The 48,162-nt window shown below is 50.0% G+C and carries 42 protein-coding genes; 21 read left to right on the forward strand and 21 right to left on the reverse strand.

Annotated features, from left to right (window positions below; translation table 11 throughout):
• On the reverse strand, positions 1 to 285 hold a 285-nt coding region (locus P1P89_07740; protein MDF1591387.1), incomplete at its 3' end, for an NUDIX hydrolase.
• Positions 286 to 550: 265 nt separating this feature from the next.
• Between P1P89_07740 and P1P89_07745 the strand changes: the two genes are divergently transcribed.
• The 8 genes from P1P89_07745 to P1P89_07780 all read left to right on the forward strand — a co-directional run bounded on the left by P1P89_07745 (position 551) and on the right by P1P89_07780 (position 10,894).
• Positions 551 to 2,326, forward strand: coding sequence for an SLC13 family permease (locus P1P89_07745; protein ID MDF1591388.1), 1,776 nt, complete (start codon positions 551 to 553; stop codon positions 2,324 to 2,326).
• A gap of 119 nt (positions 2,327 to 2,445) precedes the next feature.
• Entirely contained in the window at positions 2,446 to 3,402 is a 957-nt protein-coding gene (locus P1P89_07750) for a GSCFA domain-containing protein (GenBank protein ID MDF1591389.1), read from the forward strand.
• A gap of 140 nt (positions 3,403 to 3,542) precedes the next feature.
• Positions 3,543 to 4,283 carry a hypothetical protein gene (locus P1P89_07755; protein MDF1591390.1) on the forward strand — a complete coding sequence of 247 codons (741 nt, stop codon included), beginning with the start codon at positions 3,543 to 3,545 and terminating at the stop codon, positions 4,281 to 4,283.
• Between the two features lie 18 nt (positions 4,284 to 4,301).
• Positions 4,302 to 6,437: an ABC transporter substrate-binding protein gene (locus P1P89_07760; protein ID MDF1591391.1), complete on the forward strand. Its 2,136-nt coding sequence runs from the start codon at positions 4,302 to 4,304 to the stop codon at positions 6,435 to 6,437.
• Positions 6,438 to 6,694: 257 nt separating this feature from the next.
• On the forward strand, positions 6,695 to 7,654 hold the full coding sequence (locus P1P89_07765) for an ABC transporter permease (protein ID MDF1591392.1): 960 nt from the start codon (positions 6,695 to 6,697) through the stop codon (positions 7,652 to 7,654).
• Positions 7,651 to 8,826: an ABC transporter permease gene (locus P1P89_07770; GenBank protein MDF1591393.1), complete on the forward strand. Its 1,176-nt coding sequence runs from the start codon at positions 7,651 to 7,653 to the stop codon at positions 8,824 to 8,826. Before P1P89_07765 ends, P1P89_07770 begins: the two co-directional genes overlap by 4 nt.
• Position 8,827: 1 nt before the next feature.
• The gene (locus P1P89_07775; protein MDF1591394.1) at positions 8,828 to 9,826 is read left to right on the forward strand and encodes an ABC transporter ATP-binding protein; all 999 of its coding nucleotides are present in this window, start codon (positions 8,828 to 8,830) and stop codon (positions 9,824 to 9,826) included.
• An 84-nt stretch (positions 9,827 to 9,910) separates the two neighbouring features.
• On the forward strand, positions 9,911 to 10,894 hold the full coding sequence (locus P1P89_07780; GenBank protein MDF1591395.1) for an ATP-binding cassette domain-containing protein: 984 nt from the start codon (positions 9,911 to 9,913) through the stop codon (positions 10,892 to 10,894).
• 181 nt (positions 10,895 to 11,075) lie between these two features.
• Here P1P89_07780 and P1P89_07785 read toward each other — a convergent pair whose 3' ends face one another.
• Complete coding sequence (locus P1P89_07785) at positions 11,076 to 12,560, reverse strand: hypothetical protein (protein MDF1591396.1); 1,485 nt, start codon at positions 12,558 to 12,560, stop codon at positions 11,076 to 11,078.
• Positions 12,561 to 12,685: 125 nt separating this feature from the next.
• Between P1P89_07785 and P1P89_07790 the strand changes: the two genes are divergently transcribed.
• A complete protein-coding gene (locus tag P1P89_07790) occupies positions 12,686 to 13,885 on the forward strand; it encodes a Xaa-Pro peptidase family protein (GenBank protein MDF1591397.1) in 1,200 nt (399 codons plus the stop codon).
• Positions 13,886 to 13,972: 87 nt separating this feature from the next.
• On the opposite strand, the gene rpsI is transcribed toward P1P89_07790, so the two are convergent.
• The 18 genes from rpsI to tolQ form a co-directional block, all read right to left on the reverse strand.
• The gene (gene rpsI, locus P1P89_07795) at positions 13,973 to 14,368 is read right to left on the reverse strand and encodes a 30S ribosomal protein S9 (GenBank protein MDF1591398.1); all 396 of its coding nucleotides are present in this window, start codon (positions 14,366 to 14,368) and stop codon (positions 13,973 to 13,975) included.
• A 44-nt stretch (positions 14,369 to 14,412) separates the two neighbouring features.
• On the reverse strand, positions 14,413 to 14,850 hold the full coding sequence (gene rplM / locus P1P89_07800) for a 50S ribosomal protein L13 (protein MDF1591399.1): 438 nt from the start codon (positions 14,848 to 14,850) through the stop codon (positions 14,413 to 14,415).
• A 169-nt stretch (positions 14,851 to 15,019) separates the two neighbouring features.
• Complete coding sequence (gene selD, locus P1P89_07805) at positions 15,020 to 16,009, reverse strand: selenide, water dikinase SelD (GenBank protein MDF1591400.1); 990 nt, start codon at positions 16,007 to 16,009, stop codon at positions 15,020 to 15,022.
• Positions 16,010 to 16,110: 101 nt separating this feature from the next.
• Positions 16,111 to 16,779 carry a cyclic nucleotide-binding domain-containing protein gene (locus tag P1P89_07810; protein MDF1591401.1) on the reverse strand — a complete coding sequence of 223 codons (669 nt, stop codon included), beginning with the start codon at positions 16,777 to 16,779 and terminating at the stop codon, positions 16,111 to 16,113.
• A 102-nt stretch (positions 16,780 to 16,881) separates the two neighbouring features.
• On the reverse strand, positions 16,882 to 17,253 hold the full coding sequence (locus P1P89_07815; GenBank protein ID MDF1591402.1) for a polymer-forming cytoskeletal protein: 372 nt from the start codon (positions 17,251 to 17,253) through the stop codon (positions 16,882 to 16,884).
• A gap of 43 nt (positions 17,254 to 17,296) precedes the next feature.
• A complete protein-coding gene (locus P1P89_07820) occupies positions 17,297 to 18,778 on the reverse strand; it encodes a M14/M99 family metallopeptidase (GenBank protein MDF1591403.1) in 1,482 nt (493 codons plus the stop codon).
• A 66-nt stretch (positions 18,779 to 18,844) separates the two neighbouring features.
• Positions 18,845 to 19,759: a hypothetical protein gene (locus tag P1P89_07825; GenBank protein MDF1591404.1), complete on the reverse strand. Its 915-nt coding sequence runs from the start codon at positions 19,757 to 19,759 to the stop codon at positions 18,845 to 18,847.
• Positions 19,723 to 21,156, reverse strand: coding sequence for a L,D-transpeptidase family protein (locus tag P1P89_07830; GenBank protein ID MDF1591405.1), 1,434 nt, complete (start codon positions 21,154 to 21,156; stop codon positions 19,723 to 19,725). Before P1P89_07830 ends, P1P89_07825 begins: the two co-directional genes overlap by 37 nt.
• A gap of 12 nt (positions 21,157 to 21,168) precedes the next feature.
• The gene (locus tag P1P89_07835; protein MDF1591406.1) at positions 21,169 to 21,969 is read right to left on the reverse strand and encodes an SAM-dependent chlorinase/fluorinase; all 801 of its coding nucleotides are present in this window, start codon (positions 21,967 to 21,969) and stop codon (positions 21,169 to 21,171) included.
• 36 nt (positions 21,970 to 22,005) lie between these two features.
• Positions 22,006 to 23,049: a Holliday junction branch migration DNA helicase RuvB gene (ruvB, locus tag P1P89_07840; GenBank protein ID MDF1591407.1), complete on the reverse strand. Its 1,044-nt coding sequence runs from the start codon at positions 23,047 to 23,049 to the stop codon at positions 22,006 to 22,008.
• Positions 23,046 to 23,663, reverse strand: coding sequence for an OB-fold domain-containing protein (locus tag P1P89_07845; GenBank protein MDF1591408.1), 618 nt, complete (start codon positions 23,661 to 23,663; stop codon positions 23,046 to 23,048). The genes ruvB and P1P89_07845 overlap by 4 nt, the downstream gene beginning before the upstream one ends.
• Before the next feature lie 172 nt (positions 23,664 to 23,835).
• Positions 23,836 to 24,372: a crossover junction endodeoxyribonuclease RuvC gene (locus P1P89_07850; protein MDF1591409.1), complete on the reverse strand. Its 537-nt coding sequence runs from the start codon at positions 24,370 to 24,372 to the stop codon at positions 23,836 to 23,838.
• Entirely contained in the window at positions 24,359 to 25,312 is a 954-nt protein-coding gene (gene ybgF / locus P1P89_07855; protein MDF1591410.1) for a tol-pal system protein YbgF, read from the reverse strand. The genes P1P89_07850 and ybgF overlap by 14 nt, the downstream gene beginning before the upstream one ends.
• A gap of 284 nt (positions 25,313 to 25,596) precedes the next feature.
• Entirely contained in the window at positions 25,597 to 26,277 is a 681-nt protein-coding gene (gene pal / locus P1P89_07860; GenBank protein MDF1591411.1) for a peptidoglycan-associated lipoprotein Pal, read from the reverse strand.
• A 31-nt stretch (positions 26,278 to 26,308) separates the two neighbouring features.
• A complete protein-coding gene (tolB, locus tag P1P89_07865; protein ID MDF1591412.1) occupies positions 26,309 to 27,634 on the reverse strand; it encodes a Tol-Pal system beta propeller repeat protein TolB in 1,326 nt (441 codons plus the stop codon).
• 103 nt (positions 27,635 to 27,737) lie between these two features.
• Positions 27,738 to 28,481, reverse strand: a complete 744-nt coding sequence (locus P1P89_07870) for a cell envelope integrity protein TolA (protein MDF1591413.1) — start codon at positions 28,479 to 28,481, stop codon at positions 27,738 to 27,740.
• A 150-nt stretch (positions 28,482 to 28,631) separates the two neighbouring features.
• Entirely contained in the window at positions 28,632 to 29,072 is a 441-nt protein-coding gene (gene tolR, locus P1P89_07875) for a protein TolR (protein MDF1591414.1), read from the reverse strand.
• On the reverse strand, positions 29,069 to 29,785 hold the full coding sequence (gene tolQ / locus P1P89_07880) for a protein TolQ (protein MDF1591415.1): 717 nt from the start codon (positions 29,783 to 29,785) through the stop codon (positions 29,069 to 29,071). The genes tolR and tolQ overlap by 4 nt, the downstream gene beginning before the upstream one ends.
• Before the next feature lie 475 nt (positions 29,786 to 30,260).
• Here tolQ and P1P89_07885 point away from each other — a divergent pair, with 475 nt between their 5' ends.
• From P1P89_07885 to P1P89_07940, 12 genes are all read left to right on the forward strand, one after another.
• Positions 30,261 to 30,902, forward strand: coding sequence for a succinate dehydrogenase cytochrome b subunit (locus P1P89_07885; GenBank protein MDF1591416.1), 642 nt, complete (start codon positions 30,261 to 30,263; stop codon positions 30,900 to 30,902).
• 10 nt (positions 30,903 to 30,912) lie between these two features.
• Positions 30,913 to 32,826 carry a fumarate reductase/succinate dehydrogenase flavoprotein subunit gene (locus tag P1P89_07890; GenBank protein MDF1591417.1) on the forward strand — a complete coding sequence of 638 codons (1,914 nt, stop codon included), beginning with the start codon at positions 30,913 to 30,915 and terminating at the stop codon, positions 32,824 to 32,826.
• The gene (locus tag P1P89_07895) at positions 32,823 to 33,587 is read left to right on the forward strand and encodes a succinate dehydrogenase/fumarate reductase iron-sulfur subunit (protein ID MDF1591418.1); all 765 of its coding nucleotides are present in this window, start codon (positions 32,823 to 32,825) and stop codon (positions 33,585 to 33,587) included. The genes P1P89_07890 and P1P89_07895 overlap by 4 nt, the downstream gene beginning before the upstream one ends.
• Positions 33,588 to 33,836: 249 nt before the next feature.
• A complete protein-coding gene (locus P1P89_07900; protein MDF1591419.1) occupies positions 33,837 to 34,862 on the forward strand; it encodes an ABC transporter substrate-binding protein in 1,026 nt (341 codons plus the stop codon).
• A 368-nt stretch (positions 34,863 to 35,230) separates the two neighbouring features.
• The gene (locus tag P1P89_07905) at positions 35,231 to 36,319 is read left to right on the forward strand and encodes an ATP-binding cassette domain-containing protein (GenBank protein ID MDF1591420.1); all 1,089 of its coding nucleotides are present in this window, start codon (positions 35,231 to 35,233) and stop codon (positions 36,317 to 36,319) included.
• A gap of 92 nt (positions 36,320 to 36,411) precedes the next feature.
• Positions 36,412 to 38,064, forward strand: coding sequence for an ABC transporter permease subunit (locus P1P89_07910; GenBank protein ID MDF1591421.1), 1,653 nt, complete (start codon positions 36,412 to 36,414; stop codon positions 38,062 to 38,064).
• A 16-nt stretch (positions 38,065 to 38,080) separates the two neighbouring features.
• Complete coding sequence (locus tag P1P89_07915; protein ID MDF1591422.1) at positions 38,081 to 38,860, forward strand: GntR family transcriptional regulator; 780 nt, start codon at positions 38,081 to 38,083, stop codon at positions 38,858 to 38,860.
• A gap of 67 nt (positions 38,861 to 38,927) precedes the next feature.
• Positions 38,928 to 40,127 (forward strand): transaldolase family protein, encoded by a 1,200-nt coding sequence (locus P1P89_07920; protein ID MDF1591423.1) that lies wholly within the window; start codon positions 38,928 to 38,930, stop codon positions 40,125 to 40,127.
• Positions 40,128 to 40,154: 27 nt separating this feature from the next.
• Complete coding sequence (gene ald, locus P1P89_07925) at positions 40,155 to 41,270, forward strand: alanine dehydrogenase (GenBank protein ID MDF1591424.1); 1,116 nt, start codon at positions 40,155 to 40,157, stop codon at positions 41,268 to 41,270.
• 58 nt (positions 41,271 to 41,328) lie between these two features.
• Positions 41,329 to 42,423: an aminotransferase class I/II-fold pyridoxal phosphate-dependent enzyme gene (locus tag P1P89_07930; protein MDF1591425.1), complete on the forward strand. Its 1,095-nt coding sequence runs from the start codon at positions 41,329 to 41,331 to the stop codon at positions 42,421 to 42,423.
• A 64-nt stretch (positions 42,424 to 42,487) separates the two neighbouring features.
• Positions 42,488 to 44,908 (forward strand): FAD-dependent oxidoreductase, encoded by a 2,421-nt coding sequence (locus tag P1P89_07935; protein ID MDF1591426.1) that lies wholly within the window; start codon positions 42,488 to 42,490, stop codon positions 44,906 to 44,908.
• A 28-nt stretch (positions 44,909 to 44,936) separates the two neighbouring features.
• On the forward strand, positions 44,937 to 46,823 hold the full coding sequence (locus P1P89_07940; protein ID MDF1591427.1) for a transketolase C-terminal domain-containing protein: 1,887 nt from the start codon (positions 44,937 to 44,939) through the stop codon (positions 46,821 to 46,823).
• A 186-nt stretch (positions 46,824 to 47,009) separates the two neighbouring features.
• On the opposite strand, the gene P1P89_07945 is transcribed toward P1P89_07940, so the two are convergent.
• Entirely contained in the window at positions 47,010 to 48,017 is a 1,008-nt protein-coding gene (locus tag P1P89_07945) for an HAD hydrolase-like protein (GenBank protein MDF1591428.1), read from the reverse strand.
• Positions 48,018 to 48,162 lie beyond the last annotated feature (145 nt).

Below are 48,162 nucleotides of genomic sequence, written 5' to 3' on the forward strand. Positions count from 1 at the left end.
TTCTTCCCATGTTTCCCGCACAGCCGCAACCGGTACAGGCTCTCCCAGGTCGACAAAGCCCCCCGGAATCACCCATTTTCCGAATTCAGGTGGAATCCCCCTCTGGAGCAACACGATTTGCGCTTCAATTTCCACAATGGCGCAGGCGGCAATCTTCGGATCCAAATAAAAAATAAATTCACAGGAAGCACATACCAGGCGCTTGGGCTCTCCCGGCTTAACCCGCTTTAAGAGGAATTGCCCGCCGCAGCGCGGGCAAAACCGATAACCGTTATAAATATCCATAAGTCATATACCTGAATCCCAGGCAATCTTCCGGCAATTTTGTGCGCTTTCTATCTTAACCTTTTGCACTGTAAACAGATTATAATAGGCACAGCTTTAACGCTATTTCAATTCTTTACCCTCCTGGGGCTAAAAAAACATGACAGGTTGAACTTTTTTATTTTACCATGGATCATCCGTTGTGCTATAAACCATGCAAGTAAAATACAATAGGGCAAACGACCCTCGATCCTTTCATCCAATGCTGATTTTCCAGGGTACACTTATGTCAATCTGGTTGGTTTCTATCATATTGGTCATTGTTATTTATCTGCTGATCACGGAAAAACTGCCTGTTGACGTCACCTCAATCGGCATTATCGTCGTTTTGATGGTTACGCGGCTGCTGCCGCCCCTCCAGGCCGTTCTCGGTTTTGCCAATCCGGCCGTCATAACAGTGGGGGCCATGTTTCTGATCAGCCGGGGGATGATCCGCACCGGCGCCGTCGGCTTTATCGGCCAGCATTTTATCGCGTTTTCCAAGGGGAAACCGAGGCTTGCCATGATCATAACCCTTCTGATTGTTGCGCTGGCGTCTGCTTTTATCAACAACACGCCCGTCGTGGTACTTTTCATCCCTATCATTTTAAGCCTCAGCTGCGAATACAATCTCAGCCCCTCAAAGTTTTTAATACCGATTTCCTATGCATCGATCCTTGCCGGGACCTGTACGCTCATCGGCACCTCCACCAATATCATTGTCAGCGACCTGAGCGCCATGTACGGCTATGGTAAAATTGAGATGTTTGAACTGTCTTCCATCGGCATCCCCATAGCAATCATCGGCCTGATCATTATTTATTTCGGCGCCCCCCTGCTGATGCCGGGCCATACCGCCCCGACCTGCGAGCTTGAAGACCGCAAAGACAGGCGCTACCTTGCGGAACTGGAGGTGCCGGCTGACAGCCGGTTGATCGGCCGAGACCCGAAAGCCTTTTTTGCCGAAAATTATCCCTCTCTCGAACCTTTTGAAACAATACGGGGACCGCATATTTTCCTGCCGGACCGTGATAGCCCCAGCATTGCCGCTGGTGATCTTCTGCTGGTGAAGGGCTCGGCAACCGACCTGGTAGCCATTCTGAATGACCGGGTGGCTGAACTGCCGCACACGGACGAGGGACTTAACTTCAGCGTCAACGAGGAGGACGCGCTCATCGTCGAACTCATCATTCCGCCTCAATCCTCGTTGCTGGGCGAACGGCTGCTGGATACCCACCTCCGGGGCGACCCCAATACCCATATCATCGCCATCAAAAGACGGCGGGTTCATTACAGCGCCCAGAAGGTCGGGGCGGTCAACTTAAGAATCGGTGATATTATTCTGGCGCGATGTTCCAAGGACAAACTGGACCAGCTCCGCACGGGAACGGATTTTATTATTATTGAAGATGTTCATCACGAGATTGTTCATAAAAAGAAAGCCCGCTGGGCTGCCGCTATCTTCGCCGCACTGGTGGTTGCCGCAACCACCGGGCTGGCCGATATCATGGTCTGCGCCCTGACCGGTGTTTTCCTGATGGTTTTAACCGGTTGCCTGCAGCTGCGGGACTCCTACCGGGCCCTCCAAGGGGATGTATTGCTTCTGATTGTGGGAACGATCGCCCTGGGGGCCGCCATGGAAAAAACGGGCGCCTCCCAATTTTATGCTCAGGGCTTTTTAAGCCTTTTCAAGGGATCCAGCCCCGCTGTAGTCTTGGGGGGCATCATTCTGCTCACCAGCATCGGCACGCAAATCCTTAGCAATAACGCCACGGCCGTACTGCTGCTGCCCGTTGCCGTCTCCACCGCCCTGTCTCTGGGCGTAAACCCAAAACCGTTCATCATTGCCGTATGTTTCGGGGCCAGCGCCTGTTTTGCATCCCCCATCGGTTACCAGACCAATTTACTGGTATACGGCCCGGGGAATTATCGCTTCAGCGACTACTTGAAGCTCGGTATCCCATTGAACCTGCTGGTTATCGTCATGGGGACCCTGCTGATCCCTGTTTTCTGGCCTTTTTAAATCTCGGCGATCTTCAGTTAACCTTGAGATTCGGCTGAAGGTGTATTATTTTTGGACCATCTCCAAATGGTTTGATGATCTATAAACAAAAACAAAATGTTAAAATGGCGAGGAATCCAATGGCGCGTTCAAAGGTTCACCCGATTCACAAATTTGAGTCATGGCAGGTATGGCCGGGCTCATACCACAATCCGCCTGCCGATGGCCGCTACCCCACCCCCGGCAACGCTGGCCTTAAGATATCCCCCACGACGCCGATTGCTTCCATGGGTTCCTGTTTTGCCAGGGAAATCCGCAAAGTGCTCATCAGCAAAGGATACAACTATATCACCGAAGAAACCCATCATCCCGCTGCTGTTCATGCCAGCGCCGCATGGGAAAGGATTTACAACTCCTTTTCGATCCGGCAGATATTCGAATACACCTTTGAAGAGTGGCAGCCCGATCTTCGTTGGTGGCGTTCGCCGGAAACAAACCAGATCCAGGACCCTTTTCGCAGGATCATCCTGTATGACACCCTTGAAAAGGCCGAAGCCGACTTTGCGCAGCATCGCATTCATTCCCGGCGAGCACTCCAGAAGGCGGAATTATTGATTTTAACGCTGGGTCTGACTGAAGTCTGGCAAGATAAGGCCGATGGTTCGGTCATTTGCCTCCCCTCCGGACCTTATGTGAATGAAGGCGGCGACATGAGCCGGTACCGTTTCAAGGTGAGCCGGTACCAGGAGAATCTCGAAAACCTGGAACGCATCCATAAAATCATGGCCGAACACAACCCCGACTGCCAGATACTGGTAACGGTTTCGCCGGTTCACCTTTGGGCTACTTTTCGTAATGATCTGGATGTTATCAGCGCCAGCTGCAATTCGAAATCGACTCTGCGGGCGGCTGCTGATGAATTTGCGGCGCGCCACGAAAATGTATTCTACTTCCCTGCATTTGAGATGGCGGCCATTTATCGACCCATGACCGGCCAGACATTGTTTGCAACCGGAAAAGAAAATTTTCATGTAAACGCTGAAACCGTCAGCTTTATCATGGAGCAATTTTTCAACTTCTTTGCGGACAAGGACTGATTTAGAGCCCGGAAAAAAGGTATTTACAAGCAGGGCTTGATTTTATATCATCGAATAAGGAACAAAACAGATTGCCGAAATCCACTTCAAATAAAAATCATGAAACAACAGACACTTGCGGGCAAGAATCCCGGCTTCCGATGCCCACAACCGGGGGCTCTGAAAAAAAAACCCTTCCATTGATGAAGACTCCTGAAACCGGTGCCTGTACCGATCGGCTGAATCCCTTGGGCAGGATGGTGCCGGTTCTTATCGTCGGGGTTATCATTCTGATGGCGGTTGTGATTGCCGCCAGCGCTTCAAACCGCGCCAATTATTATCTCAAGGCTGCAAACGGCGCGGTTGAAGTCTGGCAAGGCCGGTTCGCCCCCATGGGCATGGAGAGACTCCTGATCCTGCCGGGGGCCCAGCCCCCACCGGCAGTCAAAGACGTTTACAGTGAAAACGACATTAACGTCATTGCATTCAACTATTATATCGACAGGGCGGATATGCTTTTGGAAGCCCCCGGTATGCCCGACATCAGCGGTATTAAGCTCTACCTGAAAATGGCGCTGCCCTATGGCATTTCGGATGAAATGCGCAAGGCCGCATTCAATCGGTTGAACACCATCGATATGATAATTTATCTCTATAAAGCGGACGTGGCAGCCAGCAAAGGGACCCTTGGGGACTTCAAAAAGGCTTTGGAATATATGGAAAAAGCCGGAGCTCTGAAGTTAAATGAGGCCCAAACCGATCTGGTCAACATGAAAACCCAATCCATTAAAGAATTAATGGCAGCCCTCCAGGAAAAAAATTTAGAGCAGCCCGACAGGCCGGTTCATGTGCCGGCCGAACCGCACCCCCCTCAGCCAGACGGTGAATCGCCGGCAAAGTAACGGGGATGGACTTAGACCATGCGCATCAAAAAAATCCTCATCCTGGCGCCGGTAGTGCTCATAATCGTCCTGCTGCAGTCCTACTTCTGGGTGCCCACCTATGACCAGCAAACCAGGGGAAATCCCGACCGCCTCAATATCTACATAACGGCCTCTATTGGTGATGCCAGCCTGCTGAATCCGATTCTCTCTTCAGACACGGCCAGCAGCACCATCGAAAGCATGGTGTTTGAAGGTCTGATTGACCGCGATGAGGAGCTGCGCTTCAGGGGCCGTCTGGCTCACAGCTGGGAAATTTATCAGACCGCTTTCTTTTACGTAAATGAATTCGCCGACATCCCCGGGTTCGGGAAAGCAGGTCCTGAAGCGGTTGCAAGTCTAATTAAAGCCGCCCGGAAAGATAAAAGCAGGCTGCAAACCGAACTGGCAGAGTCTTTGGGCTATATTACCGACATCCGTGTATTGCCGCCGACTCAGTTCAGTGTCACCAAAACCGAAAAAAGCGCGGACCCAAATGCCCCTGCGGCCGTTTTTTCAATCGGGGTAAATGCCCCTGCCCGGATAGAACTCACACTCAACCGGGTAGATCAGCATCTTTTTCAAAATCTACGCCACCTTCTCGGCCAAAACTATTTCGATTCTTTTCCCGCTGAGAGATTTGTAGAACCAAGCCCTCGCGTCCCTCCGGAAAAACGCTCCCTATACGCCAGAGAAATTTTACCCGCCACCGAACATAACCCGATTCTGGTTTTTCACCTGAGACCGGGGGTAAAATTTCAGGACGGTCATACCCTGGATGCCCATGACGTCAAGTTCACTTATGAGGCGATCATGGATGCAAAGAATCTTTCACCGCGAATTTCCGACTATGAACCGATCAAAGCGGTTGAGGTCATCGACCCATTGTCAATAAAAATCGTATACAAGCGCCTGTATTCACCGGCGATCGGCACCTGGGCCATGGGAATCCTGCCGGAACATTTGCTGAACCCCGAAGCTCTGCGCCGGGAAGCCGTCCGGCTCGGCAAGGACCCGAACGCCTTTTCTTTGCGGCAGAGCAATTTTAACCGCCGCCCCATCGGCAGCGGCCCTTTCAGGTTTCGAGAGTGGAAGTCGGACCAATATATCGCCCTGGACCGATTTGAAGGATACTGGGAAGGATCGCCCCACTATAAGGAATACATCTACCGGGTAATCCCCGACCTGCTGACCCAGGAGATGGAATTTTACGCCGGAACGGTGGACAGTTATGCGGTGGAACCCCACCAGGTCAACCGCCTGAAAGCGGATCCGCGTTTTCAAAGCTTTTCCGGCACTTCCTTCGGCTACTCATATATCGGATATAACCTGCGGCGCGAACCCTTTAACGATATCAGGGTTCGGCGAGCCTTAGGCATGGCCATCGATACCGAAAAAATCATTCGGTTTGTGCTGTACGATCAAGGGGAACGCATTACCGGTCCATTTGTCAAACAGACTGAATACTACGACCAGAGAATCGCTCCGGTTCCTTATGATCCGGAAGGCGCCCTGGCCCTTCTGAAGGCCGCCGGCTGGAATAAAAACAGCGAAGGCTGGCTGGAAAAGGACGGCAAAAGGTTCCAGTTTACCCTTATCACCAACAGCGGTAACGAGTTGCGCAAAGCCGTACTGGCCGTCGCGCAGGATAGCTGGAAAAAAATCGGCATCGATGTCCGCACGGATCTGCTGGAGTGGTCGGTATTTATCCAGGAGCGGGTTCACAAACTGGATTTTGACGCCATTATCTTAGGCTGGCGGATGGGTATCGATCCGGACCTTTATCAGATCTGGCATTCCAGCCAGACCGGCCCATATCAGCTTAATTTTGTGGGATTTAACAATCCGGAGGCCGATGATCTCATTATCAAGATCCGACAGGAATATAATTTTCAAAAGCAGGTGGAATATACCCACCGCCTGCATCAAATTATTGCCGATCAACAGCCATACACGTTCCTCTATGTAAACAAATGGTCTGCGGTCCTGGACCGGCGAATCGTCATCAAAGAAACGAATGCCGACAGCAGTGCCGCATACAGAAAAATACGACCGACCAAGACCGGCGACTATACCTTTTATTTCAACAAATGGATCAAGCTGCCGGAGGCGCCCCGATTCGCCGTCGACGGATAAAGGGAAATGAGGGAACAGGGGTCAGGGATCAGAAAGAAAGACCGAAGGCAGACAGGCCGGAGGCTGAAGGAACAACGATGGGGATCGGGAATCAGGAATCAGTTGTCGGGGATAGGATTTTGGGACCCGTAACCGGGAAGAATTTAAAAGATAGTTTTTAAACCGTGAACCGTGAACCCTGAACCCTGAACCGTGAACCTTTCCCCGAATATTCGGGCGAAGAAAAATTCTTATCAAATTTAGTTCGGAACATCATTATGATTTCATTTATCGGTAGAAGTTTTATACAGAAAATAATAACGTTGTTTTTTGTCTCCATCGTTTCATTTTTGATTATTCATCTGGCGCCCGGCAAGCCCAGCCAGGTAGACCCTTTAAATCCGAAGTTTACACCGGAAATGGTGGAACGGTTTCGCCAGGCGTTCCATCTGGACAAGCCCCTCTATGTCCAATATGTCTATTTTTACCGGGATCTTTTGACCGGCCGGACCGTATCGTGGAAGGACAACCAATCGGTCCTCGCTAAAATCTGGGAACGCTTTCTGAACAGTTTGCCCCTGTTTATCGTGGGGACAATCTTGACATGGACCCTTTCTTTTCCAGCCGGCATTCGATCGGCCATCTATAGAGGCCGTCTGTACGACCGCACGACGACCTTTCTTTCCTATCTGCTGATTTCGATTCCCGGTTTTTTCTTCGCCTATATCCTGATCATCCTTGTGGTCACCCGATTCCAGGTTCCCGTTATCGGCATGGAAACATTCGGCGTCGCCAATGCTGCCTGGCCCAATGTGATCATGGACAGAATCTGGCACCTGCTGCTCCCTTCCGTACTGGGCGCTACCGGCGGCATCGCGGTGCTTTCAAGGTACGTCCGCAGTCAGATGCTTGAAGTCGAAGGACAGGATTATGTGCGCACCGCCAGGGCCAAAGGGCTGCCGCCGGATCAGGTCCATTATAAGCACGCCCTGCGAAACGCCCTGCTCCCTTTTGTAACCATGTTCGGCCTGATCCTGCCGGGCCTGATCGGCGGTTCGGTTATCATTGAATCTATTTTCTCCTGGCCCGGGATGGGTCGGATGGCCTATGAAGCCATCCTTGCCAGGGATTATCCGGTGATTTTGACGGTCAACTTTGTTTCAGCCGTTCTCGTGCTTTTGGGAACTTTTATTTCAGACCTGATGTACATGCTGGTTGATCCGAGGATTCGGTTATGAAAAACACTGAACAAAACAAACCGGCCCGGGAAACCCGCCTGGAAAAAGCGCTGACACCGAAACGAAGCCGGTTGGAAGAATTCTGGGTGCTTTTTAAAAAGAACAGGCTTGCCATCGCCGGCCTGATTATTTTCATTCTCTTCTTTGCCGCCGCCCTGGCCGGACTATTCCTTACGTCCGGCCAGAATCCGGTTTTCGACCCCGCCCAGATTCGGCTTCAGGAAAAATTGCGACCGCCCATGGCCAAAGCCAATTTAGATTCTCTGCTGCCGGCCGAAGTACCGCGCCTGGGCATCTATTTTTTCGGCACCGATGATCTGGGCCGTGATGTTTTTGCCCGTATGCTTCAAGGTTCCTGGGTTTCCCTGACCGTCGGGTTTGTGGCTGTCGGCATATCGGTTTTCATCGGCATCTTCATGGGGGGAATTGCGGGGTATTTTGGACAGATTCTGCTGAAAATGGACCACATCCTGATAAGTGGCCTCATGGTTGCGGGAATCGCCTTCATGACTTCGGGTTGGGCCCTGACGGGTTTCCTTTTCTTTATTCTGACGGCGGTTTTCCTCCTGTATACCGTTCGGATAAAAAAAATCGCAAAGAACCGCGCCAGACGCGCCGGAACCGGTTTTTTTGAGATCAACGCCTTCAGTGTCGACACGCTGATCATGCGCATTGTCGACATCATGATCTGTTTTCCCAGTTTTTTCCTGATACTCACGGTGGTAGCGCTTCTCCCCGCCAGTATCTACAATATCATGATTGTCATCGGGCTGACCAGCTGGATGGGCGCAACCCGCTTTGTCCGGGCGGAGTTTCTTTCTTTGCGGGAGCAGGATTTTGTGGCGGCCGCAAGGGCGCTGGGGGTCGGCAACCTCCGTATCATCTTCCGGCACATGATGCCCAATGCGATTGCACCGGTCCTGGTCTCGGCCACCATTGGCATTGCCTCCGCAATTTTAACGGAAGCCGGATTGAGCTTTCTGGGCTTCGGCGTGCCCCCGCCCCATGCCACCTGGGGAAACATCATTTCGGACGGCAAGCGGTTTATCTTTGATGCCCCCTGGCTGACCTTCATTCCGGGAATTTCCATTTTGGTTGTGGTGCTTTCTTTTAACCTTTTCGGCGAGGGGTTAAGGGATGCGCTGAACCCGAAACTGAGGGAGCGCCACTGAAATGGAACACAACGATCACCCTTTAATTTCCGTCCAGGATTTAAAAGTCTACTTTCAGGGAGACTTTGAGACTGCCCGTGCCGTCGACGGTGTCAGTTTTGAGGTCCGTCCGAAAGAGATGGTCTGCCTGGTGGGCGAGTCCGGCTGCGGCAAAACGGTTACCGCCCTCAGCATCCTCGGCCTTATTTCAATTCCACCCGGTCGGATTGCCGGCGGGAAAATCCTTTTCAAAGATAACAATCTCCTCGACCTAAGCGAAAGCGATTTTCAAAAAATTCGCGGCAATCATATCGCCATGGTGTTCCAGGAACCGTTGACCTCGCTAAACCCTGTTTTCACCATTGAAGATCAAATCGGTGAGGCCATTCAGATCCATAAACATATCGAAGGCGAACCGCTGCAGGAGCGCTGCATTCAGCTGCTTAAGGATGTCGGCATCTCTTCGGCCGCAGAACGTCTCAATGACTATCCCCACCAGCTCAGCGGCGGGCAGCGCCAGCGGGTGATGATTGCCATGGCCCTGGCCTGCGATCCGGACCTGATCATCGCCGATGAGCCCACAACGGCCCTGGATGTGACGGTACAGTCCCAGATTCTGCAGTTGTTTAAGTCGCTCCAAAAAAAACGCGCCCTGTCGGTTCTCTACATCACCCATGACCTCGGCGTTGTGGCAAACATCGCCCACCGCGTTTATGTCATGTATGCGGGCATCATCGTGGAGCAGGGAAAAGCCGTCCATATTTTCAGCGGGGCACAACACCCCTATACCCGGGGACTGCTGGCGTCGCTGCCCACCCGCGCAAAACGGGGCAAAAGGCTATACAGTATTCCGGGCGCCGTACCCGATCCGGCCCACAAACCCCTCGGCTGCCCATTCCATCCCCGGTGTCCCGACGCCATCGAGAGTTGCCGGACGCAATTTCCGGAGTTGTGCAATTACGGCCATGGGCATCTGGCACGCTGCCCGGTTTTATTTGGACGCAAACATGAAACAGGATAAATCCCGAACCCTCCGTGAAAATTTATGAGAACTTTTTTTCAGGGTAAAATATTAAACAATTCTAAAATGAATTCAGATTCGACAATGAACACAAACCATCATCCCCTCTTGCAGGTAAAAGGACTTAAAAAATATTTTCCCGTCCGCAGGGGCTTTTTGCAGCGCACCAGCGGCTGGGTCAAGGCGGTGGACGGCGTCGACCTTGAGATCGAAAAGGGCCAAACCCTTGGACTTGTGGGTGAAAGCGGCTGCGGAAAGTCCACCATCGCCCGACTGATCCTCAAACTGCTCCAGCCTGACAGCGGGAATATTCTGTTCCGGGATCAGGATATCACCGGGTTGTCTGAGAAAGAAATGAAGCCGGTGCGAAAAGAAATGCAGATTGTTTTTCAGGACCCCTACGGTTCGCTCAATCCCCGTATGGCCATCGGCGCCTCCATTGAAGAAGGGCTTCGCATCGCCGGCATACCGAACGGCCGGGCGCGCAAGGACCGTCTGGCATCTTTGCTTGAAATGGTGGGACTTTCTCCGGATAGCGCCGACCGTTATCCCCACGAATTCAGCGGGGGACAGCGCCAGCGCATCGGCATCGCCCGTGCGCTGAGCGTCGAACCGTCTTTGATTCTCTGTGATGAACCGATCTCAGCCCTGGACGTTTCCATCCAGGCCCAGATTATCAACCTGCTGAAAGATTTACAGGAAAAGCTGGGGCTGAGCTATCTTTTTATTTCACACGACCTGAATGTCGTCGGTTATCTGTGCAATACGGTCTCCGTCATGTACAAGGGTCACATTATGGAACACGCCCCGGCTGAAAGGCTCTTTGCAAACCCCCGCCACCCCTATACCCTGTCATTGCTGTCGGCAATTCCCGATGTGGAGCCCGTTGAAAAAAAACAGCCCCAATCCTTCCTGAGGGAAAACCAAACTACGGCGGAACCAACCGCCGGCTGCAAATTTCAGGAACATTGCGCCTGGGTAGATGCACCTTGCAAGGACGGATTGATTCATTTACAGGAGATTGAAAAGGGACATCTGGTCCGATGCTGGAAGGAGGCGCAAGGATGAAGCTCCCCGCAGCCCCGATAAACCGGGATCTTCGACAAGCTGCGGGGTATCAAAGCGGAATTGCGCTGTAGCTTTAACCCGTCTACGCTCAGTTAAGCTTCGGCGCGGTTCACCTCGCCTTTCATCCCTGCTGCAAGCAGCAGGGTATTCAGGCGAAGGCGAATAAGCGGCTCACCTGTATTTAGAAAAAAATATTTAACAGCGGTGATTGATAATCTATAAATGTAGCATAGAACGTTATGGCATTCATGGGTAGGGCAAAGCTTAAAACCAGCGAGATCCCCCCTAAGAAAGCGATCATGCCGTTTGATATTTTGTTTTTTGATCTCAGTTGGACAGTCGCCATAAACGCCAGCAGCAGCAGCAACGCTATAAAATCATAGTAGTATCTTGCGATTGAAGCTACAGTGAACGCTACCGAAAATATTTGGACTGCAACAAGACTGAACAGGACTACGAACTTTGTTAATCCGTCATCCCAATATGACTTTAGAGAGAAGCAAGGAACGGATGCAAGCAATAAAATCGGCATCAGGTAAAAAACGGATACTGTCAGTTCATTTGTGTTAATCAAGAAATAGGGGTTTAATCCGATCGATCGAACCTGTAGAATATATGCGGGTAATTGTATATATGGAAACTCCGCAACTATCTGCGGAACCCGAAAAAAAAGAGACCACATGTTATAGGGAAAATGATCATAACGGAAATAGCTGCCATTAAGAAAATAATTTTGATACAGCGATTCCAGATAGGCCATGCCAAAATCTAAAATGTTACCGAACCTCACAAAATTATACATCAACAATAGACAGAGTGATGCCAGCCCGATCGATCCGATTATCATTAAAGAACGCAAGACTTCCCATTTCACCGACGGATAGGAACCTTTCCACACCCCGAAAATAAGCACAACAAATATAAGGGTAACCGCATATACATAAGAAAAACGGCACCCGACGCTTAATGAAAGTGACAGTCCGATCATAATGGACGTACCCACATTTTGGCGGTACCCGTGATTATGTATTTTCATTAAAAAAAGAAGGGCCAGCATTAAAAAAAACATGGCAGCGCAGATAGATTCATTATAAATAGAAGGAATTGTAACCATATACAAACTGATTCCATTAAAGATATAAATCAAAATAAACATTTTTTTAAGCAAGGACGAGCGGTGGGTTGAATCTGCCGGAACCAGTTCATCCAGAATCAAAGCGAACAATGTACCAACACCCGCACAAAACAGTACAATCATCAAGCCTGTTGGAATTGCCGTACCGAAAAGAAGCCTGACCGGCAAACGAACCAGTGCCGGCACCGGGCCAGGAAAGATATAGCGATTGCCATCTTTTAGCATCGTATCAACCGTTGGAGCCGCTTGAATAAAAAGATGGCCGTTGGCAAATCCATCCGCCAGCATCGCGTAATTGGGATATATCTCACATTCTGAAAAATTAAAAGTTAAACCGGTCATCCACGCTGTATAAAGCACACATATAGAAAAGAAAAGCCAAACCGCTTTCAGCCGGTCGAACCTCATTCTCACCTCCTTGATTTTATCAAACGGCATCCATTCCTGTAACACAACCATAAAATAACGATGAGAATGAACGAAAGCCATCAAGCTGTCAAGCAAAAGCAGACGCAGCAATAACTGCTTCATTGACGCAACGATCAAATAAATTTTGCATCACTACGACAATATAGATGCTTTAATTAAAGCATTTGGACCGGAAACGCTGAAAGTTTACTTGACAAAAATTTTAAAAACCGATTGGTTACGGCAGCATGAATCATTCAGCCAACCATACCCCCGAAAGTGAGATTAAAGGCAGGTTAAAAGAACTGCAGCGCTGTTTAATGCAACATAACCTGGATGGCGCTTTAATTATTCAAAACACGGACCTGTTTTATTTCAGCGGCACCATTCAACAGGCCCACCTCTTTGTACCGGCATCCGGCGACCCGATCCTGATGGTCCGAAAAAGCCTTGAGCGCGCCCTGGAAGAATCCGCTGTCAGCACCATCGTACCCATTGCAAGCGCCAGGCAGATCCCGGACGTACTGCATCAAAAAGGGTACTCTCTTCCGGATCGCCTCGGTTTGGAGCTTGATGTATTGCCGGCCAATTTATTTTTTTACTACCAGGAGCTGTTTCATAAAACCAAGCTGATCGATTTTTCCCATAACCTCCGCATGATCCGTTCCGTAAAATCTCCATATGAGATAGGGTTGATCCGTGAAGCCGCCCACCTATCCGATCAGGTTGCCGGACATGTCAGGGAAGTGCTTTGCGAAGGGATTCCGGAGATTGAACTGGCCGGGAAAGTCGAAGCGTATGCGCGCAAACTGGGCCACCAGGGGGTTATCCGTATGCGGATGTGGGGCAATGAAATGTTTTACGGACATTTGATGTCAGGCCCTTCCGCTGCCGTTCCCAGCTATATGGCCTCCCCCACAGGCGGAGCCGGTACGAGCCCGGCTGTTGCGCAGGGATCCGGCAGCAGGCGTATCAAACCCTATGAACCGGTATTGATCGACTATGTCTTTGCCTACCGGGGCTACCTGTCGGATCACACCCGCATTTTTGCGCTGAAAGGACTCCCGGACGAACTGATGACCGCCCATGCCGCCATGCTGGATCTCCAGGCCATGTTAAAAAAAATGGCAAAGCCCAATGTTGCGGCTGGAGACATCTATACGGCGGCAGTCGATTGGGCCGGGCAACTTGGCTATGCCGACCATTTCATGGGAAGCGGCCATCAGCGGATCCGTTTTGTGGGACACGGCATCGGGCTGGAACTGGATGAATATCCGTTTTTAGCTGAAGGGCGGCAATTCAGATTGCAGGCGGGAATGACAGTCGCCCTTGAACCCAAACTGGTTTTTCCCGGCAAAGGGGTGGTGGGAATTGAAAACACCCATGTGGTGACGGAAAAGGGGCTTGAACAGCTGACCCGGTTTAGAGAGGGCGTTATCGTGGTTTAATTTGACCCAATGCGCCTAAAAAAAGAAGGGAATGGGTCAAGCCATTCCCTTCGGTCTGATAACAAGGGTGTGTTGTGTGCAGAAAGTTTATCGTTTTGAGAACTGGAATCGGGCGCGGGCGCCGCGTTGGCCGTATTTTTTCCGTTCTTTGGCCCGGGGGTCGCGTTTGACAAAACCGGCCCTTTTCAAGGATTGTCTGAAATCCGGATTGACCGCCACCAATGCCCGGGTAATGCCATGTCGGATCGCACCGGCCTGGCCGCTGATTCCGCCCCCGTATACAGTGACTTTTATATCATAGGAATCCCGTGTGTTTGTCAGAACAAGTGGTTGCATAATAGCCGCCATAGCGGTCTCCAGCTTAAAGTATTCATCGGCAGCCCGGTTATTGATAATAATTTCACCTTTGCCCGGTTTTAGCCATGTTCTGGCAATTGACGTTTTTCGTCTCCCTGTTGCGTAATAGATGTTCTCTTTATCCATGAAATACCCCGATTGTTAACTTTAGAATAAAAATATATGAATGACTATTTCAGATTCCATGTTTCAGGTTGCTGGGCATCGTGCGGATGCTCATTGCCTTTATATACTTTCAGTTTTTTAAAAAGCTGGCGCCCCAGTTTATTTCTGGGCAGCATCCCTTTAACCGCATGGCGGAGAAGGTCTTCCGGCTTTGTCTCCAATAGTTTTCTGGCGGTAATTTCCTTCAGGCCGCCGGTGTAGCCGCTGTGCCGATAATACATTTTCAGGTCAAGTTTTCGGCCGGTCAGCGTAACCTTATCGGCATTGATAACGATAACGCTGTCACCGGTATCGGCATGGGGGGTGAATAAGGGGTTGTCTTTGCCCCTCAGTCGGGCGGCAATTTGACTGGCGAGTCTGCCAAGCACTGCATTCTCGGCATCCACAATCCACCACTTGTCTTTGTTGTCGGTCTCATTTGCAAAATATGTATATTTTTTCACTTTTTTGCTCCTATCAGATTAGAATCTGGGATATTTAAATAAAATCTGAGTGTGTGTCAAGCAATTTTTCAAATAAACGATTTTTAATTAAAATGCCGATCACCTGAACACACCGTATCGCCGAAAGCCATCTCCTTTTTAGCATTTCCAATCGTGCCGACCGACCCGTTTATAGAAAAGAGAGAAAAATTGAATCGTTAGACGGCCTGACCTTTCCAATGATAGCGGCGTGGGAAACGCCCGCTCTCCGGAGCGCAGTGATCACTTGGTTTCCGATGCTTTCGGGCACGGCCAACAACAATCCGCCGCTGGTCTGGGGATCAAACACAATTTCCTCATGCCAGGCCGGCAGTTTCCGACTAAAATGCAAATGGTTCTCAACCAGTTCCCGGTTAGACCGGTTTACCCCGGTGGTCATCCCCTTTTCGTACATTGCAAGGGCATCGGTCATGATGGGTATTTTTTCGATTTCAATCTCAAATCTCGTCTTTGAACCCCTGGCCATTTCAAAGCTATGCCCGGCCAGACCGAATCCGGTGACATCGGTAGCGGCATGGACGCTATAATCCGTCATGACTTCCGCCGCCCTTTTATTCAGGGTCGTAATGACGGTGATACATTCCGCCATGGCCCGGGCTGAAACCCATTTTTTCAGGTTCGCATTAAAAAGAACACCGCTGCCGACAGGTTTGGTTAAAATAAGCACATCCCCCGGCCGGGATGTACTATTCGACCAGTATTTCTGGGGATGAACAATCCCGGTCACCGCCAGACCGAACTTGGGCTCATCATCTTCGATACTGTGGCCGCCGGCAAGTACAGCCCCGGCCTCCGTTATTTTGCTAAGGGCTCCGGCAACAATCCGCTGCAAAACATCCGGCCGGAGCTTTTTGGCCGGAAATGCAACCAGATTCAGGCAGGCAATCGGTTTAGCTCCCATGGCATAAACATCCCCGAGGGCATTTGCGGCTGCGATCTGTCCAAACAGGTAGGGATCGTCTACCGGCGGTGTAATAAAATCAGCCGTCAAGACCAGGGCGGTTTCATTATCCAGACGATAAATCCCGGCATCATCGCTGCCGGCATAACCCACCAGCAGATTGGGATTATTAACCTGGGGCAGAGAAGCCAAAAGTTTATCGAGCCCGACCGGGTCGATTTTGGCTGCTCACCCACAGGTCTTGGACAGGCTAAGCAAAGTCGGTTTCCGGAACATTTTCCACAATGCCATTTCCTAACTCCTGTTCGGCCGGGCCTTATCTATTTTGTCAGAGAAATTAGAGCGGCGGCATGATAGGGTATCAGGTTCAGTTTGTTGTCACGGTCTAAAAGAATGATTTCATGGCCGGCTTCACTTTTTTCCAACTGAATGACTTTTCCTTCCAAAACCCGGCCGGAATTCAATTCAATGCTGATATCGACATCCTCATTTATCAGATATTGAAAATTCAGCTTCAGTGAGCCGGTCAGTTCCAGATTCCACCGGACCGCATCCCGGTAGGCATCATTTGTGCGTCGGAGCCTTTCGACCAGAATGAACATCAAATTATTGTACAGTTTCGTGCCGATAATCGGATATTTATTTGCAAACTTATCAAAATCCGAGCGCTTCAGAGATAGAAGTTCGGCATCCTGTTCCACCAGGGCGGAAGCAGATCTTTCGCCGGCATCCATGAAACTGAATTCACCGAACACCGTACCTTCATTGGCAACAAAAATATTCTTTTCAACATCCACCATAATGCGCCGGGTAATCAAAACAACACCCTTTGCAACAATATAGAGGGTATCCCCCATATCGTTCTCTTTAAAAATGTATGCCCCTGCTTTAAAGAGAACTTTTTTGAACTGCCTGCGAAAGAGCTTTAATTCTTCATCGGTCAACTGGTGGAAGAGATTACCGGTCCCGATGTGTTCGATGACTTTCATCTTTTATCTCCTTTGAAAAGAGAGCAGATATGGCATTAAAATCACCGGAAGTTGCTTTTTTGTAAACTATAAAAAAATTATGTTATCCTGTCAAACGCGCTTCTATTTCAATGCGCTCACGGTTGCTTTTGAAGCGTCGGCTTTCTGAAACTGTTTACAGCTGACCTCGGCGTTTAAAATCCCGCCGGCCTCCACCACAAGATTCTTACATATGACGGTGCCGGAACATTTCCCGGTGGAAAGTATGATCAGTTCTTCAGATGCGGCAACTTTACCTTCAAACTTACCGCCGATCGTCATGCTGGCGACTTTTGTATCGGTATAAGCAGCCCCGTCCTCGGCAATCACAACGATCTCGCCGTCAAGAGTCCCTTTTACGGTACCCTTGATTACCAGCTGGCCTTTGCATGAAACCGTCCCCTCAACCGTCAATCCTTTGTCGATGATTGAAAAATTTTTGGATTTGTCACCCACAATAATTTCTCCTGTAAATAATATCACTCCCGAATTAATTTCTCTACTTGGACGCAGTGTCTTTTAAGTCCACAAATAATTTCCCGATCGGTTCCCCATCATATTTAACGATAACCTGATAAGTTCTTCCTTTTTTTCCCAGGGAATACCGCTGCCACAGATCCTTTCCCGTATCAATGACATACCCCCTGTCTTCGCCGGTGTTTTTCTGGGAATTTCCCACATATCCCTTAAAGTTGACCTGCAACCGAGACGCATCACCGGATTCTACAGTGACGTCCACAATTTCGAAGGTATCCCCCTTGACAACTTCAACATGTTCATCGTTTTGGAAAGTTCGTTCCTTTCCGTTAATCCGAACTTGATATTGCGAAATGGCGGGCGCCGTCGGCCGGGGGCGTGAAATCGCGATCCCTTTTGCCTTTGTGACAACTTCACGGCTATTGCCGACCGCGACCTGTATATTGCCGCAGGAGAGATAATCCCTTCGAATGACAATTTCAGTCGGTCCCTTGATGACGACTTTTTTTCGCAAATCGCTGATGGAGCCGTAATCGATAATATCGACCGTCAGGCCGCGTTCGTAATTGGCTTCAATATGAGATATCATAATCGTATCGCCGGCATTGACGTACAGGGTCTGCCCGTCCTTGACCACCACCGGCAGCGTGTCATTAATTGATATTACCAGATAGCGCAGCTCAGGCGGTTCCAGCTTGATTCCCGGTGTTTCCGGAATAATCTCAAAATATTCCATAAAGGCATTGATGGCAAGATTGTGATAGCGCACCTCCAACTCGAGCGGAAGGGATTTGCTGGTTTCAATTCCATAGGCAGGAATCCCGCCGGTGTATAACGCATAATATGTGGCCGATTTGCGCTGTTCCCGGTGGAGGCTGCTGACTTCGGATGTTCGGTGATTGTTGAAACGAAAATGGTGCTGAGAGGGTTCGATCTGCTTGTTTATCTGTTCTATAACGGACCTTGCCATATGACCGAGCTGAACCGTTTCACCGGTTTCAGCGTTGACATAGGTTTCACTGTCCGCAATGATCGACTGCCCGTAACGCAGCGGGTTTCTTTCAGGGCTTTCCCAAACCTCTGAAAAAAAACCGCTGCCGTCATGAAGATTCAGCAGGCAATCGCTTTCCATAATCAATTGTTTTAAAATCGCCACGATTTTGGCTTCATAGTTTCTTTTTCTATCATCGGCGAACTTGCGATTCATATCTTCATTTATTATCCGCCGATTTAACACGATCGACTGAAAGTTGGCCCGCGGCACAACGATCAAATTGCCTTTGGCAAGACTGATGTCGGCGTAATGATCAGCAGAAAGAAACCCGCCGGGTTCATCTCCCTGAATCCCGCCAATGAGCAGGAGCGTTTTGCCGGGATGCTTTCCGTATATTCGATAGACATGCAGTTCATAATCGGAACCTTCAAAAAATACGGAATGACTCCGTTTTTGTGCCCCAACACCCGCTGGCAGAAAACATAAAAGCAATGCTATTATCGCAGCCAAAATGAATCTGCTGTTATATGTACGATCTTTTTTCATCATAATTTTAACCAACCAGCCCTTTCAATATCACTGGTTTGGCGTAAAGACGGTCTCTTGGATATTGATTGAAAAATTCTTTTCAAGCAATAAATCCTTATTTTCGTCAAACACATACACCGTAGCCGTATTAAATTGTCGGGGGTCCATTTTACTTTTAACCATAAATCTGACGGTTTTGAACCTGGCAATCGAAAAGTACTGGCCCTTCTTATCTCCCGCCGGTACACCTGCATCCAGTTTCAGCGTTGGCAGGGTTAACCAGTTATCCGGTTGCGTGTCCGGTTTTTTTAAAATGACGGCGGTATAGCCGGAAACCATGTTTGAATCCTGACCGGCATTTCTTAAAATAAATTGAGCCCTGAAAGTGCTGCTGGCCTCATCATGGAACACATTGAATTCTTCAACCGATACCTTCAGCTCTTTTTTCTGCGCAACAGCGTCGGCCGGAGGGGTACCCGCCAGCAATTTCCCTTCCTGCCCTAAACCAGCAGCTTCTCTTTTCTGGGCGCCTTGGATATTTGACCGGGGCTCTTTTTTAGCGCGATCTTCCGGCCGATCGCCCGGCGCTTTCTCAACCTGCTTCGGACCCTGCCGCGCCAGAAGCCTTTCCATATCCGTTTCGGCCACCACAAGCCGGGCCATGAGAACCTCTTTATCGCTGCGCAATCCGACAATCTGCTGTTGAATGGTATCTAAAGATCGCTCTAAATTCACATTTTCATTGCGGGTCTGACGATACAGATAATAGAGGATACCGCTGATGATAGCCGCCAACACCAGAAAAAAAACCCATACCATTACAATCCATCTGAACCATCTGATGGTAACGACCTCGCCATGATCCCCCACAAATAGGAGGGTCCAGCGTTTATTTTTGCGGGCCGGTTTTGGTGATTGCAGCGCGGCTATTTCTTTTGCCAGATCTCTCTGAATATTCTCCATTGACCATTTTCCCGAATCAAAATAAGTTGTTTGGTACCCACTGTTTTCAGACCGCTTGACTCATAATTCTGGATAAACGTTGCAATACTTTTATTCTTCTGATTTCTGACAACCAGATTATGATGACTGACTTTGATATAATCATATCTCTGATTGATCCCCTGTTTGTAATCCAGCCAGGACTGAAGGCCGGCGCCTCCCTGGGATTTGAAATCTTTGGCATAGTAGGCGCCATATCTTTTGATATCCTTTGACGACCAGGCGCTTAACCAGTCTGCAACCATGTCTTTAATTTCAAGATCATCTTTAGTTGCTTTTTCAACTTTGGGGATTGCCGCAACTTTAACCTTTTCTTTTTCCACCTTGGGGATTGCCGCAACTTTAACCTTTGCGGTTTTGCCGAGTGCAAACCCCGCCGCAACCAGTGGACTGGACGATCCGGATTCCTTTGAGGATTCGTCTGAAACAACCTGATAAACGTCGCCGACAATTTTAAGTCGATTGTCCCTGGCCGACAGAAAAAGTTTGCGGGTGCCGGCAAACAATTCTTCGTCGGTTGTTTTTACAACCTGATCAAACAAAGCGACATAAACCGTATTATGTTTGAGAATCATGATGTTTTTGGAGTCAACGCTAAGGGGTAGCGCGGTCGATTCCTGTGTTTTTTTGATTTTCAACCAGGCAGGCCACCAGGAAATGTCCGGCAGGTACGCTTCATCATAAAACATCAGGTAATCGTGGTAGGTTCCCTTTTCAAGCGCCGCTTCCCATTGCGACAGCAACTCGTGAACCGTTTTTTTAAGCTCATTAGATGTTTGCAAGGGAACATACGTCAGCTTGTCCACAACAATAATCGGGGTTCGGTTTAAGGTGATATATTTCGCCAGTTTGTCAATATCTCGATTTTCCAGAGCAACACAGCCGTTTGAATCTCTTGGTTTCAAAGGCTTATTGGTTCCATGCATCCAGATGGAATTCCCGTCGCGCTCAAAAATTTGATCCATCAGGTTGGGATAATCCATCGGGAATGCCCGGCTGCCGTAAATCGGTGCAAGATCCCGCTTCTGGTGCTCCTTGGTAAAAAAATAGACCCCTTCCGGTGTTTTTTTATCCCCGGCGCGGGATTTGGCCCCGCGGACTTCGCCGGTGGAGCAAGGCATGCGAAAAATTACCCGGTTTGTTTCGCCAAAAGCATATAGGTATAGATTCTGTGTGCTTGTCTCCACTATAATCGCATATTCATGTGGTTTTTCGGAGCTGGCGGAAATCAGCACATCCGGTAGGTTTTCAAGCCTGGTCTCTTTAACCGGGGCTGCCGATACCACCGCAACCACCATCAGCACCAGAATTACCCAACACCCGCTTGCCAAGGTTTTGATTCGCAACTTCAGTCCCAAAATACAACCTCCTCAATCATCTAATCCGATCCGGACGGTATCTCCTATGGCCACATTGAACTTAGCCCGGGCGCTGCCCTTGTTAACGGCAATCTCCAGATAACCGCGACTTCCTGTAATAACAAGGGGATGGCCGATTTTCGCACTGACATAATTAGGCATGACTCCCTTCAGAGTCACATCCCCGAGGACAATCACCGCTTTTTTCTCGGAGATACCATACTGTGTCAGCATATTTAAATCAATATTTGTAATTAAATTCCCGAAATGATCGATTGAAATGACGCTCCCGACAATGGTACCGGCTTCGGTGATGCATGCTTTTGGGATAGGCAGCCGTATAATCTCGTTTAGATCCAGCTCCGGACCGAATTCCGCTATGGCCGTTCCCCTGGACAAATAGGCGGCAACCGGAGCGACAATATCACGACCGTGGAAGGTCTGACTAACGGGTTTTAAAAAATAATCTGAATTTTCAATACGGATGACTTTGTCGTCGCCCGTCTCATCCAGCAACAGCGACAGGACACCATTGTCGGGTGCAATAAAAATGTGCTTATCTTTTTCATAGGCCAGAATCGCCCGGTCGCTGCCGACTCCCGGGTCAACGACAATAACATGAATCGTATTATCTGGAAAAAATCGATAGGCGGATTTGACGAGGAAGGCCGCCTGAAGGATGCCTTGCGGTTCAACCCGGTGCGAAATATCAACAATGACGGCTGCCGGATTGATGGACAATATGACCCCTTTCATCACCCCGACATATTCATCAGCAAAACCAAAATCCGTTAAGAGCGAAATAATAGACATAGGGAAAACGGGCGAATAAATAATCTCTAAAAAGAACTAAAATAACCTTTTCTGCAACCGAAAACCGAGATGTTTGTATGCCGCTTCCGATGCCTTGCGGCCTGAAGACGTTCTGATCACCAGACCGGTCTTTAGCAGAAAGGGTTCCACAACATCCACCAGCGTATCCGTTTCTTCCTGAAGCGTTGCCGCAATCGCTTCTATACCGACCGGGCCGCCATTATAAAACTCAATGATTGTTTTTAAATAGCGATGATCCAGGACTGTCAGTCCCCGTTCGTCGATCCCTTCCAGGGCGAGCGCGGCGATAACGGTTTTTCGTGAAATTATGCCATCGGCCCGGACCTGGGCATAATCCCTAACGCGCTTCAGCAGCCGGTTGGCAACCCGTGGGGTTCCCCGGGATCGCTTGGACAGTTCAATCGCCGCCTCGTCATCAATCTCCACTTGCAGCAGGCCGGCTGATCGTTTTGTAATGGTTACCAAATCCGTGTCGGTATAGAAATCAAGACTTCTGAAAATGCCGAACCGATCCCGCAGCGGCGCCGATAAGAGCCCTACCCGTGTCGTTGCACCCACCAGCACAAAACGATTGAGCCGGTAGCGGTGACTGCGGGCATGAACGCCTTTGTCAAACACAAAGTCCACGGCAAAATCCTCCATGGCCGGGTAAAGAAATTCTTCAACCGGTTTGGGAATGCGGTGGATTTCATCAATGAACAGGACTTGACCGTCTTCAAGGTTCGTTAGAATGCCAATTAAGTCTCCGCCCTTATCAAGCGCCGGACCTGAGGTCACCGTGAGATGTTTTCCCATTTCATTGGCAATAATATGCGCCAGGGTTGTCTTGCCTAAACCGGGAGGACCGTGAAAAATGACATGATCAGGCGGTTCGCCGCGTTTATTGGCTGCTTCAATGGCAATTTTAAGCGTTTCAACCACCTCGGGCTGACCGATATATTCCGACAGGCGGGTAGGACGCAGGGACAGGATTTCCGGCTCCTGATCCATCGGCAAACACGCTCCGGAAAGCAACCCCAGGTCTTCACCAGAATATGTCTCGCTGCTGCCCTTTGTCATGATGCAATTTCACCGCGATAGACTTCTTCAAAGAGTTCTTCAGGGGTCGCGATGGCACTGTTGCGCTTCAGCGCCATTGCCACCATATTTTTGGCATCTGCACTTTTATGACCCAGTTGACGAACCAGCACGTCCATTACCTGCTGTTGGATATCCCCGGCAACAGGCGCCTCGGGCTGCTCGGTTTTTCGAATCAAGGCGAATTTGTCCATCTTCCCGGCAAGGGTGGCGATAATTTTCTGGGCGGTTCTTTTGCCGACCCCTTTGAGCCCGTTTAATTTCTGGACATCCTTTGCCTCAATCGCCCGGGCGATGTCACGAATGGGGATATTCAGCGCCTTGACGGCCTTCTGGGGACCGATGTCTTCTACAGAGATAAAAAGCTGAAAGAATTCCTTCTCGGCCTCAAGATTAAAACCGATCAGGACCGGTTTGGGTTGGCGCTCCGTTTGCTGAAAATAGATATATAACGAAACATCATCACCCGTCTTTTTTGTAATGAAGGTATCCATCACGACTGCGGGGAGCAACACTTCATACCCGACTTGATTGGCCAGCAGCAGTATCCGGTCAATATCTTTTTTTAGCAGTTTGCCTTCCAAATAACCGATCATCTGAGTTCACCATCGCTGCTGCCGAATAGTATTAAACGAGGCCTTTGAAAAATGCGCAATTTTTTCTAAGTTCAAGAAAGGTGACCCCGCCCCGGCGGGATTGAGCCTGTTGACAAATCCCGTTCAACGGGGACGCCAAAATCGGGCAATAGGGGGTGTTTTGTGAAGGCCTCTAAGCATTGCCCGCCAACCCCTTATGGCTGCGAAAAAGTCCGATAAGCGCCAAAGCGATTGCATCGGACGCATGATCCGGCTTAATCGGATTTGTTGTTTTTAAAAGATGGCGGACCGCCTTTTCCAGCTGCGCCTTATTGGCATTTCCGTTTCCGGTTAAAATCTGCTTGACCTCACGGACTGAGATTTCAACTACCGGCACACCCGCCCGGCACCCCGCCAGAAGAATTACGCCGGTAACTTTTCCCAAATTGATCCCGGACTTCGGAAATTTCAGAAGGGAAAAGACATCCTCAACCACCATGAAGTCCGGCTTTTCCTCCTCCAGAACAAGAACAAGCTTTGAAAAAATTTGATCGAGACGGTGAGCCATTGAAATGTTTTTGGGAGTATGGATACTGCCGAATGAATACCCTGAGATCTTGAGCCCTTTTCCTTTGACAATGCCGATACCGGTAGCCGCAACACCTGGATCGATCCCGATAATCTTTGTCGTCCCGGGTTCTTTTAAAATAGAATGCCTATTTAAGCTCATTGAGTTTCTTGCCGGCAACCTTGGCTTCATTGGATTCCGGATACTTATTCAATAATTCCCTTAAAATTAGGCGGGCATTGGTTTCATCGCCGATGTTCAGAAATGCAAAACCCTGTTTCAGTAATGCAGCGGAAATTTTATTCCCTTGGGGATAATTTTCTATCACCTTTTGATATTCTAAAATCGCTTTTTCATACCATTTTTCGCGATAGTAAATTTCACCGATCCAAAACTGCGCGTTGTCTGCGTTATTGGATTTCGGATACTTTTCAATCAATTCCTGAAACCCCTTCCGGGCGGTTTCATATACACCATTATCAAACGACTGCTTTGCCCGGGCATATAACTCATTATCGGAAAGTTCTTTCGTGACCTGACTCTCAACACCCTCTTTCAGAGATTTCTTCTGGGAGCCCTCAAGATTGAGGTATTGTTCCAGCCTGCTGATACGCTCCGGATAGCGGGCCGATTGCTCTTCCAAAAAAGACAGTCGGCTTTCAAGCTTCTTTTCCAAATCTTCAGCCGCTTTTGTTTTCTGTTTCAACAAATGATCGGAGACTTCCGATTTACCGCTCAAAGCCTGCATTTCCTGACGAATATCCGTCAGCATCACCCGCAAACCGGCAAGCTGCTCCCGCAGTTGCTGGTCGGTTTCCGCCTGCGTTTTTTGAACATTTTCAATCCGGGACGCCACCTGGGCGCTGTTCTGTTGCAGCCCACTGCTGCGCTGTTCCAGTTCCAAATCGCGCTGTTTTAAAGCGCTGAGTTGCCGGTCCAGCTCTGCGATGCCCTGCTCAAGCCTGGCGGTGCGCTGCTCAAGCCTGTCATTTCGCTGTGAAAGTGCCATCAAGTGATTGTTTAACGAATTGACATCCTGCTGCAGGGCGCAACCCGACAACAGAAAACCCCCTAACAAAATCAGAAATACCGATTTTTTCATGGCAGCCGTCTTCCGTCTTTATTATTTTTTTAGAGTATCTGAGTTTTTCAAGGCTAAAAGCCTTTTATCCGCCGCCGGAGCTTTAATTCAGCCCTGGACGTATGTATAGAGATCGCCTCAAAACAGTCTCTTAGAAATGACTCACCTGTTTCGTACCTAAAAAATTGCCCGCCGGAGTAGGCGGGCAATTTAAAACCGGAGCGGCAAGCGGCAGCATCCTGCCGCTTGCCGGCCTCCCTAAAGAAACCATAACGTCGTCGCGCTCGGCGTATATCGGATAGATCTTACTCAAGCACGAAATGAGCCCGCCGGTTTTGTGACCAGGCGCTTTCATCTTTCCCTTTTTCAAACGGGCGTTCTTCGCCATAACTGATGGTCGACATCCGTGTGGCCGAAATGCCCAGATCAACCAGAAATGCCTTGGCGGCTTCCGCGCGTCTCCATCCCAGCGCAAGGTTATATTCATTGGATCCGCGTTCATCGCAATGCCCCTCGATGATAACCGAAGCTTTCTCGTGTTCCTTCAGCCATCCCGCCTTTCGTTTCAGCCGGTCCTGGGCCATCGCCGTCAAGACAGAGCTGTCAAAATCAAACTGAACCAGTTCGGTCAGGAATACATTCTTTTTGGCTTCTTCAAGGTATTTTGCGATTTCTGCCTCTCGGCGTTCTTGCTCAAGTTGCGCTTCTCGCAGCTGCTGGGCTTTAAGGCGTTCTTCCTCCAGCTTCCGTAGCCTTTCAGCTTCCATTCGCTGTTTTTCAAGTGCTTCTGCTTCCGCGCGGGCCTTGTCGGCCGCCGAGGTATCCTCTTTGACCGCGGCCGCGGCCGTCTCTTTGGCCATCTCGCTCTTGGGCATCTCGCTCACGGACGCTTCGGACTTTACGGTTTTTTTTGCACATGAGGCTGTAAACAGCAGCCCGGGAATCACTAATAACAGTGCCAAACTTATCCAAAATTTTTTTTGCATTTTTTTCCTCCTTTTAAATATCCACGTAAACTTAATCATTCATAATCCGCAATGACCAATTGGGCGCTGTCTGCTCACCCGGCAGGGTCAGCAGGCGACGCTGGTCTGTTCCATAAGCAGTCATTACATAGATTCTTGAAGCCCCTTCCCGCGTCGAACTAAAGGCAATCAAATTCCCGTCCGGTGACCACGACGGCGCTTCATTGTCGCCTGCGTCCTGGGTCAGTTTGACCAGACTCTGACCGTCGGCCGTAATAACATAAATATCAAATTGTCCTTTTTGCATACCGGCATAAGCGATCCGATCCCCTTTGGCTGACCAGCTAGGAGATGTATTATAACCGCCTTCAAATGTCAACCGCTCGGTCCGGCCGGTATATAAATCCATGATATAAATCTGGGGAGTTCCCGACCGGTTCGACACAAAGGCCATTTTCTTGCCGTCCGGCGACCAGGAAGGAGACACATCAATCCCCCAGCTTTTTGTTAACCTTTTAATAATTTTTCCGCTTCCGGTCAACATATATATTTCCGGATCACCCTCAAACGAAAGGGTTGCCGCGAGTGAAAATTGGTTCGGCATCCAGGCCGGCGACATGTTCAGCCCTTTTTCAGAAACGATCGCCCCCCTTTTTTCCTCCAGATACATGATATAAAGATCGGGATTTCCCTTGGTATAGGCGGTATACGCAATCCATTTTCCGTCCGAAGACCAGGCCGGCGAAAGGGTGATATTATTTGTGTGCGTCACCTGACGGGAGTTGTAGCCGTCAAAATCACAAATGTATACTTCCTTATTTCCGGTGCCATTTGAAATAAATGCGATTTTGCTGCTGAAAACACCCTGCTCGCCTGTCAGAGAAAAAATTACATCGCTGGCAAACCGCTGGATCATTCTGCGTTGGTCTTTGACCCAGCCTTTGTATCTTTTGCCGACAATTAATTTGGCCTTGATGGTATCAAACAGACGCAGTTCCATTTCAGCCATATCGTTATTGATCAGGATGCCGCCGGTGATCAATAGTTCTGCGCCGATCCCCGTCCAGTTCCTGAAAACGATATCAGGGATGTCGATATGGGGCTGCTGGGGGTCGGACAGAAAAGCGGCACGGTCGATTATTTTAAAATATCCCGTGTATTCAAGTGTTTGAGACAAAAGGTCCGCCGCCGGTTTCGCTGCGTTATTTTCGGCCGAACTCTTGCTGAAAGCTTTGAATACGGGAACGGCAATCGGTATTTTTTTTAAAAAAGGATTGCTGATATTAATGTAATCATATGCCGCTCTGCCCGGCGCCGGCCATGCCAAAAGAAGTAGGGCGCACATGATGCCTGATATGATGTGTTGAATTCTGCTCATTTCACCATTATATATACCGGTTTTAGGGTTAACGCAACTGACACCCCTATTTTAGCCTTTTCCTGCCCCAAACGGCCGGGATTGGACGATCCGGAAATTGTTTTCATTGCAAACCCGCCGGCGTAAACCCCAGCATAACGTTATAAAACTGATACCCTTTGGGCAGCGCCGGAAGTGGATTCGATTTTAAGACAGCCTTATAGGCCGAATCATCCAGGTAGCTGTCGCCGGACCTTTTTTCAAATCGGACATCCTTGATTTCGCCGCTGGCCATAATGCTGATCACCAGCCTGGCCTCCAGGTCTTTGCGCTGCCCTGCCAATTGTTCCGGATAGACCCAGTTATTGCGAATATGGTATGCGATATCCTGCTGGTAAACCAGTATTTCCGGAGCAGGTTTTCCATCCCCTCCTCCCGGACCCGCCACGCCCACGCCTGCCTCGGCTGTACCGGCCATTGTCCTGTTGTCAGGCAGGCGGTTGTCCGTTTCTTTTTCACCAATTTTCCCCCGGATGCGATCGATGGCCGCCTCAACCGTGCTGGGACGTGACGCTTCGGCCTGTTCCTCAATCTGCTTAATCGCCCGCTTAACGACCCGGGCGGGCTTGAATGTTTCTTTTTTCAGCGATGTCTTTTCGCTCCACTTTTTAGGGGATAATGAAACCGTCTCTGCCGGTTTGGGTTTGGGGGCGGCCGGTTTTTCGAGTGGTGCTGCTTTAGGAGGCGGCGGCGCCTTTTCAGCCAATGGTTTCGCAGCGACTTTGCCTGAAGCAGGCCCTGTTGCATCCGGAGCCGCCTGAATTTGTGACAATGCAACCAGGCTGACGTTCACAATTGTCTGTGACATTTTTCGGCTAAACAGGTGGCTGGGAGAATAAATGACCAAGGCAAAAAAAATCAGATGGCATATCAGGGAAATGACAACCGGATACAATAGTGGGCGCAGTTCGCCCTCTGCCCCGAGAAGTAAATAAACACGCCCTTGCATACCGTCTCTTTATTTCCTTTTGCCGGATTTCCGGTCTATGCCGCTTGCAGGTATCGGCTCCGTAACCATGCCCAGCTTTTCAACCCCGGCTTCTTTAATCTCAGACATAACCCGGACCACCATGCCATAAGAGATGTTTTTGTCGGCCCGCAAATACACATCCTGATTTTGGCGGCTTTCAATGATTTTCGATAGTTTTTCCTGCAAAAAATCAAGGGATACCTGATAATCGTTTATAAATACCTGATTGTCTTTGTTGATCGTAATGATGAGGTGATCGGTTTCCGACGGAAGCGGCTGGGAGGTGGCTTCCGGCAGGGAGACACTGACGCCCTGAGACATCATGGGGGCCGTAACCATGAATATTATCAACAACACGAGCATCACGTCTACAAAGGGGGTTACATTGATGTCGGACATCAACCCGTTCTTATCGCCGCCTGTCATCATTCATTTCTCTCCTCGACCCGGATTAAGTCCCCCTCGATAATGTTCAAAAAATCAGATGAAAAACTTTGCAGCTCAGATTCTATGATTCTTATTTTTTGCATGAAGTAATTAAAAGCGATAACCGCCGGAATTGCCACCGCAAGGCCCGCTGCCGTTGCAACGAGTGCTTCGGAAATACCCGGCGCCACAACGGCCAGGCTGGCCGACCCCCTTAATCCGATCCCGTGAAATGAATTCATGATACCCCAAACCGTACCAAACAGCCCGATAAAGGGGGTGGTATTGCCGGTTGTGGCCAGAAACGGGACCAACTGCATCATTCGAGTTGTTTCCTCATTAATGGAGCGCCGCAAAGCCCGTTTGACATTATCCATCCCTTTGAAACCATTAATTAGGGTCGCGGAATCTCTGCCTGTTGATGTGCCGGATTGCCGCAGATGCCTCAATTCCACATACCCGATCTGGAACACATTGGCAATGGGGCTTCCCGGCAGCTGCTTCGCCTTTGCAAACGCAGCCGATAGGTCACGGCTTTGCCAGAAAAATTCAGTAAAATGGGCCGATTCTTTAATAGCCCTTCGGATATAACGATATTTGATCAAAATGATGGACCACGATGTAATCGAAAAAAACAGCAGCAGCAGCAAAACAAACTGAACCATCAGACCCGCCTTGAACATCATCTCCAGGATATTTATCTCATGGGGAACCATTCAGAACTCCAGAATTGTTGTTTATAAAGGTTAAATAAAATGAGGCCTGTCCGAAACGCTTGTCAAAACTCCGATCAAAGTAGCCTTTAAATTTAGTAAGTTATCTGAATTCAGCTCCACTGTCAAGTTATTTGCTTTTCAGTGTTGGAGGTGTTCCACGGGGTGGATTTATTGCCAGATTCAATACTACGCAACCTGCCCCCTGAAGCCTGCAAGAAAATAGATGAGAAGCTGTTTTGTCGCTGCATGCCGAGATAACATAAAACCATTTGAATTTATTCGTTTAGAATGTTTATTATTTCGAATTATATTGACAGAACAAATCATTTTATGTTTAGACAATTCAAAAATCAAAACGATATGATCACCATCAGGCAAACATGACGGTTTCAACTCGCCGGAAGCAGGCTGCAGCATGATGCCTGCTGGTGACAACTATTTAATTTTTTATTAAAAAATCCATAGATTGGTAAAAATGAGCTGTTTTTTTAGTTATATCCGGACGTCAATCGGCAAAAAACTGATGATGGCCCTTACCGGAATAAGCTTTTGCGGGTTTTTATTGATGCATTTAGCCGGCAACTTCACCGTTTTCAGCGGCAAAGAAGCACTTGTGGCTTATTCTGAAAAACTGCATACCCTCGGGCCGATCTTAACCTTGGCTGAATACGGCTTGCTGTTTCTGGGTCTTGTGCATGTACTCACCGGAGTGGTGCTTTTTTACGAAAACCTGACCGCAAGGCCCCAAAAATACGCCGTCAAAAAGAGCGCCGGCGGCCGCACCATCGGTTCCGCCACCATGCCCTATACCGGCGTTCTCATCCTGATTTTTGTCATCATCCACCTTCTCAATTTCCATTTTGTAGATAGAGCCGATCGAACCATTTTTCAGATCGTGGCCGCCACATTTTCAAATCCCGGTTATGTGGTCGGGTATGTCGCTGCAATTATAGTGGCGGCTGTCCACGTCAGCCACGGGTTCTGGAGCGCTTTCCAGACCATCGGCGCCAGCCATCCCAAATACTCCCCTCTGATCAAAGGACTGGGTATTTTATTCAGCTTGCTGGTTGCCATTGGATTCGGCGCTCTTCCGATTTTTATCGCCATGATATCCTGATAGGTACCCCATGAAACTTGATGCAAAAATACCGGCCGGACCCCTTGAAAAAAAATGGGACAAACACCGCTTTGAATTAAAGCTTGAAAATCCGAGCAACCGCAGAAAATTCAACATCATTGTGGTGGGCACCGGTCTGGCCGGCAGTTCGGCATCCGCCACCCTGGCAGAACTCGGCTATAACGTCAAAACCTTCTGCCTTCAGGACAGTCCGCGCCGGGCACACAGCATTGCGGCCCAGGGGGGAATCAATGCCGCCAAAAATTATCAAAATGACGGCGATAGCATCTGGCGCCTTTTCTACGACACAATAAAAGGCGGTGATTTTCGCTCGCGCGAGGCCAATGTCTACCGCCTGGCCCAGGTCAGCAACCATATCATCGACCAGTGTGTAGCCCAGGGGGTCCCCTTTGCCAGAGATTATGGCGGGCTGTTGACCAACCGATCGTTTGGCGGCGCCCAGGTATCACGCACCTTTTATTCCCGCGGCCAAACCGGTCAGCAGCTGCTTTTAGGAGCCTACCGGGCGCTGTCCCGGCAAGTCGCTTCAGAGCAGGTAACCCTGTATCCCCGCCGGGACATCTTGGAGCTGGTGGTGATAGACGGAAGGGCCCGGGGGGTTGTCGCCCGCAACCTGATTACCGGTGAAATTGAATCCCACAGCGCCCATGCGGTCGTCCTTGCCACCGGCGGTTACGGCAATGTTTATTTTCTCTCCACCAATGCCATGGCATCCAATGTGAGCACCATCTTTCGCGCCTTTCGCAAAGGCGCCTATTTCGCCAACCCTTGTTTTACACAGATTCATCCCACCTGCATACCCGTTCATGGCAAGTACCAGTCCAAACTGACCCTGATGAGCGAAAGCCTCCGGAACGACGGCCGGGTATGGGTGCCGAAACATCCGGGCGATAAACGGGCGCCCCATCAGATACCCGAGTCTGAAAGGGATTATTTTTTGGAAAGGAAATACCCCAGCTTCGGCAATCTGGTCCCCAGGGATGTCGCCTCCCGCAATGTCAAGGAACAATGCGACCAGGGCAAAGGGGTGGGGGAAACCGGACTGGCTGTTTATCTCGACTTTGCCGACAGCATCAAAAGGGAAGGCAAAGACAGCATCGCCCAGAAATACGACAATCTTTTTCAGATGTATGAAAAAATTACAGCCCAGAATCCCTACGAAACCCCCATGATGATATATCCCGCGGTCCATTACACCATGGGCGGACTGTGGGTGGACTACAACCTCATGACTACGGTTCCGGGCCTTTTTGCCATCGGCGAGGCCAACTTTTCAGACCATGGGGCCAACCGTCTGGGCGCCAGCGCACTGATGCAGGGACTGGCCGACGGCTACTTCATCATACCCAACACCCTCGGAGGATATCTGGCCGGCGCTCATCTGAATGATGTTACGGTCGATCATCCCGCTTTCCGCTCAGCCGCTCAGGCATCTTTAGACCGGATACAGCGGCTCCTTTCCATCAAGGGGAAACGCACGGTCGATGATTTTCACAAGGAACTGGGACTGATCATGTGGGAATACTGCGGCATGTCCAGAAATAACGCCGGCCTTGCCGAAGCCAAACAGCTGGTTCATTCCTTAAAGAAAGAATTTTGGGACAATGCCATCGTGCCCGGGATCAATGAAGAATTTAACCAAAGCCTTGAAAAGGCCGGACGGGTTGCCGACTTTTTTGAATTTTCGGAATTGATGTTAAGCGATGCCTTGGCACGAAAGGAATCCTGCGGCTGTCATTTCAACGAAAATTATCAAACCGAAGACAACGAAGCCCTCAGGGATGATGAAAATCTCTGTCATGTAGCAGCCTGGGAGTTTGGCGGTGAGGACAAAGAGCCGATTTTTCATAAGGAACCGCTATCATTTGAAAATGTGGAATTAACCCAAAGGAGTTATAAGTGACACAGACCATCGGCCTGACGCTGAAAATATGGCGGCAGAAGCTGCCGGATGCTAAAGGGAGTTTCGAAACATACGATGCCGCAGATATTTCTGTGGACATGTCCTTTCTTGAAATGCTGGATGTCGTCAACGAACGATTGACCCTTGACGGCAGGGACCCCATTGCGTTCGACCACGACTGCCGCGAAGGAATCTGCGGCGCCTGCGGCAGCGTCGTCAATGGCAGGCCCCACGGCCACGTAGCGGCCACCACCCTTTGCCAATTGCACATGCGTCATTTTAAGGACGGCCAGACCATTGTAATTGAACCTTGGCGTTCTAAAGCATTTCCGGTCATAAAAGATCTGGTGGTGGATCGCAGTCCATTGGACAAAATTATCCAGGCCGGCGGTTATATTTCGGTGACCACCGGCGGCGCCCAGGAGGCCAACACCATCCCGGTTCCCATTGAGCAAAATAAAAAGGCGATGGATGCCGCCACCTGTATCGGCTGCGGCGCCTGTGTGGCCGCATGCCCCAATTCATCGGCCATGCTGTTCATCGGCGCCAGCGTTTCCCATCTGGCCCTGCTGCCCCAGGGAAAACCCGAGGCAGCCAGACGCGTCTTGTCCATGGTTCGACAAATGGATGAACTCGGATTCGGCAATTGCTCCAATGAAACCGAATGCCAGGCAGAATGCCCCAAGGAAATCTCAATTACCAACATCGCCTGCTTAAACCGCGAATTTATCAGGGCCGGTCTCTTCTCAACCGAAGAGTAATCCATTTTGAGTCCTAGCAACCACCTGAAATATCGCACTTGACAAATAGCTTATACCGTGTGAAATTACCACTAAATGCTGCCGGCTTTTACTCGCTATTGGAAATTAATAACTCCAAGACCACAGCGGGCTTAAATCAACATCCTTCTTGGATTGACCATGCTGAAAATAGTTACCTTCTAAATAGTTTCAAAAAAGTATATGGCAAAGAAGACCTATCCATTAACTTATTCACAAGGAGGAGGTGTTATGAAAAAGACAGGATTGATGCTCGTATGTACTTTCATAGTTTGCTTTGTCTTAGCGGGGACGGCATCGGCAAAGTCCTCGGTTGTTATCTACACTTCGCTCGAAAATGAAGAAGTTGTCGAGTATATCGAACTCGCCAAAAAAGATCTCCCGGGTTTGGAAATCAACGCGATTCGCCTCTCCACCGGTGAACTCGGCGCCAGGATGCTGGCGGAAAAAGACAACCCCCAGGCGGACTGCATCTGGGGATGGGCTGTAACCAATATGGAAGAGTTTGTATCCAAGGGAATGATCAAGGTATACAAACCCAAAGGCTGGGATAAGATTCCGGCAAACTTCAAAGATCCCAACGGTCACTGGACTGCCATTGACCTGTATGCTGCGGCATTTGTCATCAACACCAAAGTGATGGAAGCCGACAAGCTCCCCATGCCCAAAGGCTGGAAAGACCTTCTGAACCCGGCATACAAGGGAAAGCTGATTATGCCCAACCCCGCCAGCTCCGGAACGGGATTTCTACAGATCGCCAGCCTCCTAGAGATGATGGATACTGATTATAAAAACAAACCGGTTGCTGAAAACAAAGCCTGGGATTTTATGAAAGAATTGGATAAAAACATGGGACAGTATATCAAAAGCGGTTCCAAACCAGCTAAATTAACGGCTGCCGGCGAATATGCCATCGGCTTATCTTTTGCCTTTGTCTACTCATCCTTAAAAAAGCAGGGATTTCCGGTTGCGATGGTCCTGCCGGAAGAAGGCGCGGGATTCGAACTTGAAGCCAATGCCCTCTTAAAGGGCGCGAAAAACGAAGCGTCCGCCAAGCAATTTTTGGACTGGGCCATCAGTAAAAAAGCCATGCAGGGGTATGCCAAGTTCAAACTGGGCGTGGCCTATCCGGGCATTCCGGGACCTGAGGGGTTGCCGGCCTTATCAACCATCAAGCTAGCGCCGATGGATTTCCCCTGGCAGTCCAAAAACCGCACGGAAATTCTTGAAGTCTGGCAAAAACATTTTATTAAATAATTGTAACGATACCCTGTTCCGACATAAAAACGCCACGGACGCCTTTATGGGTCTGTGGAGTTTTTTCAACTATAATCAAAATAATGTTCCGTTTCATTGCCGGATCATTCCGTTTCAATCGAAAAATGGAATATGTTGATGAAACCATTATAGCTTTTTTTATTGACAAATACTGAGATTTTATCCATTTATCCTGTATATACATCTACACTAGAAAATCGATTGGCACCATTACACTAAACACATCGGTTCTTTCCAGTCTGTCCGGACGACTGCTTGAAAGATCAAGGCGTTCCCGAGAGTACTCGGTCAGCCGGATAATATGCTCTCATTGCTGCCAGGGTCTGAAAGGAGTATAACCCCACGCGATGTCTAAAAAGCTGATATTAGAAAATTTATCTAAAAAATTTGGTTCACTGGTTGCTTTGAACAATGTCAGCCTCACAATTGAACCGGGAGAATTTGTCTGCTTTCTGGGCCCCAGCGGGTGCGGCAAAACCACATTGCTGAGGATCATTACCGGTTTTGAGCAGGCGACATCCGGCAATATCATTTTTGATGGTAAAATAATCAACCACATCATCCCGCAAAAACGTGAATTTGGCATCGTCTTTCAATCATACGCGTTGTTCCCCAATATGACCGTCAACCAGAATATCGCCTTCGGTTTGAAAATGCGGAAAATGCCGCCAAAACTGATTGACGAACGGATCTCTGAAATGCTGCAGCTTTTGGGGCTCACCGGCTGGGAAAACCATTATCCTTCGCAGCTGAGCGGCGGCCAGCAACAACGCGTCGCCCTGGGCCGAGCGTTGGCGATTAAACCGGGCGTCCTGCTCCTGGATGAGCCTTTAAGCGCCTTGGATGCCAAAATTCGCGTCCGCTTGCGGACCGTTATTAAAAGACTCCAACAGGAGCTGGGTATTACGATGATTTACGTAACCCACGACCAGGAAGAGGCCCTGGCGCTGGCAGACCGGGTCATCATTATGCGGGATGGTGAGTTTCGACAAATCGGTTCCCCCTGGCAGATTTACAAGGAACCCCGGACGAGCTTTGTGGCTGATTTTGTCGGCACTTCCAACTTCATTACCGCTACCCGCAAAAACGATAAATTAAAGTTCGGGCAGCTGGTGCTGACGGTGGCAGGCCTTGACAAAGTTGCCGGAGATACCCTTTACCTTGCCATCCGGCCGGAGAACATTGAAATTGTCGGCGCAACGATACCCCTTGAAAAATGCATCCCGTCAAATTGCGTAGCGGTTACGGCTGAAGTTATCAACTTTTTAGGTGCGGTCGTAAGAATTTCATTTCTGCTGGAAGGCGACGAAATGCTGGTGGATTTACCTGAAAAGGAGTTTGAAAAAACCGGTTTGAAACGGGGTGAAAAATTTACGCTCTATTTTCCGCCGGATGCATTTTATGTTTACAATGAACTTTTTAGAAAATTAAACTAACCTTTTTTACACATAAGATTAAGTGTAATTTCATGACACCATCTACGATAGAGACGGTTAGCCCAAGGACATATGAGCTATCTGCCCGGCGTATGGAATTTGACAGGTTTATTGTCCCTGCCGTGACGATTTTTATTGCCGCCCTGCTTTTCTTTTTCATGCTCTTTCCGCTGGGGGCGATCTTAAAGTTAAGTTTTTTTAAAGGCGGTGAATTTGCCCTGGCAAATTTTACACTTCAAAATTTTCATAAATACTTTACCACCGGTTATACGTTAAACGCCCTCTGGCACAGTCTGTATGTGTCCTTTGCCACCACCGGCATTGTAACCGTTATTATCTTTTTTTTCGCATACGCTTTAACCCGCACCACTATTTCCGGCAAAACGTTTTTTAGAAATATCATCATGCTGCCCCTGGTGGCGCCCTCGATTGTTCAGGCCCTGGCGCTGATTTACCTTTTTGGCCGCAACGGGCTGGTTACGGCGCACCTCCTGCAAACGAAATGGAATATATACGGCGCCACCGGCATCATTGTCTCAGAGGTACTGTATTGCCTGCCCCACGCGTTCGTGATTTTATATACCACACTTGCGGCCGTCGATATCCGGCTGGATGAAGCGGCCGAAAGCCTGGGGGCTTCGCCTTTTAAAGTGTTTACCCGCATAACGCTCCCTTCAGCCAAATACGGCATCTTCAGCGCAGCCGCATTGACCTTTAATTTAACCATTACGGATTTCGGAAATCCGGTGGTCATCGGCGGTAACTATAATGTCCTGGCGACCGAAATCTATGCCCAGGTCACCAGCCTTTATCGCTTTGACCTGGGCGCCACCATCAGCATTATCCTGTTGGTACCTTCGATGATGGCGTTTTTGTTCAACTATTATATTTCCCGCAAAACATTTTCAATGATCAGCGGGGCCGCCAAACCGGTCATTCCCCCTTCCCGGCCATTTAAAAAGATAATATTTACAAGTTACTGCAGCCTGGTTTCATTTTCCATCATCGTCATTTTCGTTACCGTCGTTCTGGGCTCTTTTGTGAACATCTGGCCTTATGACTGGACCCTGACGCTTCGACATTACAGCTTTCCGTCCATTGCCGGATATTCCGCCATCTGGACCAGCGTGTGGGTGTCCCTCATCGTGGGAGTGGTGGGCGCCTTCATAACCCTGGTAGCCGGCTATGTAATGGAAACGCGCAAATCGTTTTTCAAACAAACCATCTACCTTTTGTCCGTCATGCCGGCGGCCATCCCCGGGCTGGTGATGGGCCTGGGGTATATCCTGGCCTTTAATAAACCCTATTATTTCTTTTATGGCACCCCCTGGATTATCGTCATTAACATCATTATCTGTAATTTTACGCTGGGGATTTTATCGAGCATTTCGAATTTGAGAAATATCGACCCGTCCATCGAAGAGGCGTCCATCAGTCTGGGGGGGGACACCCTCCGGACATTTTTTCAAATTATCTTCCCCCTTTCGCGGGTGGCTTTTTTTCAGAACTTTGTTTACTTTTTCATGCGCTCCATGACCACGATCAGTGCCGTCATCTTTCTGGTGTCGGCCACCGTGCACCTGGCCGCCATTGAAATCATCATGCTCGACAATGACGGCTGGACGGCCAGTGCCAATGCCATGTGCACCTGTATCATCGTCATCGTCATGGTCATGCTGGGCATCCTGCATCTGGTGGCTAAAAAAACCGGCCGGCGGCCCGCCGGCCTTGCGGCCGAGGTTTAAAAAAGGAACCCATCTGGTGAAAATCGTCGATCCCGCCAATCCGATACCCAAATACCTCCAGATCAGCGCCTGGCTGAAAGAGCTGATTTTGACCGGCAGGTACCAGAAGGGTGAAAAACTCCCCTCGGAAATCAGACTGGCTGAAATGTGCGCGGTAAACCGAAATACCCTCCGGCAGGCGTTGTCGCAACTCACGGCCGAGGGTTTATTAACTAAAGAAAAGGGCCGGGGAACGTTTTTATCTTCATCACCACCGCCCCATCTGAAGCATAAACTCAAACAGATCTCCAGTTTCAGAGACGACCTGGCCAATATCGGCATCAGGGAAAAGACGCTCCTGCTAAAAAAGAGCATTACCCCAGCCAGCCACCATGTGGCCGACGCCCTGGTCCTGGGAGCCGACAGCAACGTCATTGCCATACACCGCCTGAGAACCGGCGACGGTGTCCCGTTTATTTACGAAGAAAGCTATCTTCCTTTCCGCATGTTCAAGGATATCTTGGAAATGGACCTGACCGGTTCCATGTACAGGCTGATTACCGAACACTTCAATGTTGTACTGGCGCGCTGTGAACAAACCATCCAGGCCGTTAACTTAAGTGGGAAAACAGCAAAATATCTTCATCTTCCGGAAAATTCAGCCGGAATTTTTATGGAAAGCGTCACATTCGACGCCAATAACGTCCCCGTTGAAGTTCTGTGTTCCTACTACCGGGGAGACAAATATATATTCGAGGTTGAGCTGGGCCGGTATCATATCAGGGAAAACCCTATAAACCATTTTTCAAACGATTAATTTTTCGGCTTTGTTGTCTATACATCTATAAACATGAACAGATTACCGCACATTACAGGAGGATAAAATGGAAGAAAAAAATTTATTTGAGAAACTGGTCGCATTAAGCCCGGGCATGGAAATCTGGTGGGATTCGTCGCCGGTTATTTTCAATAACTGGTGTAAAAAATTGCTCTCCAAAGCAAGCCCCCAGGACGCCCCCATCACGAAGCGGCAGGTTGCACGGATGTATAACGAAAAAAATCCCGAATCACAACTCTTTCGGGGCGTAACCACCAACCCCCCCTTATCGCTCCAGGCCATTCAGGACGATGAACCCTACTGGGAAAAGGTGGCCAAGGAGTTGATTCAAAAAAACAAGGGGATAGATAAGGAGGGCCTTTTTTGGCAACTATATCAGGCTGTAGTCAAGCGCGGCTCCGACATGTACTTACCCCTTTTTGAAAAGACCGGCTACAAGGAAGGCTTTCTCTCAGGACAGGTCGATCCGCGCAGCGCATTTGACAAGGAGGCCATGTTGCAGCAGGCCCTTTCAATAGCCAAATTAAATCCGAACGTCATGATAAAGGTCCCCGGTACGAAAGAAGGGTATGAGGTGATTGAAATCCTGACCTCCAAAGGGATCGCAACCAACAATACCCTGACCTTTATTTTGCCCCAGCTGGTGGACTGTGCCAAAACGGTAAAAAGAGGCTTGGAAACCGCCCGGAAAAACAACGTCGATTTGTCCCGCTGGCGGTCGGTTATTACGCATATGGAATCGAGATATGGTGATTTAGGCGGCTTGAGGGATTTCGGCAAGGAAAAAGGGATAGACCTTTCCGAAGCGGATGTCCGCTGGGCGGAACTGGCTATATTCAAAAAGGCCTACAAATATTTAAAGGATAATAACCTGCCGAGCAAAATGCTTTCCTGCTCGCTCAGATTGGGACCGACTGTCAACGGTGCAACCAAGATCTGGCACCTTGAGGAAAAAACCGGTGCCGACATCGTTGTGACCTGCCCGCCGTCTTATATCGACCAGGTCATGAATTTTCCCGAACAAAAGGATATTGTTTTTAAATCCGATCGGATTTTAAAAGAAATCCCCTCCGATCTCATGGAAAAACTGCTGAAAATCCCCTATTTTGAACGTGCTTATTTTGAAGACGGCTATTCCCGGGATGAATACAATACGCACCCCGCTCTTATGAGAACTGCAGAGCAGTTTTCAAAGGCAACCAACGAAATGGTGGAATTCGCAGGCAAGTGCCTGGCGGATTCCTGATTTGCCGAAACCAGACAGGAGGATGTTATGATTATCGGTGTCCTTAAAGAAATCAAAACCAAAGAAAACCGCGTCGCCATGACCCCCGCCGGCGTGGAGCAGGTTGTTTTTAATGGGCATTCGGTCTTAATTGAAACCGCCGCAGGTGAAGGTTCCGGTTTTTCGGATGAAAGCTATACCCGCGCCGGCGCCGAGATTGTCGTTTCACCCAAAGAGATCTATCAACGCAGTGAAATGGTCATGAAGGTGAAAGAACCCCTTCCCGGTGAATATACCCTGATCCGCAGCGGTCAGATTGTCTTCACCTATTTTCATTTTGCCGCTGCAGTGGAGCTTACCCGGGCGATGATCGATTCCGGTTGTGTTGCCATCGCCTATGAGACCGTGGCACGCAATAATGGATCGCTGCCGCTGCTGACCCCGATGAGTGAGGTCGCCGGGAAAATGGCGATCCAGGAAGGCGCCAAGTACCTCGAAAAGACATTCGGCGGCAAAGGCAAGCTGCTTGGCGGCGTGCCGGGAGTCGATCCCGGCACGGTGGTCGTTATCGGCGGCGGCGTCGTCGGAATTAATGCCGCAAAAATGGCCTGCGGATTGGGTGCCAAAGTTTATCTCTTTGACACCAACCAGGAACGATTGAGCTATCTGAGTGATGTCATGCCTGCAAATTGTTTCACGCTGATGTCGAGCCCGGCGGCCATTCGTAAACGGCTGGCAGAGGCCGACCTGGTCATCGGCGCCGTTCTGCTCCCGGGGGCCAAGGCCCCCAAGGTGATTACACGCGACATGCTCCAAATTATGAGAAAAGGTTCCGTCATCGTGGATGTGGCCATCGATCAGGGCGGGTGTATTGAAACCTCCCGGCCCACCACCCATGATGACAGCATCTATGAAGTCGACGGCATCATCCATTACTGCGTCACCAACATGCCCGGCGCCGTCCCGATGACTTCCACCCAGGCCCTGACCAACGCAACCCTGCCCTACGCTCTTGCAATTGCCGGCAAGGGTTTCAAACAGGCGGCCAAAGACAACCCGGAGATCGCCAGAGGGATTAACATCCTTGCAGGCAAAGTGACGTATAAAGGTGTTGCCGAAGCCTTTGATTTGGAATATACACCCCTGGATTCACTTTTATCATGACCGGTTTAGGGTAAAATCAAAAAAGTTCCGCTATCGTTAAGCAAAGGAGAGATGAAACATGAAAGCATTGAAAGAATGGTTTGTACCGTGGGTTTTGACGGCTAGAGAATATAACACCAGCATCCTGGACAAAGCCTGGGCAACTCCGGATCACGGCCGGCTGATGCTGAATGAAAACCCGATCCCGCCGTCCGACAAGGTGGTAAAGGCCGTTGCCGAAGCGGTCAAAAAGGGCAACCGCTATCCGGACAGCATGAAAAAACTCAGAACCAAAATCGGCAGCATGTACGGCCTGAAACCTGAAAACGTCAGACTTTGTAACGGCAGCTCGGAGATTATCGACAGCATGATGCGGATTTTCCTTCAGCCGGGCGACGAAATTATCCTGTCGACACCGACATTTGAATTATACCCCCCCCGTGCAGAACTTTGCGGCGGCAAGGTCGTATCGATCCCGCTGCGCAAAGACGACCTCCAGTATGATGTGGATGCGATGATTGCGGCCATCAACCCCAAGACCAAAGTGATCCTCATCATTAATCCCAACAACCCCACCGGCATATTTATCGATGACAAGGATCTGGAGCGGTTTTGCCAGCTCGGCATCCCGCTTTGCATTGATGAGGCCTATCTGGACTATCACCCGGACAGAGGCTCAAAAGCACATCTGATTAAAAAATATCCGCATGTGTTTTTGCAGGCGACTTTTTCCAAGGCTCACGGCTTTGCCGGCATCCGTTTCGGTTATGTGCTGGGATCCGAAGAAATGATCAAAGCCTTCAGTGCGATGCTGCTGCCCTGGAACGTCAGCCTCATGTCCATGGCTGCTGCCGAAGCCATCTTGGACAACCCCGAGGAAATCAAAGCCAAAGTTGCCCACAACAACAAATGGATGGATGCCTTCTACAACGAGGCCCTCAAACTGGGCCTGAAACCCTATCCGCCCCATGGAAATTTCATGCTCATCGATGCCACCATGACCGGCAAAACCACAGCGGAGATTTTGCAGGCCGGCCTGGATATGGAAAAGCTGTATCTTAAAAAAATCACCCCGATCCATGGCAAAGACGGATATTTCCGGGTAACGCCCGGTCTTGATGAAGAAAATGAACGCTTTTTAAAATTTATCAGAAAATATTTCGGTAAGAAATAACAGGTTCCCTCATGTGTCATGATCCCCTCCCTTGATGGGAGGGGGTCAAGGGGGTGTGAAAAACATGCAGGATCATGCCCAGGTCGTCATCATCGGCGGCGGTATTGCCGGCGCCAGCATCGCTTATCATTTAACGCTAATGGGCTGCAGCGATGTGGTTGTCATCGAAAAGGGAGAATTAACCAGCGGCTCCACCTGGCACGCCGCCGGCCTGGTGGGACAGCTGCGGTCCAGCCGAAATGTTACCCGCATGCTGCAATACAGTGTCAGCCTGTATGAAAAGCTGGAAGCCGAGACCGGGCTGACCACCGGCTGGAAAAGATGCGGCTGCCTGCATCTGGCCGGCACCCCGGCCCGCCTGCTGGAGCTGAAGAAAGGCGCCACGACTGCCCGCAGCTTCGGTCTGGACATGCATATCATTTCCCCCCAGGAGGCGCTGGACTTGTTCCCGGTCATGTCCCTGGACGGCATCATCGGCGCCGCCTTCATGCCGTCAGACGGTCAGGCCGACCCCAGCGGATTGACGATGGCCCTGGCAAAAGGCGCCACCAGTCGCGGCGCCAGAATTTTCCAGCATACCAAGGTAACCGGTTTTAAATTTATGGGCAACCGTATCACCGCCGTTGTCACGGACAAGGGCATGATCCAATGTGAAACGATTGTAAATGCCGCCGGCATGTGGGCCCGGGAAATCGGCCGCATGATGGGCGTCAACGTGCCGTTGATTCCGTTTCAACACCAGTATCTGGTGACCGAAGCAATTGAGGGGTTGCCGTCGGAACTGCCGACGGTACGCGATAAGGACAGCCTGCTATACTACAAGGAAGAAGTCGGCGGTCTGGTCATGGGCGGCTATGAACCCAACGGCATCCCCTGGGCACTGGATGGCATCCCCAAAGCCTTTACCCAGCAGCTGCTGGAGCCTGATTTCGATCATTTTGAACCTTTGGCCGCCGCCGCCATGAAACGCACCCCCTGTCTGGAGACCGTCGGGATTGCGCGCTTGGTCAACGGCCCGGAGGCCTTCACCCCTGACGGCAATTGCATTCTGGGTCCTGCCCCTGAGTTGGAAAACTGCTTTATCGCCGCCGGATTTAATGCCTTTGGCATTGCCGCCGGCGGCGGTGCAGGCAAAGCGCTGGCCGAATGGATTTTGGCAGGAGAGCCCAGTCTGGCGATCTGGCCCCTTGACATTCGGCGGTTCGGAAAACACCATCACAGCCCGGCCTACAATCTGGAAAGGACACGTGAAATATACGGAAAGCATTACACCCTCTCCTGGCCCAATGAGGAACACCATTCCGCCCGGAGGGTCCGCTGCAGCCCGCTGTATCATCAACTCAAGGAAAAAGGGACGGTTTACGGGTCAAAATTCGGATGGGAACGGGCCAACTGGTTTGCCCCGCCGGGTGTGGAACCGGAGGATGAGCTGACCTTCGGTCTGCCCAACTGGTTTAAGCATGTGGGCAATGAGCATCGCGCCGCCAGAGAGAAAGTGGTCTTGATCGATCAGACATCCTTTTGTAAATTTATGGTGGAGGGGCCGCAGTCGTTATCCTTCCTCAATCGGCTGGCCGCCAATAACATCGACAGGCCGGCGGGCAGTGTTGTCTACACCCAATTGTGCAATGACCGCGGCGGGATTGAGTGCGACCTGACCGTCACCCGCATCGCTGCAGACAGATTTTTCATTGTCACCGGCACGGCTTTTGGCGTGCATGATTTAGACTGGATCCAGCGGCATCTGCCGCCCGATACCGCTGTCACAATTTCAGACGTTACCTCCGCCTATGCCGTAATTAATGTGTGCGGTCCTTTATCCCGCCGTTTGCTGGAAAAAATCACCTCGGACCCTGTCGATAACGACGCTTTTCCCTTTGGCCAGTCTCGGCAGATAACGCTGGGCCATGCCCCGGTTCGGGCCATGCGGCTGACCTACATCGGCGAGTTGGGCTTCGAACTGTATATGCCGACCGAATATGCGTCCCAGGTGTATGAACGCTTGTGGCAGGCCGGCCAGGAACTCGAAGTGTCCAACGCCGGCTATCGGGCCATCGAATCCCTTCGACTTGAAAAGGGCTACCGGTACTGGGGTGCGGAGCTTTCACCGGACTACAACCCGTATCAGGCCGGGCTGGGTTATTGTGTCGCGCTCGATAAGGGAAATTTCATCGGGCGGGAGGCCTTGGGCAACATAAAAAACGAAGGCCCCGGTCTGATCCTGTGCTGTTTTACGCTGGACATTTCGGAACCCCGGCTGCTCTTTGGCGGTGAAACGATTTCTCACAACGGCAACGTTCTGGGGGTCGTAACCAGTGGCGGTTACGGCCATTATGTCGGGAAAACCATCGCTTATGGTTATCTTCCCATGGAACACGCCGCTTATTCCGAGGGGTACGCCATTGAAGTGTTTACCGAAACCCTGGCGGCGACCCGCCACTCCTCGGCATTGTATGATCCGGACGGCAAAAAGACAATGATATGAATATTAACATTTACAAGAGAGGTTGAATATGGATTTCCCCATCGATTTAAACCAGTATCAGGCTTTAACTTTTGATTTGTCCCAGAAAGAGATGGCGCCCCGCCAGGAAGAACAATTGGAACAGAATATCCGGCTGGTGCGCGACAGTATTATCTTTTTCACCGCCTTTGCCAACACCAAGGGGTTGGGGGGCCACACCGGCGGCGCTTTTGATATGGTTCCGGAAGTGTTGATAACCGACGGTTTCATGAAGGCCAACCCATCGATCTATCCTGTTTTTTTTGATGAGGCCGGACATCGGGTGGCCCTGCAATACATCATGGCGGTTTTAAACGGACACATGCCTCCGGAAAAGCTGCTGCACTACCGTGAGTTCGGCAGCGGTCTGTACGGCCATCCGGAGCGGGACGACGCCAACGGCGTATTTTTCAGCTCCGGTCGATTGGGGCACTTGTGGAGTTACGTCAACGGCATCGCCACTGCAAACCCTGAAAAAGTTCTGGTAATTTACGGCAGCGACGGCTCCCAGCAGGAAGGCGCCGATGCCGAAGCCGCCCGATATGCCGTTGCCCAAAAGCTGAACGTAAAACTCATCATTGATGATAATGATGTGACCATCGCAGGCCACCCCAGCAGTTATCTGAAGGGATTCGATATTGAACAGACCTTGAAAGGACACGGACTCGGGGTAGACAGCGGCGACGGCGAGGATTTAAAGCAATTGTTCACAAGAATTCAAAAGGCGCTGACGACGCCCGGCCCATACGCCCTGGTCAACAAAAGGAAAATGGCCGTCGGCGTCAACGGCATTGAAGGATCACCCAAGGGGCATGATGTCATCCCGGTTGACCTGGCCGTTTCTTATCTGAAGGCCAAAGGGCATGCGGAATCCCTGAAAATGCTGGAAAATCCCCCTGAAAGCAAAGGGGCTGAAGCCGCCCTCGGCAGCTCCTCAGAAACAGCCAAAAACAGAGACAATTTCGGCAAAATTATCTGCGATATCCTCAAAGACATGCCTGGCCGCAAAGAGAACGTTCTGGTGGTGGACTCCGATCTGGAGGGCTCCTGCGGGCTGCACCACATTCGCAAGGGCTTCCCCGAAGTCTATGTGCACGGCGGCATCATGGAACGCAACAACTTTTCGGTTGCCGCCGGTTTCGGTTCCAGCGACAATCGCCAGGGCGTTTACGGCACATTTTCAGCATTCATGGAAATGATCATTTCTGAAATCACCATGGCGCGTTTAAACCGTGCCAATGTCTTGGCGCATTTTTCCCACGCCGGTGTGGACGAGATGGCGGACAATACCTGTCACTTCGGGATCAACAATTTCTTTGCGGACAACGGTCTGCCGGAAAATGATTCCACGCGACTTTACTTCCCGGCCGACTCCCATCAGATGCGGGCCATTATTAACGCCGTATTTCATCAAAAAGGCCTGCGGTTCATCTTTTCCACGCGCTCGGCCACGCCGTTTATCCTGAAAGAAAACGGCGAACCTCATTACGGCAAAGGCTACCAATTTGAAGCCGCCAAGGACGAAATCATTCGTAACGGCCGGAACGGCTTCATCGTGTCTTATGGGGAAATGCTGTACCGCTGTCTGGATGTGGTTGAAAGGCTCAAGGCTGAAAAAATTGAGGTAGGGCTGATCAATAAACCCTGTCTGAATGTGATTGATGAGGCCATGCTGCGGAAACTCGGCACCGGCGCCTTTGTACTGGTGGTGGAAACGCAAAATGTCAAAACCGGTCTGGGGTCAAAATTCGGCACCTGGCTGCTGGAACGGGGGTATGCCCCCCGTTACGCCCACCTGGGCTCCGTAAAGGAAGGACACGGCGGTCTGGGCGAGCAGGTTCCGTATCAGGGCTTAGGCCGCGAAGACATCATCCGGAAGGTCAAAGAACTTCTCTAATAGGCTGAAGGCTGAAGACCGAAGGCTAAAGGTCAGTTGTTAGTTATCCGTTGTCCGTCAAATTTTTGCAACAGACGACAGACCACGGACAACCAACCGGCAGCCTCCCGGCTAATAACTCGTAACTCGTTACGCACAACTCGTCACTAACCCTTCAGCCTTCAGTCTAATAGCCTTCAGCCTTTTTTAAACCGCCACGATCTCTTCCACCTGCTTCAGATCTTCAATGATATAATCGGCGCCGGCGCGCAGCAGGTCACTCCTCAAAACCTGTTTGTCCGGTGCTGAAGAGACAAATCCGATGCTCACAAAACCGGCCCGGGATCGGCCGGCTGCGATCATATCATCCGGCATATCCCCTAAATAATAGGCAATCAGAGGCGGGGGCTGAATCGACCCTGCAATCGCGTCCAGCATAAAAGGCGCTGGTTTGGACAAAGACACCCGCAGGCCATCCTGATCCAGAATCCGCTTTTCCTCCTGAATGCTGTCTTCAAGCGTATAGACAGCGTCGAAATATTTTCGAATGTCATAACGATCCAATGCAAAATCCGCTTCCTGTTTCGGCCGCCCCGTGGCAATGGCCAGTATATGGTATTTCGCCAACTTCTCCAGCAGGGCTTTATCTACCATCAGCGTCTCCCGGTGGATATACCCTTCACTGCCGTAAACCTGCGGCAGCATCCCATAGGTGGCCCTGAACAGATCCCTGCCGAGGTAAAATTCCTGGAAAATCTGTTTGATGATATTGCCGCTGCCCACATCCTTTCCTGAAAGCGTCCTGATAAAGCTGTCTTCCGGCTTTTTGCTCTTTTTCAGCAGAGATGCTAAAGGGTCTTTTTGGGTTTGCAGGAATTTTATAAGACCGCTGAGATTGCAGCGGCTGAGGCTCTGACAATACCCGTTCCAGTCCGGCGTTTTTTCTTCAGGCTGCAGCGGTTTTTCAACTAAATCAAATAAAAGCGATATAATGAAATAGGTTAAATCCCAATCATTATTCAACCCTCCGCCCCCCTTGACCGCTGCCAGTTCCGACAGAGAAAACAGCGGATCCGGCAATTCCGAAGATGCCGGCGCCGGTTGAAAAAAAGCCCGGGCTGTTTGCCGAACCACTTCCCGGTAGGAGCCTGAAACGTCAATCAGAACCCCGTCCATATCAAAAACAATTAATTGTTGCGATTTCTTCTTTTTCATCGAATAATCTCAAGATTATGATTGTGCAAGTTGGAAGCCTTCATCTTTATTTCTCATTTGAAGATGATGACGATATAGCGATTGTCAAAAAAACGTTCCGTTATTCCAACGTTTTTTTCTACAACCGCTTATACCGCAATTCATT

Source organism: Desulfobacterales bacterium (assembly GCA_029211065.1).
GTDB lineage: Bacteria > Desulfobacterota > Desulfobacteria > Desulfobacterales > JARGFK01 > JARGFK01.

Bases quoted from the DNA above. Each gene is read 5' to 3' on its own strand.
- P1P89_07755 (MDF1591390.1), top strand. From the start codon at position 3,543: ATGCCCACAACCGGGGGCTCTGAAAAAAAAACCCTTCCATTGATGAAG.
- ald (MDF1591424.1), top strand. From the start codon at position 40,155: ATGATTATCGGTGTCCTTAAAGAAATCAAAACCAAAGAAAACCGCGTC.
- P1P89_07825 (MDF1591404.1), bottom strand. From the start codon at position 19,759: ATGGAGAATATTCAGAGAGATCTGGCAAAAGAAATAGCCGCGCTGCAA.
- P1P89_07750 (MDF1591389.1), top strand. From the start codon at position 2,446: ATGGCGCGTTCAAAGGTTCACCCGATTCACAAATTTGAGTCATGGCAG.
- P1P89_07845 (MDF1591408.1), bottom strand. From the start codon at position 23,663: ATGATCGGTTATTTGGAAGGCAAACTGCTAAAAAAAGATATTGACCGG.
- P1P89_07770 (MDF1591393.1), top strand. From the start codon at position 7,651: ATGAAAAACACTGAACAAAACAAACCGGCCCGGGAAACCCGCCTGGAA.
- tolQ (MDF1591415.1), bottom strand. From the start codon at position 29,785: ATGGTTCCCCATGAGATAAATATCCTGGAGATGATGTTCAAGGCGGGT.
- P1P89_07905 (MDF1591420.1), top strand. From the start codon at position 35,231: ATGTCTAAAAAGCTGATATTAGAAAATTTATCTAAAAAATTTGGTTCA.
- ruvB (MDF1591407.1), bottom strand. From the start codon at position 23,049: ATGACAAAGGGCAGCAGCGAGACATATTCTGGTGAAGACCTGGGGTTG.
- P1P89_07835 (MDF1591406.1), bottom strand. From the start codon at position 21,969: ATGTCTATTATTTCGCTCTTAACGGATTTTGGTTTTGCTGATGAATAT.
- P1P89_07870 (MDF1591413.1), bottom strand. From the start codon at position 28,481: ATGTCACAGACAATTGTGAACGTCAGCCTGGTTGCATTGTCACAAATT.
- P1P89_07890 (MDF1591417.1), top strand. From the start codon at position 30,913: ATGAAACTTGATGCAAAAATACCGGCCGGACCCCTTGAAAAAAAATGG.
- P1P89_07885 (MDF1591416.1), top strand. From the start codon at position 30,261: ATGAGCTGTTTTTTTAGTTATATCCGGACGTCAATCGGCAAAAAACTG.
- P1P89_07765 (MDF1591392.1), top strand. From the start codon at position 6,695: ATGATTTCATTTATCGGTAGAAGTTTTATACAGAAAATAATAACGTTG.
- P1P89_07785 (MDF1591396.1), bottom strand. From the start codon at position 12,560: ATGAAGCAGTTATTGCTGCGTCTGCTTTTGCTTGACAGCTTGATGGCT.
- P1P89_07920 (MDF1591423.1), top strand. From the start codon at position 38,928: ATGGAAGAAAAAAATTTATTTGAGAAACTGGTCGCATTAAGCCCGGGC.
- ybgF (MDF1591410.1), bottom strand. From the start codon at position 25,312: ATGAAAAAATCGGTATTTCTGATTTTGTTAGGGGGTTTTCTGTTGTCG.
- P1P89_07900 (MDF1591419.1), top strand. From the start codon at position 33,837: ATGAAAAAGACAGGATTGATGCTCGTATGTACTTTCATAGTTTGCTTT.
- P1P89_07940 (MDF1591427.1), top strand. From the start codon at position 44,937: ATGGATTTCCCCATCGATTTAAACCAGTATCAGGCTTTAACTTTTGAT.
- P1P89_07780 (MDF1591395.1), top strand. From the start codon at position 9,911: ATGAACACAAACCATCATCCCCTCTTGCAGGTAAAAGGACTTAAAAAA.
- P1P89_07775 (MDF1591394.1), top strand. From the start codon at position 8,828: ATGGAACACAACGATCACCCTTTAATTTCCGTCCAGGATTTAAAAGTC.
- P1P89_07745 (MDF1591388.1), top strand. From the start codon at position 551: ATGTCAATCTGGTTGGTTTCTATCATATTGGTCATTGTTATTTATCTG.
- P1P89_07930 (MDF1591425.1), top strand. From the start codon at position 41,329: ATGAAAGCATTGAAAGAATGGTTTGTACCGTGGGTTTTGACGGCTAGA.
- P1P89_07935 (MDF1591426.1), top strand. From the start codon at position 42,488: ATGCAGGATCATGCCCAGGTCGTCATCATCGGCGGCGGTATTGCCGGC.
- pal (MDF1591411.1), bottom strand. From the start codon at position 26,277: ATGCAAAAAAAATTTTGGATAAGTTTGGCACTGTTATTAGTGATTCCC.
- P1P89_07945 (MDF1591428.1), bottom strand. From the start codon at position 48,017: ATGAAAAAGAAGAAATCGCAACAATTAATTGTTTTTGATATGGACGGG.
- P1P89_07810 (MDF1591401.1), bottom strand. From the start codon at position 16,779: ATGAAAGTCATCGAACACATCGGGACCGGTAATCTCTTCCACCAGTTG.
- rpsI (MDF1591398.1), bottom strand. From the start codon at position 14,368: ATGGATAAAGAGAACATCTATTACGCAACAGGGAGACGAAAAACGTCA.
- tolB (MDF1591412.1), bottom strand. From the start codon at position 27,634: ATGAGCAGAATTCAACACATCATATCAGGCATCATGTGCGCCCTACTT.
- P1P89_07760 (MDF1591391.1), top strand. From the start codon at position 4,302: ATGCGCATCAAAAAAATCCTCATCCTGGCGCCGGTAGTGCTCATAATC.
- P1P89_07850 (MDF1591409.1), bottom strand. From the start codon at position 24,372: ATGAGCTTAAATAGGCATTCTATTTTAAAAGAACCCGGGACGACAAAG.
- tolR (MDF1591414.1), bottom strand. From the start codon at position 29,072: ATGATGACAGGCGGCGATAAGAACGGGTTGATGTCCGACATCAATGTA.
- P1P89_07790 (MDF1591397.1), top strand. From the start codon at position 12,686: ATGAATCATTCAGCCAACCATACCCCCGAAAGTGAGATTAAAGGCAGG.
- P1P89_07910 (MDF1591421.1), top strand. From the start codon at position 36,412: ATGGAATTTGACAGGTTTATTGTCCCTGCCGTGACGATTTTTATTGCC.